The sequence below is a fragment of the Massilia sp. BSC265 genome, from assembly GCF_000740675.1.
In the GTDB taxonomy this organism is placed as follows: domain Bacteria; phylum Pseudomonadota; class Gammaproteobacteria; order Burkholderiales; family Burkholderiaceae_D; genus Telluria.
Window position 1 is genome coordinate 1 of sequence record NZ_JPXI01000024.1, and the last position, 56595, is coordinate 56595.

Annotated in this window: 50 protein-coding genes and 2 pseudogenes (1 of these 52 only partly in view); 32 read left to right on the top strand and 20 right to left on the bottom strand. The window is 66.0% G+C overall.

Annotation, left to right across the window (positions count from 1 at the left end; all coding sequences use genetic code 11):
- The 7 genes and pseudogenes from MA09_RS04605 to pncB all read left to right on the top strand — a co-directional run.
- Window positions 1-196: pseudogene (locus tag MA09_RS04605) on the top strand (hypothetical protein); the annotation flags it as partial.
- Between the two features lie 2 nt (window positions 197-198).
- Window positions 199-639, top strand: a complete 441-nt coding sequence (locus MA09_RS04610; RefSeq protein WP_036245806.1) for a DUF3305 domain-containing protein — start codon at window positions 199-201, stop codon at window positions 637-639.
- Between the two features lie 11 nt (window positions 640-650).
- Complete coding sequence (locus MA09_RS04615; RefSeq protein ID WP_051933172.1) at window positions 651-1208, top strand: DUF3306 domain-containing protein; 558 nt, start codon at window positions 651-653, stop codon at window positions 1206-1208.
- Complete coding sequence (locus MA09_RS04620) at window positions 1205-2887, top strand: 4Fe-4S binding protein (protein WP_036245807.1); 1683 nt, start codon at window positions 1205-1207, stop codon at window positions 2885-2887. Before MA09_RS04615 ends, MA09_RS04620 begins: the two co-directional genes overlap by 4 nt.
- A 110-nt stretch (window positions 2888-2997) precedes the next feature.
- The gene (locus MA09_RS04625) at window positions 2998-4692 is read left to right on the top strand and encodes an AMP-binding protein (protein WP_036245809.1); all 1695 of its coding nucleotides are present in this window, start codon (window positions 2998-3000) and stop codon (window positions 4690-4692) included.
- A gap of 157 nt (window positions 4693-4849) precedes the next feature.
- The gene (locus MA09_RS04630; RefSeq protein WP_036245810.1) at window positions 4850-5362 is read left to right on the top strand and encodes an SET domain-containing protein; all 513 of its coding nucleotides are present in this window, start codon (window positions 4850-4852) and stop codon (window positions 5360-5362) included.
- A gap of 9 nt (window positions 5363-5371) precedes the next feature.
- Window positions 5372-6565, top strand: coding sequence for a nicotinate phosphoribosyltransferase (pncB, locus tag MA09_RS04635; RefSeq protein WP_036245811.1), 1194 nt, complete (start codon window positions 5372-5374; stop codon window positions 6563-6565).
- 25 nt (window positions 6566-6590) lie between these two features.
- Here pncB and MA09_RS04640 read toward each other — a convergent pair.
- Window positions 6591-7216: pseudogene (locus MA09_RS04640) on the bottom strand (methyl-accepting chemotaxis protein); the annotation flags it as partial.
- Window positions 7132-7494: a hypothetical protein gene (locus MA09_RS04645; RefSeq protein WP_036245814.1), complete on the bottom strand. Its 363-nt coding sequence runs from the start codon at window positions 7492-7494 to the stop codon at window positions 7132-7134. The pseudogene MA09_RS04640 and the gene MA09_RS04645, both read right to left, overlap by 85 nt.
- 237 nt (window positions 7495-7731) lie before the next feature.
- Here MA09_RS04645 and MA09_RS04650 point away from each other — a divergent pair, with 237 nt between their 5' ends.
- A complete protein-coding gene (locus tag MA09_RS04650) occupies window positions 7732-8481 on the top strand; it encodes a GAF domain-containing protein (protein ID WP_036245815.1) in 750 nt (249 codons plus the stop codon).
- A gap of 65 nt (window positions 8482-8546) precedes the next feature.
- Here MA09_RS04650 and MA09_RS04655 read toward each other — a convergent pair whose 3' ends face one another.
- Window positions 8547-9611 carry an L-dopachrome tautomerase-related protein gene (locus tag MA09_RS04655; protein ID WP_036245817.1) on the bottom strand — a complete coding sequence of 355 codons (1065 nt, stop codon included), beginning with the start codon at window positions 9609-9611 and terminating at the stop codon, window positions 8547-8549.
- Window positions 9608-10798 (bottom strand): DNA topoisomerase IB, encoded by a 1191-nt coding sequence (locus MA09_RS04660; RefSeq protein WP_036245819.1) that lies wholly within the window; start codon window positions 10796-10798, stop codon window positions 9608-9610. Before MA09_RS04660 ends, MA09_RS04655 begins: the two co-directional genes overlap by 4 nt.
- Before the next feature lie 348 nt (window positions 10799-11146).
- On the opposite strand from MA09_RS04660, the gene phaP reads away from it, so the two are divergent.
- Window positions 11147-11773: a TIGR01841 family phasin gene (gene phaP, locus MA09_RS04665; protein ID WP_036245821.1), complete on the top strand. Its 627-nt coding sequence runs from the start codon at window positions 11147-11149 to the stop codon at window positions 11771-11773.
- A gap of 283 nt (window positions 11774-12056) precedes the next feature.
- Window positions 12057-13226 carry a PHB depolymerase family esterase gene (locus MA09_RS04670; RefSeq protein WP_229440560.1) on the top strand — a complete coding sequence of 390 codons (1170 nt, stop codon included), beginning with the start codon at window positions 12057-12059 and terminating at the stop codon, window positions 13224-13226.
- A 41-nt stretch (window positions 13227-13267) separates the two neighbouring features.
- Here the strand turns inward: MA09_RS04670 and MA09_RS04675 are convergent, their stop codons facing one another.
- On the bottom strand, window positions 13268-15505 hold the full coding sequence (locus MA09_RS04675) for an ATP-binding protein (protein WP_036246151.1): 2238 nt from the start codon (window positions 15503-15505) through the stop codon (window positions 13268-13270).
- 171 nt (window positions 15506-15676) lie between these two features.
- Between MA09_RS04675 and MA09_RS04680 the strand changes: the two genes are divergently transcribed.
- From MA09_RS04680 to MA09_RS04735, 14 genes are all read left to right on the top strand, one after another.
- Window positions 15677-18061, top strand: coding sequence for a bifunctional salicylyl-CoA 5-hydroxylase/oxidoreductase (locus tag MA09_RS04680; protein ID WP_036245824.1), 2385 nt, complete (start codon window positions 15677-15679; stop codon window positions 18059-18061).
- Window positions 18062-18102: 41 nt separating this feature from the next.
- On the top strand, window positions 18103-18957 hold the full coding sequence (locus tag MA09_RS04685; RefSeq protein WP_036245825.1) for an enoyl-CoA hydratase family protein: 855 nt from the start codon (window positions 18103-18105) through the stop codon (window positions 18955-18957).
- A 1-nt stretch (window position 18958) separates the two neighbouring features.
- Entirely contained in the window at window positions 18959-20146 is a 1188-nt protein-coding gene (locus tag MA09_RS04690) for an acyl-CoA dehydrogenase family protein (RefSeq protein WP_036245826.1), read from the top strand.
- A complete protein-coding gene (locus MA09_RS04695; protein ID WP_036245827.1) occupies window positions 20146-20538 on the top strand; it encodes a RidA family protein in 393 nt (130 codons plus the stop codon). The genes MA09_RS04690 and MA09_RS04695 overlap by 1 nt, the downstream gene beginning before the upstream one ends.
- 35 nt (window positions 20539-20573) lie before the next feature.
- Window positions 20574-21188: a pyridoxamine 5'-phosphate oxidase family protein gene (locus MA09_RS04700; protein WP_036245828.1), complete on the top strand. Its 615-nt coding sequence runs from the start codon at window positions 20574-20576 to the stop codon at window positions 21186-21188.
- A gap of 69 nt (window positions 21189-21257) precedes the next feature.
- A complete protein-coding gene (locus MA09_RS25570; protein ID WP_036245829.1) occupies window positions 21258-21563 on the top strand; it encodes a contact-dependent growth inhibition system immunity protein in 306 nt (101 codons plus the stop codon).
- A gap of 89 nt (window positions 21564-21652) precedes the next feature.
- Entirely contained in the window at window positions 21653-22063 is a 411-nt protein-coding gene (locus MA09_RS24005) for a lysozyme inhibitor LprI family protein (protein WP_152594561.1), read from the top strand.
- 102 nt (window positions 22064-22165) lie between these two features.
- The gene (locus MA09_RS24465; protein WP_152594562.1) at window positions 22166-22486 is read left to right on the top strand and encodes a hypothetical protein; all 321 of its coding nucleotides are present in this window, start codon (window positions 22166-22168) and stop codon (window positions 22484-22486) included.
- A gap of 398 nt (window positions 22487-22884) precedes the next feature.
- Window positions 22885-23190, top strand: coding sequence for a hypothetical protein (locus tag MA09_RS24470; RefSeq protein WP_152594563.1), 306 nt, complete (start codon window positions 22885-22887; stop codon window positions 23188-23190).
- Window positions 23191-23256: 66 nt separating this feature from the next.
- Window positions 23257-24861 (top strand): S10 family peptidase, encoded by a 1605-nt coding sequence (locus MA09_RS04715; protein WP_051933174.1) that lies wholly within the window; start codon window positions 23257-23259, stop codon window positions 24859-24861.
- 5 nt (window positions 24862-24866) lie between these two features.
- Entirely contained in the window at window positions 24867-25202 is a 336-nt protein-coding gene (locus MA09_RS04720) for an EF-hand domain-containing protein (RefSeq protein ID WP_161783195.1), read from the top strand.
- Between the two features lie 213 nt (window positions 25203-25415).
- Window positions 25416-25634 carry a hypothetical protein gene (locus MA09_RS04725; RefSeq protein ID WP_051933176.1) on the top strand — a complete coding sequence of 73 codons (219 nt, stop codon included), beginning with the start codon at window positions 25416-25418 and terminating at the stop codon, window positions 25632-25634.
- A gap of 54 nt (window positions 25635-25688) precedes the next feature.
- Window positions 25689-26270 carry a hypothetical protein gene (locus tag MA09_RS04730; RefSeq protein WP_152594564.1) on the top strand — a complete coding sequence of 194 codons (582 nt, stop codon included), beginning with the start codon at window positions 25689-25691 and terminating at the stop codon, window positions 26268-26270.
- A 77-nt stretch (window positions 26271-26347) separates the two neighbouring features.
- A complete protein-coding gene (locus MA09_RS04735) occupies window positions 26348-26671 on the top strand; it encodes a hypothetical protein (protein WP_036245839.1) in 324 nt (107 codons plus the stop codon).
- A 36-nt stretch (window positions 26672-26707) separates the two neighbouring features.
- On the opposite strand, the gene MA09_RS04740 is transcribed toward MA09_RS04735, so the two are convergent.
- Together MA09_RS04740 and MA09_RS04745 are read right to left on the bottom strand one after the other, a co-directional pair.
- A complete protein-coding gene (locus MA09_RS04740) occupies window positions 26708-28951 on the bottom strand; it encodes a molybdopterin cofactor-binding domain-containing protein (protein ID WP_152594565.1) in 2244 nt (747 codons plus the stop codon).
- A 2-nt stretch (window positions 28952-28953) separates the two neighbouring features.
- Window positions 28954-29433, bottom strand: a complete 480-nt coding sequence (locus MA09_RS04745; RefSeq protein ID WP_036245841.1) for a (2Fe-2S)-binding protein — start codon at window positions 29431-29433, stop codon at window positions 28954-28956.
- A gap of 232 nt (window positions 29434-29665) precedes the next feature.
- Between MA09_RS04745 and MA09_RS04750 the strand changes: the two genes are divergently transcribed.
- Window positions 29666-31579 carry a diguanylate cyclase domain-containing protein gene (locus MA09_RS04750; RefSeq protein WP_229440561.1) on the top strand — a complete coding sequence of 638 codons (1914 nt, stop codon included), beginning with the start codon at window positions 29666-29668 and terminating at the stop codon, window positions 31577-31579.
- Between the two features lie 170 nt (window positions 31580-31749).
- On the opposite strand, the gene MA09_RS04755 is transcribed toward MA09_RS04750, so the two are convergent.
- The 8 genes from MA09_RS04755 to MA09_RS25005 form a co-directional block, all read right to left on the bottom strand.
- Window positions 31750-33099, bottom strand: a complete 1350-nt coding sequence (locus MA09_RS04755; protein WP_200883028.1) for an erythromycin esterase family protein — start codon at window positions 33097-33099, stop codon at window positions 31750-31752.
- Between the two features lie 16 nt (window positions 33100-33115).
- Window positions 33116-33970: a hypothetical protein gene (locus tag MA09_RS04760; RefSeq protein ID WP_152594566.1), complete on the bottom strand. Its 855-nt coding sequence runs from the start codon at window positions 33968-33970 to the stop codon at window positions 33116-33118.
- Window positions 33967-34677, bottom strand: a complete 711-nt coding sequence (locus MA09_RS04765) for a phosphoribosyltransferase (RefSeq protein ID WP_200883033.1) — start codon at window positions 34675-34677, stop codon at window positions 33967-33969. Before MA09_RS04765 ends, MA09_RS04760 begins: the two co-directional genes overlap by 4 nt.
- Window positions 34678-34822: 145 nt before the next feature.
- Window positions 34823-35293 (bottom strand): Hsp20/alpha crystallin family protein, encoded by a 471-nt coding sequence (locus MA09_RS04770; protein WP_081897437.1) that lies wholly within the window; start codon window positions 35291-35293, stop codon window positions 34823-34825.
- A 135-nt stretch (window positions 35294-35428) separates the two neighbouring features.
- Window positions 35429-36301, bottom strand: coding sequence for an S-formylglutathione hydrolase (gene fghA, locus MA09_RS04775; RefSeq protein ID WP_036245851.1), 873 nt, complete (start codon window positions 36299-36301; stop codon window positions 35429-35431).
- 62 nt (window positions 36302-36363) lie between these two features.
- Complete coding sequence (locus MA09_RS04780; protein WP_036245853.1) at window positions 36364-36939, bottom strand: chromate transporter; 576 nt, start codon at window positions 36937-36939, stop codon at window positions 36364-36366.
- Window positions 36939-37523 (bottom strand): chromate transporter, encoded by a 585-nt coding sequence (locus tag MA09_RS04785; RefSeq protein WP_036245855.1) that lies wholly within the window; start codon window positions 37521-37523, stop codon window positions 36939-36941. Before MA09_RS04785 ends, MA09_RS04780 begins: the two co-directional genes overlap by 1 nt.
- 51 nt (window positions 37524-37574) lie before the next feature.
- On the bottom strand, window positions 37575-37751 hold the full coding sequence (locus MA09_RS25005; protein WP_200883029.1) for a hypothetical protein: 177 nt from the start codon (window positions 37749-37751) through the stop codon (window positions 37575-37577).
- Window positions 37752-37950: 199 nt separating this feature from the next.
- Here MA09_RS25005 and MA09_RS04790 point away from each other — a divergent pair, with 199 nt between their 5' ends.
- Together MA09_RS04790 and MA09_RS04795 are read left to right on the top strand one after the other, a co-directional pair.
- Complete coding sequence (locus tag MA09_RS04790) at window positions 37951-38184, top strand: hypothetical protein (protein ID WP_036245856.1); 234 nt, start codon at window positions 37951-37953, stop codon at window positions 38182-38184.
- Window positions 38185-38626: 442 nt separating this feature from the next.
- The gene (locus MA09_RS04795) at window positions 38627-40708 is read left to right on the top strand and encodes an ATP-dependent helicase (protein WP_036245858.1); all 2082 of its coding nucleotides are present in this window, start codon (window positions 38627-38629) and stop codon (window positions 40706-40708) included.
- A 307-nt stretch (window positions 40709-41015) separates the two neighbouring features.
- On the opposite strand, the gene MA09_RS04800 is transcribed toward MA09_RS04795, so the two are convergent.
- Complete coding sequence (locus MA09_RS04800) at window positions 41016-41660, bottom strand: phosphohydrolase (RefSeq protein WP_036245859.1); 645 nt, start codon at window positions 41658-41660, stop codon at window positions 41016-41018.
- A gap of 121 nt (window positions 41661-41781) precedes the next feature.
- On the opposite strand from MA09_RS04800, the gene glpD reads away from it, so the two are divergent.
- Together glpD and MA09_RS04810 are read left to right on the top strand one after the other, a co-directional pair.
- Window positions 41782-43350 (top strand): glycerol-3-phosphate dehydrogenase, encoded by a 1569-nt coding sequence (gene glpD, locus MA09_RS04805; RefSeq protein WP_036245861.1) that lies wholly within the window; start codon window positions 41782-41784, stop codon window positions 43348-43350.
- Window positions 43351-43428: 78 nt separating this feature from the next.
- Window positions 43429-44043 (top strand): glutathione S-transferase family protein, encoded by a 615-nt coding sequence (locus MA09_RS04810; protein ID WP_036245862.1) that lies wholly within the window; start codon window positions 43429-43431, stop codon window positions 44041-44043.
- A 103-nt stretch (window positions 44044-44146) separates the two neighbouring features.
- Here MA09_RS04810 and MA09_RS04815 read toward each other — a convergent pair whose 3' ends face one another.
- Complete coding sequence (locus tag MA09_RS04815; RefSeq protein WP_036246158.1) at window positions 44147-45007, bottom strand: CheR family methyltransferase; 861 nt, start codon at window positions 45005-45007, stop codon at window positions 44147-44149.
- Window positions 45008-45018: 11 nt separating this feature from the next.
- On the bottom strand, window positions 45019-49926 hold the full coding sequence (locus MA09_RS04820) for a HAMP domain-containing protein (RefSeq protein ID WP_036245864.1): 4908 nt from the start codon (window positions 49924-49926) through the stop codon (window positions 45019-45021).
- Between the two features lie 353 nt (window positions 49927-50279).
- Between MA09_RS04820 and MA09_RS04825 the strand changes: the two genes are divergently transcribed.
- On the top strand, window positions 50280-51014 hold the full coding sequence (locus MA09_RS04825; protein WP_036245866.1) for a LuxR family transcriptional regulator: 735 nt from the start codon (window positions 50280-50282) through the stop codon (window positions 51012-51014).
- Here the strand turns inward: MA09_RS04825 and MA09_RS04830 are convergent.
- Window positions 50989-51261, bottom strand: a complete 273-nt coding sequence (locus MA09_RS04830) for a DNA-binding transcriptional regulator (protein WP_036245868.1) — start codon at window positions 51259-51261, stop codon at window positions 50989-50991. The genes MA09_RS04825 and MA09_RS04830 overlap by 26 nt on opposite strands.
- 296 nt (window positions 51262-51557) lie before the next feature.
- Between MA09_RS04830 and MA09_RS04835 the strand changes: the two genes are divergently transcribed.
- Window positions 51558-52142, top strand: coding sequence for an acyl-homoserine-lactone synthase (locus MA09_RS04835; protein WP_036245871.1), 585 nt, complete (start codon window positions 51558-51560; stop codon window positions 52140-52142).
- Between the two features lie 97 nt (window positions 52143-52239).
- Here MA09_RS04835 and MA09_RS04840 read toward each other — a convergent pair whose 3' ends face one another.
- Complete coding sequence (locus MA09_RS04840; RefSeq protein ID WP_051933179.1) at window positions 52240-54321, bottom strand: prolyl oligopeptidase family protein; 2082 nt, start codon at window positions 54319-54321, stop codon at window positions 52240-52242.
- Window positions 54322-54409: 88 nt separating this feature from the next.
- On the opposite strand from MA09_RS04840, the gene MA09_RS04845 reads away from it, so the two are divergent.
- Window positions 54410-56595 carry the 5' portion of a CHASE domain-containing protein gene (locus MA09_RS04845; RefSeq protein ID WP_051933180.1) on the top strand. The gene runs 868 nt beyond the window's last position, so the window shows 2186 of its 3054 coding nt (coding positions 1-2186); its start codon is at window positions 54410-54412; its stop codon lies beyond the right edge, outside the window.

Genomic DNA, 56595 nt, shown 5'->3' on the forward strand with positions numbered 1-56595 from the left:
CAACGCGCCCGCCACCGGCGCGGCGCCGCGCAGCCCCCAGGCCCTGAACGCGGCCAAGGTCCCGATCAAGAGCGAAAAGCTGGGCACTGCGGCGCCGAGCGAGGACGTCAAGCGCGGGCCGACCAGGGCCGTGCCGAAAGGAGCCGCCCCGGCGGTGGAGAAGGACAACACCCCAACGACGGCGAACAAACAATGAAAATGGGCAGCATGCCAATCGCGGTGATCATGCAGCGCCGCGCCGTGCAGCACCGCTGGGCCGACGAGGCCTGGGAGGCGGTCGGCGTCGTGCCGGACCGCGGCAAGCTGCCGCGCCTGCAGGTGCTCAGTAGCAGTCCGGAGCGCGACTACTACCTGGTCTCCGGCCTCGAGCTCGAGCTGTACACCGACGAGAACGAGGGCTATTACGAGAACTGCATGGCGCCGGAATCCAAGGTGTTCGTGTTGTGGCGCATGGAGGAGGGCAGAGCCATCCCCGTGCGCGCCTCGGTCAGCTACGTCGAGGGCACCCGCATGTTCGACTCGGGCGAGCAGGCCGACGGCGTCACGATGCCGGCCGAGATCTACGCCTGGGTGGCCGGCTACTTGCGCGAGCACTACCAGCCCAAGCCGCGCTCGCGGCGCGGCCGCCAGCACGGATGAGCGGGGCCAGGATGTCCGAAGAAGGTTTCTTCAAGCGCTGGGCGCGGCTGAAGTCATCCGGCGGGGGCGCGGCGCCCGAACCGCTGACCGGACCCGCGCGCTCCCCGGCGCCGCCGGTACCGGCAAGCGCGCGGGCGGCGGGCCCTGCGCCGGAGTCCGAGGCCGCAGCACGTGCGCCCTTGCCGACCCTGGAAGACGCCGCCCGGCTGACACCAGACGCCGACTTCTCCGCCTTCGTGGCGCAGGGCGTCGACCAGTCGGTGCGCCGCTTGGCGCTCAAAAAACTGTTCGCCGATCCGCACTTCAACGCGATCGACGGGCTCGATATCTACATGAACGACTACAACAAGGCGGCGCCGCTCACCCCGGCCATGCTGGCTTCGCTCAAGCATGCCCAGGGCCTGGTCACGCGCCTGCTCGACGACCGGCAGAAGGAAGCCGAAGCCGAAGCCGCAGCAGCGCAGGCACAGGAGCAGGCATCGGCACAGGAGCCGGTGCCGGGAGCGGTGCCCGAAGCGGTGCACGAGCACCTGCAGGCGCCGCCGTCCTCACGACAAGGGAACGCATGAACATCCGCTTTACCGACAATCCGCCGCTCGACCCGGTCCAGGAAGGCCGCAACCTGCAGGCCAGGAGCGCCGCCGTCCTCGCGGCCGACGCCATTCCCGTGTTCGAGCCGGCGGTTACCGTCGACTACCGCTCGAGCGGCCGCACCCTGGTGGTCGGCTCCGCCGAACAGGCGTTGCCGTGGGCCGAGCGCCTCGCCGCCGCGCTGCCGGTTACCGTGCTGCTGCTCGACAGCCAGGACACGATGCCGGCCCGGCCCTATCCGGTTCACGTGGCCCGTACCGTCGCCGTGGCCGGCTGGCTCGGGGCTTTCGAGGCGCGCTGGCAGGCCCCGGGGCAGCCGGTCCAGCAGGGCCGCTTCGACCTCGTGCTCGACCTGGCACCGAGCCGGCTGATCCCCAGCCACCAGCGGCCGCACGGCTACTACGCACCCGGCTACGACGAGGCCGCCCGACTTGATGCCGTCGAGACCATGCTCGACATGGTGGGCGACTTCGAAAAACCCAAATATTTCTCGTACAAGGAGCGCACCTGCGCCCATGGCCGCAATGGCCAGAAGGGCTGCAGCGCCTGCATCGAGATCTGCTCGGCGCAGGCGATTCAAGGCGACGGCGACCGGATCAGGGTCAATCCCTACCTGTGCGCCGGCTGCGGCGCCTGCTCCACGGCCTGCCCGACCGGCGCCATCAGCTATGCCTTCCCGCCGGCGGCGCTCACCGGCAAGCGCATGCAGGCGGCGCTGCGCTCCTACCGCGAGGCCGGCGGGCAGGATCCGGTGTTCGTGCTGCACGACCCGGAACATGGCGCGGCATTGCTGGCCCAGCTCGGGGAGTCGGTTCCCGGACGCGTGATCCCGCTCGCGCTGCAACATACCGCCTCGACCGGCATCGACGTCTGGTTCGCTGCCGTGGCCTATGGCGCGGCCGGCATCTCGGTCCTGCTGACGGGCCGGGAAGCGCCCCAGTACATCACGCTACTGGACCAGCAGATGGAAATCGCCCAGGCCGTGCTGGACGGCCTCGGCTACGAAGGCCCGCACTTCCAGCTGCTGCGCGTGGAGGGGGCATGCGAACATGCGCCGGACGAACTCGCGGTGGCTTTGCGCCATGCTCCGCGCGGCCGTACGCCGGGCGAGCCGGCCGTGTTCCACCTGGCGAACGACAAGCGCAACACACTCGACTACGCCCTCGAGCACCTGCACCGCCACGCGCCCCGGCAGCCGGAGCAGGTCGCGCTGCCGCCCGGCGCCCCCTTCGGCGCGATCGAGGTCGACCGCAAGGCGTGCAGCCTGTGCATGTCCTGCGTCGGCGCCTGCCCGGCAGGTGCGCTGCAGGACGGGCAGGGCGCGCCGCTGTTGCGCTTCATCGAGAAGAACTGCGTCCAGTGCGGCCTGTGCGCCGCCACCTGCCCGGAAAACGCCATCGGCTTGGTACCGCGCCTGTCCTTCATCGAGTCGCGCGGCCAGGCCGTGGTGCTGAACGAGTCCCAGCCCTTCCACTGCATTCGCTGCGACAAGCCCTTCGGCACCCTGCAGATGGTCGAGAACATGCTCGGCCGGCTGGCATCCCATCCCGCCTTCAGCGGCCACCTCGACCGCCTGCGCATGTGTGGCGACTGCCGCGTCATCGACATGATGGAGCCGCGCGACGAGATGCGCGTCACGGCTCTCAAGCGCAGCTGACTCGCAGGGTGGGCGGGTCTTCCCTGCCCACCCTACTACAAGCACACCAGCAATCGCAAACATGGCAAAATGGCCACAGTAGCCATGCCACCCAGCCCCCAGGAGACACCATGACGCCGACCCAGCGTTTCCTTCAAGCGCGCGACTTCCTGCTGCAGCACCGCCTCGACTACGACACCGCCTATCGCGACTACCGACAGCCCCAGCTGGACGCCTTCAACTGGGGCCTGGACTACTTCGACCAGATGGCCAAGGATAACCATGCGCCGGCCTTGTGGGTGGTCGGTGAGGACGGCCTGGAGCAGAAGATCTCCTTCGCGGACATGGCGTCGCGCTCCTGCCAGGTGGCCGAGTACCTGCGCTTGTGCGGGGTGAACCGCGGCGATCGGGTGCTCCTGATGCTGCCGAACCGCGTCGAACTGTGGGAGATCATGCTGGCCGGGATCAAGCTCGGCGCCGTGCTGGTGCCGACCACGATGCTGGTCTCCGGTGCGGACCTGCAGGACCGGCTCGAGCGCGGCCGGGTGAAGCACGTCATCGCCGAAGCCTCCGAAGCGCACAAGTTCGATGGCATGGCCGGCAGCTTCACCCGCATCGCCGTCGGCGGCGCAGCGGGCATGAAACCCGACGGCTGGCATGACTATGCCGACAGCAGCGACGTCCTGTCGGTCTTCACGCCGGAAGGGGAGACCCGCGCCACCGATCCGCTGCTGCTGTACTTCACCTCCGGCACCACGGCCAAGCCCAAGCTGGTGCTGCACAGCCACCAGAGCTATCCGGTCGGCCACCTGTCGACCATGTACTGGATCGGCCTGCAAGCGGGCGACGTTCACTGGAACATCTCCTCCCCGGGCTGGGCCAAGCACGCCTGGAGCTGCTTCTTCGCGCCCTGGAATGCGGGCGCCACCGTCTTCGTCTACAACTACGAACGCTTCTCGGCCAAGGCGGCGCTCGACACCATCGTGCGCTGCGGCGTGACCTCGCTGTGCGCGCCACCGACCGTGTGGCGCATGATGATCAAGGAAGACCTGAGTGCCTGGAAGCCGTCCTTGCGCGAACTCGTCGGCGCCGGCGAGCCGCTCAACCCCGAGGTGATCGAGCAGGTCGAGAAGGCCTGGGGCATCCGCATCCGCGACGGCTTCGGCCAGTCGGAGAGCACCTGCCAGATCGGCAACCCGCCGGGCCAGCCGATCAAGCCTGGCTCGATGGGACGGCCGCTGCCGGGCTACCGGGTGGCCCTGCTCGATATCGACGAGCAGCCCGCCGAGGAGGGCGAGATCGCGCTCTCGCTCGACCCGGCGCCCCTGGGCCTGATGATGTGCTACGAGGGCGACGAGGAGAAGACCGCCCACGTCATGCGCGCCGGCCACTACCACACCGGCGACACCGCCACCGTGGACGAGGACGGCTACTACTTCTACGTCGGCCGCAACGACGATGTGTTCAAGTCCTCGGACTATCGCATCAGCCCCTTCGAACTCGAGAGCGTCCTGATCGAACACGAGGCCGTCCTGGAGGCGGCCATCGTGCCCAGCCCGGACCCGCTGCGCCTGTCGGTACCGAAGGCTTTCGTCACCCTGCGCCAGGGCGTCCCGCCTTCCCGTGAGGTGGCGGCCTCGCTGTTCGCGTTCGCGCGCGAGCGGCTGGCGCCGTACAAGCGCATCCGGCGCATCGCGTTCCGCGAGTTGCCCAAGACGATCTCCGGGAAGATCCGGCGCGTGGAACTGCGCAAGGAAGAAGCCGCGCGCGACGGACAGGCCGCCGGGGAAGGGGTGGAATATCGCGAGGAGGACTTCGCGGCCTGAGGGAGCGGGGCGGCGGGATGCCAGGTCTTGTGTCGACGCAGCCGTTTCGCACCAAGGTGTGCGGCACGCCATCCCCGATTCACCGCATAATAGTGGTCGTCTTAATAACAACACCACGTGCCGCAGCGCCCTTCACACTCACCCGGCAATCCACTCGATGACCACGACCAAACGCTCCGCCAGATCCGACCTCGCCTACGAAGTCAGGAAGTCCCCCATCCACGGCAACGGCGTCTTCGCGCTCAAGCCCATCGGCGCCGGCGAGCGCATCATCGAATACCGGGGCGAGCGCATCACCTGGGACGAAGCGACGCAGCGGGCCGCCGAGGCGGGCGGTCCGATCAACCACACCTTCTACTTCACGCTGGCCGACGGCCGCGTGATCGACGGCGGCAGCCGCGGCAACGCGGCGCGCTGGATCAACCACGCCTGCTCGCCCAACTGCGAAGCCTTCGAGGACGAGGGAAGGGTCTATATCCACGCGATGCGCGACATCGACCCCGGCGAAGAGCTGAACTACAACTACGCGCTGATCTACGACGAACGCCACACGCCGGCCCTCAAGAAGCTGTTTGCCTGCCGCTGCGGGACCCCGGGCTGCACCGGCACCATGCTGGCACCGAAAAAGCGCAGCAGGAGCGGCAGCAAAAAGACAAGCGCCACTGCCTGAAGGAGTCCGATGAAACCCATCGTCCGCAGCCTGCTCGAAACCGACCTGTACAAGTTCACCATGTGGCAGGCGCTGCTGCACAGCCACCCCGACGCGATCGGTGAATACGAATTCCTGTGCCGGGACCAGCCGGCCTATCCGCTGGCCGAGCTGAAGGACGAGGTCGAGCACGAGCTCGACCACCTGTGCTCGATGATGTTCCAGGACCACGAAGTCGCCTACCTGCGCGGCCTGCGTTTCATCAAGAGCGACTTCGCCGACTTGCTGACGCTGTTCCGCTTCCAGCGCAAGTTCATCCGGGTCGAGACCGACGGCCCCCACCTGCGCATTCGCGCCACCGGTCCGCTGGTGCATGTGATGGGCTTCGAGATCTTCGTGCTCTACATCGTCAACGAGCTGTACTTCCGCCGCTTCGACCAGCAGGCTGCCATTGCGGAGGCGCGAGTGCGGCTGCAACAGAAGATCGACGAGCTGCGCGCCTTTGAAAAGGAGGCGCCGCGAGCCACGCCCTTCGAGTTCTTCGACTTCGGCGTGCGCCGGCGCTTCTCGGGCGACTGGCACGACGAAGTCGTGGCAACGATGGCGCGCGAGCTGCCGCAGTTCTTCAAGGGCACCTCGAATGTCTACCTCGCGCACAAGTACAACCTGGTGCCGATCGGGACCATGGCGCACGAATACCTGCAGGCCTACCAGGCCTTCGGGGTGCGCCTGCGCGATTTCCAGAAGGCGGCGCTGGAAGACTGGGTGCAGGAATACCGTGGCGACCTCGGCACCGCGCTGACCGACGTGGTCGGCATGGACGCTTTTCTCCGCGACTTCGACCTGTATTTCGCCAAGCTGTTCGACGGCTTGCGCCACGATTCGGGCGATCCGGTGGAGTGGGGCGAAAAGGCGCTGGCGCACTACGCCCGGCTGCGCATCGACGCGCGCACCAAGCGCCTGGTGTTCTCGGACGCCCTCACGGTGCCCAAGGCGCTCGGCCTGTACCGCCACTTCGCCGATCGCACCATGCTGGGTTTCGGCATCGGCACCAAGCTCACCAACGACACGCCCTACCAGGCGCTGAACATCGTGATGAAGCTCACCCACTGCAACGGGCAGCCGGTAGCCAAGCTGTCGGATACGCCGGGCAAGTCGATGTGTACGGACGAGACCTTCCTGGCTTACCTTCGGCAGGTGTTCAACCACCCCGGCGAGGGATGATGTCGTAGGGTGGCCGGCTAGTCGATCAGGCCGAAGCGGACGCCAAACGGCGCCGTGGCCTTGCCTCCGGCTCCTCCAGCTGGAAGGTGTTCACCACCGCCGCCAGCTCCGCCGCCTGGTGCTGCAGCGAATGCGCCGCGGCTGCCGCCTCTTCGGCCAGGGCCGCGTTCTGGACCGTCATCTCGTCCAGGCGTGCAATGGCCTCGTCGACGCGCTCGATGTCGGCGCGCTGGGCGCTGGTGGCGGTGCTGATCCCGCCCATGATGTCCGTGACGCGGTGCACACCGTCGACTACCTGGCGGATCGTCTCGCCGGCTTCGCCCACCAGCACCGCCCCCAGGCCGACTTTGCCGACCGAGTCCTCGATCAGCGACTTGATTTCCTTGGCGGCCGCGGCCGAACGCTGCGCCAGGTTGCGCACCTCGCTCGCCACCACGGCGAAACCGCGTCCTGCTCGCCGGCGCGCGCCGCTTCGACCGCCGCGTTCAGCGCCAGGATATTGGTCTGGAAAGCGATGCCGTCGATGACTGCGATGATGTCGACGGTCTTCTGTGACGAGGCGTCGATCAGCTGCATCGTGGTGCCACGTTGTCCACCGCCGCCATCGCCCGCATGCCGGTGCGCACCTTGTCGTATCGCGCGCTGCCGCGCAGGACCGGATCGAGACGGGTGAGTGCGGCAAGGTATTCGGCCTTGCGCGCATCGACAAAATCGAGCTCGCGCCGGGCGGCAGCCTCGTCCTTGAAGATGTCGGCGTTGCGCGCCGCGATGCCGGTCTGGGCCAGGGCTTCGCGTGCGGCATACAAGGATTCGAGTTCGCTATTCCTCAAGGAATCGGCCGTTTGCAGGGCACGTTCGATGCCGTTCACGCGCGACACCGAGAACGCGGCGAGGATCAGGGTGACCGACAGGATCAGCGAAAGCTGCATAGAGCCTCGTTGCAATACCCGCGTGCTGGAAGAGGTGCATGGTGGCCTTTTTAGTGAATGAGAGAGATGCTCGTGACGAAAGTTGAGGAAATTAAGCGCGGTTATGTCGCAACAGTTTCTTTTAATCAATTAAATTTGCTGTATTTATGTATATCTAGAACTTATCTTTAGAAGGTACTTTTTAAATGAGGGATTTCGTCATTTCGGGTATACTTCAAGGGATAACCAGGACCGCTAATGCAGAGCAAGTTCACCGAAGAGGACCCGATCCTCACTACCAGTGCCGCAGCGCGCATGCTGGGCGTCGCAACCAGCACCGTTCAGTTATGGATGGAAAGCGGCGCCATTCCCTCGTGGAAAACCCCGGGAGGCCACCGGCGCGCCCGTCAAAGTACGATCCAGGCCATGCTGGACCGTGCAGGCCCCTTGTCAGGCGCGCTCTCCGGCGAAACGCTGGTGCAGGCGCCCACCGACCCTGAATTCATCCTTGAGGGCGACGAAAAATTTCCGGTCACAGCGGACGAGCCCCATCGTCTGGCCGCGCTGGCCGCCTCCGGCCTGGTCGACAGTCCGCAGGAGGAGCGCTTCAACCGCATCGTGCGGCTGGCAGCCACCGTGACTGCGTCGCCGATCGCCTTGGTGTCGCTCCTTACCGCCCGCCGCCAGTGGTTCAAGGCGCGCGTCGGCCTGGGCGCCCAGGAGACACCACGCGAGTGGGCCTTCTGCTCGCACGCCATTCTCCAGGATGCCCCCTTCATGGTCGAAGACGCGGCCACCGACGAGCGCTTCCGCGAGAATCCTTTGGTACTGGCCGAGCCGCACATCCGCTTCTATGCCGGCGTGCCGCTGCGCGACCGGTCCGGTTTGCCGATGGGTACCCTGTGCGTGATCGATCGCGAGCCGCGCCGCCTCCGCTCGGCCGAGCTTCAGGCCTTGTGCGACCTGGCCGATATCGCGTCTTCCGAGTTCCAGGCCAAGACGGCTTGAGTGGACGCAAGAATGCGCCAGGGGACGGCCGCCGGAGGGCGTCCGGCTATTTCACCGAGTAGGGCTCAAAACGTCCCGCCGACCAGCTTCCACAGCTGGGTGGCCAAGGCCGGGGGCGCGTTCGGCTTGAAGAAGGCCGAATCCTGGATGTGCGAGGCGGTCACGTAGACCGTGCCGTCCGGCCCCTGGGTGAAGGTGTCGGGCCAGCGCAGGCGCTCGTCCCGCACCAGCACCTCGGGCTGGCCGCCCGGCCCGGCGTCGAGGTCGCGTACTTTCACCGCGCTGTCTTCCACCGCGCTGAGCAGCATCTTGTTGGTTCCGCGCGGGATCAGGAGGCCGTCGGAGACGCCGTTCTTCCCGAACTCCTCGACGTCGTCGCCGACGTCCTTCCCCTGCATGCCCTTGCCCAGCAAGCTGGACGTGGCGATGCGGTACAGGGTATCGCCCTTGATCGCCTGCCAGTACAGCCACTGCCCGTCATCGGAGAGGGCGATACCGTCGGCCGAGAACTCGACGCCGCGCCCGTCCGGCCGGCGCAGCTCCTTGCCGTCCGCCTTGACGTTCAGGCCCTTCTTCATCTGGGTGGACGGGTGGCCGTCGAGCAAACGCACGGTCTTGCCGCCGGCGAGGTCCACGACCAGGACAGCGCCGACCACGCCGGAATCGGTGATGAAGGCATATCGTCCATCGGTCGAGAAGCGTACGTCGTTCAGGTAGGAACCCTGGGGGGCGGCGTCCTCGTCGAAGGCGATGGAGCGCACGACCCGGTCGCTCGCCAGGTCGATCTGCACCAGCTTGGCGCCGCCGGAGACCAGGTGGGCCTGGCTTGGGGCGGCCGGGTCGAGCACCCACAGGCTGCCGCGGCCATCGGCCACGATGCTTTGCACGCAGACCCAGTGCTTCCCAGGGGACAGTTCATCCTTGCGTGCGTTGCGCCAGGCGTTCCATTCCTCGTCCGGGTAAGGGCGCAAGGCGCCGTCCCTGGCCAGTTCCGCCACCGAGACGGCGGTGTCCTCGGTCCAGCGCGGGAAATTCACGAAGATGCGCTTATCTTCGGACACCGAGACGCCGGTCACCTGATGCTCGAAGGCCGCAACCTGTTCGATGGTCCATGCGGATTCCTTGCTCATGCTGCTCCTCTCATCGCTTGTGGCGCGCTGCGGCGGCGCGGCGCGCGCTTGGGTTTGTCGGCCTTGGCAGGCGCTGCTTTCGCACGCTTCTGCTCTTCCTCCTGTTCGCGGCGCAGGCGCTGCTGCAGCATCGCCAGCACCGCGGCTTCCTCCGGCTGCAGGGCATGCAGGTCTTCGGTCAACTCCTGCTCGGTGCGCTCGCGCAGGGTTTCCAGCACCGCGCCGTCGAGGTAGGCGTCGAGCACCACCGGGTGCACGTAGCACTTGCGGCAGACCGAGGGCGTATTGCCGAGCTTCTCGGCGACCGATTCGATGGCGCGCACGATGTTCTTCTTGGCCTGGGCTTCCGAATCGAACTTCTCGAACTCCTGCAGGGCCAGCGCGGCCAACACGGTGCCCGACCAGGTACGGAAATCCTTGGCCGTGTAATCCTCGCCGGTGATCGCGCGCAGATAGTCGTTGACGTCGCTCGAGTCGATGCTGTGGGTTTCGCCCTCGTCGTCCACATACTGGAACAGTTCCTGGCCCGGCAGGTCGCGTGAACGGGCGATGATGCGCGCGAGGCGGCGGTCGTGCACGTGGACCTTGTGGTAGACGCCGCTCTTGCCGCGGAAGCGGAACTCGACGTGGCTGCCGTCCACCTTCACGTGGCGGTCGCGCAGCGTGGTCAGGCCGTAGGACTTGTTGGTGCGGGCATACTCTTCATTACCGACACGCATCATGGTCGCCTCGAGCAGGTAGACGATGGTCGCCAGCACCTTTTCGCGCGGTAGGCCGGGCAGGGACAAGGCGCGGTCGACTTCCTTGCGGATGCCGGGGAGCGCCTGGCCGAAGTTCAGCATGCGCTCGTACTTCACCTCGTCGCGTACGGCGCGCCACTTCGGGTGGTAGCGGTATTGCTTCCGGCCCTTGGCGTCGCGCCCGGTGGCTTGCAGGTGGCCGTTGGCTTGCGGACAGATCCAGACATCTAGCCAGGCCGGTGGAATCACCAGCGACTTGATGCGGGCAAGCGTCGCTTCGTCGGTGACCGGGTCGCCGCCGGCATCGACATAGCGGAATCCGTCGCCGGATTTCTCGCGCCGGATGCCGGGACGGTCGTCGTGGACATACCGCAGTCCGGCGGCTTTCGCGGCGGCGGGTGGATCGCTGAGCGGGTTGTCGGCGCTGCCGTGGTCTTCGCTGTGCATGGGGCATCCTTCCAGTCTGGTCGCTCGATCGTACGCCGACGGGGGCGCACGCACCGTTCGGGAGATAACCGAGCCCTGCCCCGTGTATTCGAGAGATACTCAGGCATAGGAGGTGGATCTGTTTCGGTAGGCCAATGTTTATCCTTTAGGCCAACGCACGCCTTGGACCGGAAAGGCGGCACGTCACGCGCCCGTCATAAATGCGGCTTACGGTCTAATCTCGCGCTCCGATCCTGAGCCGAAGATGGGCAGCTGAGCAGTGTGCGCCCGTTCCCGAGGTTCGTTAGATGCGGTTTTCGTACCTGACGTGCCAACCCGTTTGTGATATTTCACTCCATGAGGTATGCCATGTTCTTGTTCTCCAAGTCTGATACGCCGGCCGTCCGTGCACACCTGAACGCACAGGCTGCTTTTCTGAACGACATGTCGAAGTCCTTGTCGCGCTCATTCCAGGAAATGTGCCAGCTCAACATCCAGCTCGGTCAAACGATGCTCGAAGAAAGCACCATCGTCAGCCACCAACTGCTGACTGCCGAGCGTCCGGCGGACCTGATGTCGGCCACTGCAACACGGGCACAGCCAGCGTCCGAGAAGCTGCGCGCCTACCAGCAGCACCTCTCGCGCGTTGCCGCAGACTCGCAAGTCGACTTTGCCAAAGTAGCGGAACAACATGTGCACGAAACCTCACGTACCGCCCGTGCCTTGGCCGAGCAGGTGGCCAACTCGGCAGCGGAAGAAACGGATCGCACGATTCGGCACCAGGAAGAAGTGCTGAAGAACTTCCGGGATCCGTTCGCGCATGCCAATGCACAGCGCGGCAATGGAAGCACCTATCAGGGGAGCATGCAATCGGCGGGCGAAGGTGCCGGCGGCAGTATCGATTCCGACACCGAGTACGACACGTTCAAAGGCAATGTACAAGGCTCCCAGTCGTCGCAGGTGTCGCAACAGTCGAAAACTGCCAAGTCCGCATGATCGTGCACGACCAGCAGGGCCGGACCTCGGTTCGCCTCCTGCCTGGTAGCGGATGTGGCCAGTAAGATCGGGGGGCCACATTCGCAATTGCCTGGATCGCCGGCGCTAGCGGGCGATCCGGGCAGCATGCGGGTCCGACGGGCAATTGCCGTCGCACTGCCCGCCCGGGCGTGCAGATGCCTGGCGCTGCATTCGATCCAAGCGTCGCGGCCGGCCGCCCGGTCCGCTTCCGTCGCAGCCAGCGAATCGCGGATCCACGCTGCCGCATCGCATCCTCGACGAGATGAAAATCCATCTCGGCAGCCAACATCTGCAGCGGTGGCTGCATCAGGCGGTGTTCTGCAAAAACGAGCATACCCAAGGATCGCACGGCGCGTTCTCCTACATGACGACAGCATGCAATTCTCTTTGGTGCGGCGCAGCATACGCGCCATACTGCAGCACGTACCTCGTCACGAACTCAACCCATTACAAGGAACAATTTATGCTGAATGTGTTCCTGGACGCATGGGCGTCTTGTCTGTTTCCGCGACCCGGAAACATGGTTTATTGCAGCGCAGCACCGCAGCATCGAACGCGACGCGGTGCTAGCTTCATCTCCGATCACTATCATGCGGATACCGGAAGCTTGCCCTTCAAATTATTTATTCCAAGCAGTTATGCAGGCGAGCCCACGTCATTGATTGTGATGTTGCATGGGTGCGGCCAAGACGCCGACGACTTCGCAGTCGGAACCGGCATGAACGAGCTTGCGGAGCATCATGGGTTCTTGGTCGCCTATCCCGAACAGCCGTGTGAAGCCAATTGGAACAGATGCTGGAACTGGTTCAATGGAGCAAATCATCGTCGCGGTCAAGGTGAACCACGCCTGCTCGCGGGTCTCACCCGCAAAATCATGGCTGACTACGCCGTCGACAAAACCCGTGTGTACGCTGCCGGCCTGTCGTCAGGCGGCGCCATGGCGGTCATCCTCGGCAGGACCTATCCCGACATCTTCACGGCGGTAGGCTGCCATTCCGGTCTCGCGCACGGCAGCGCCACCGACAGCGCCGGGGCATTCACGGCAATGCGCGATGGTGCCGCGATGCCAGCGCTTGCGCAAGAATGCATGCAACACGCCGGCGTTCCGCTCATCGTCTTCCATGGGGACATGGACACGACGGTGAACATCAGGAACAGCGCGACCCTGGTACAGCAGACAATCGCAAGTTACATCATGCACGAACTGCAGCAAGGCCAAGCCGTCGCCGTGTCCGAAGAGAAGGGCGAGCGCATCGGACGCGTTTTTACGCGGCGAGTCCATCGTGGTGCGCGCGGAAAAATCGTGGCTGAGCAATGGACCCTGCACGGCAGCGGACATGCCTGGTCCGGTGGTAGCCTGCGCGGCAGCTATACGGATAGCCGTGGACCAGCGGCCAGCGAAGAAATACTGCGATTTTTCAAGCAGGCATAAGGTAAGCGGCTGCACATCAGGGCTGGCGGTCAAGCTGGCGCCTAGCGCCCCCCCGAAGCGGTGCTGGCCTCCGCCAGCAGTTCGCTCAGCCTGATCGTATTGACCGGCTTGACCATATAGTGGTCGAAGCCGGCGTCGTGGGCGGCGTCGCGGTCCTGCTGGCGGCCGTAGCCGGTAGCGGCGATCAGGGTGGCGCTAGAGGTCTGCGGCATTCGGCGCAGGCGGCGCGCCAGTTCGTTGCCGTCCATGTCCGGCAGGCCGATGTCGAGCAGGCAGACCTGGGGCGAGAACACCTTCGCCACCTCGATCGCGTCCGAAGCGTTGTACGCGATCTCCACCCGGTGGCCGGCTGCGGCCAGGAACAGGTTGAGGGTATGGGCGGCATCGAGGTTATCGTCCACCACCAGCACGCGCAGCGGCGCCTGGGCAGTGGCCGCGTGGCGTACCGCCTCCGCGACCGTCGCCTCGGCTTCCTGCTCGTAGCGCGGCAGGCGCACGGTAAAGGTGCTGCCCTTGCCGAGCCCCTGGCTGGCGGCGCCGACGCTGCCGCCGTGCAGTTCGACCAGGCTGCGGGCCAGCGCCAGGCCCAGGCCCAGGCCGCCCTGCGAGCGGTCCGGGGTGCGCTCGGCCTGGGTGAACAGGTCGAACACGCGGCCCACCAGCGACGGCTCCATGCCGATGCCATCGTCGGAGACGGTGAGCACGTAGCTGTCGCCGTCCTCAAGCAGGCTCAACTGAATATGGCCGCCCTCGGGGGTGTACTTGGTGGCATTGCCAAGCAAGTTGGCCACCACCTGCACCAGGCGCTTGTGGTCGCCTTTCACGCGAACCGGCGCGGCCGGCAGGTCGAGCACTACCTTGTGGCGGCGCGCATTGAACAGCGGACGGATCTGCTCGGCCGCGTCGTCCACCACCTTGCGCAGGTCCAGCACCTGGGTCGAGATCGAAACGAGGCCGCGCGTGACGCGCGAGACGTCCAGCAGGTCGTCCACCAGGCTGGTCATGTGCTCGACCTGGCGCGCGATGATGGCGCAGGTCTGGGTGATCTGGGCATTGTCCGAATGCAGGAGCTTGAGCAGGTGGGCGCCGGTGCTGATCGGCGCCAGCGGATTGCGCAGCTCGTGGGCCAGCATCGCCAGGAATTCGTCCTTGCGCTGATCGGCCGCGCGCAGCTCGCGCTCGGCCTGGCTGCGCGCCGCCTCCTTGGCCTGCAGGGCGGCCGCCATCTCGTCGAGGGCCGCGGCCAGGCGGCCGATTTCCTCGTTGCCGTAACTGATGCCCGAGCGCGCCTGCAACTCGCCGGCGGCGATGCGGCGCGCGGTCTCCATCAGCTTGCGCACCCGCTGCACGATCAGGATGTCGCCGGCCAGCCAGGCCGCCAGCATTGCCAGCATGGTGGTCGCACCCAGGCCCAGCAGCGACATCAGCTGGGCTTCGCGGGCGTCCGCGGTAATGGTCTCGACCGGCACGCCGATGGTCACCGTGTATTCCGACAGCGAAGGCCCGCCCACGCGGGCAAACGCGTGCAGGCGCTCGATGCCGTCGTCGCCGCGCAGCAGTACCGGGCGCAGCGCCGGGTCACGCATGGCGGCCAGCAGGGGAGCGCTGATCTTCTTGCCGAACCAGCGCTCAGGGTCGGGCCGGCGCGAGATCAGGAGGCCGTTCGAATCGGCGGTCTCGAGGATCGAGCCGACCGGCAGGTTGATCTCGTTGACGAAGGTGTCGAGGCCGGCCAGGTCCATGGCCGAGAACACCACGGCCACGACGTGACCGGCGCGGTCGGTGACGGGATAGGTAAGATTGATCGTGTGACGGCGGATCACCCGGCCGAACACGTAGTCGCCCGCGATGAAGCGGCGCTCGGCGAGGGCGCGCCGGAAGTGGCGGCGGTCGCCCAGGTTCACCGGGTGCAGCATCGGCACCGCACTGCAGGTGACGTCGCCGTTGAGCTGGATGAGGCCGAAGTTGGCATAGCCTTCGTTGCGGTCGAGGACGTCGGCCAGCAGGGCGTTGCAGCGGTCGCTCGGGCCCATCAGGTCGGGAACGCTGACCAGGTCGACCAGGATCTGGCGTGCGCGGTCGAGCGACTGGGCTTCGTTGGCCGCGGCCATGCCTGTCAGGCGTTGCAGGTTCTCCTCGGAAGCGCGGATCGCCGCCTCGCGCTCGCGGATGCCACCCAGCACCGTCATGATGGCGATCGGGGTGATCGCCAGCGCAACCAGCAGCATCAGGCGGCTGCGCAGGCTGTTCAGGCGTAGGCGCTGGAGCAAAGGATTCATCAACATCTCGGTGAACTGGCGGTGGCCCATGCACCAATAAGGCGCAGTCGTTTCTCTATTGTACTAAAACAATGCTGTCGGATATACCGATTGTCATCTGTGCTCGACATTGCTTGACACTTGAAGTAGTTGCCCATGTAAGATGTCGGCAACACCAGACTGGGAGCGGGAATGAACATCGTGTGCGTGGGCGGCGGTCCGGCCGGTTTGTATTTCGGCCTCCTGATGAAACGGCGCCATCCGGACTACGCCGTCACCGTCGTCGAACGCAACCGCGCCAGCGACACCTTCGGCTGGGGCGTGGTCTTTTCCGACCAGACCCTCGGCCACCTGGCCGGTGCGGACGAGGAGAGCGCCCGCGCCGTCCTGCAATCCTTCAACCACTGGGATGAGATCGACGTCCACTTCAGGGGACGCACCGTCACGTCCGGCGGGCACGGCTTTTGCGGCATCGGCCGCAAGCGCCTGTTGAACATCCTGCAGGAGCGCGGCGCGGCGCTCGGTGTGCAGCTCGTGTTCGAACACGAGGTACGCGACGATGCCGAGCTGGCGCGCGCATACCGTGCCGACCTGGTGGTGGCTTGCGACGGCGTCAACAGTACGATCAGAAACCGTCACGCCAGCGTGTTCCAGCCCGAGATCGAGCGCCGCCACTGCCGCTTCGTCTGGCTCGGCACCCGCAAGCGCTTCGACGCCTTCACCTTCGCCTTCGAAGAGACCGAGCACGGCTGGTTCCAGGCCCACGCCTACCAGTACGACGGCGACACCTCGACCTTCATCGTCGAGACAACGGAGGAAACCTGGCAGGCGGCGGGCCTGGAAGCGATGGACCAGGGGGAAGCGCTGGCCTTCTGCGAGCGCCTGTTCGCACGCTACCTCGACGGCCACTCCTTGATGGCCAACGCCGCCCACCTGCGCGGCTCGAGCATGTGGATCCGCTTCCCGCGCATCGGCTGCCGCCAGTGGGTCCATTTCCACGAGATCGACGGACGCCGCGTGCCGGTTGTCTTGATGGGGGACGCCGCCCATACCGCGCACTTCTCGATCGGTTCCGGCACCAAGCTGGCGCTGGAAGACGCGATCGAGCTGGCGCGCTGCCTCGCCGATCCTGCCGCACCCATGGAACAGGCCTTGGCACGCTACGAAGAGGTACGCAGGGTCGAAGTGCTCAAGCTGCAGAGCGCGGCGCGCAATTCGATGGAATGGTTCGAGAACGTGAAGCGCTACACGGCGATGGAGGTCGAGCAGTTCGCCTATTCGCTGCTGACGCGCAGCCAGCGCCTGTCGCACGAAAACCTGCGCCTGCGCGACCCCGGTTATGTGACCGGTTTCGAGCGCTGGTTCGCCGGACGGGCGGCGGGGCAGGCCGGCATACCAGCACCCGAGGGCTGGACGCCGCCGATGTTCACGCCTTATAAAGTGCGCGGCGTGCTGTTGAAGAACCGGGTCATCGTTTCGCCGATGGCCCAGTACTCGGCGGTGGACGGCACGGTCGGCGACTTCCACCTTGCCCACCTCGGCGCGCGCGCCCTCGGCGGCGCGGCGCTGGTGATGGCGGAGATGACCTGCGTATCGCGCGATGCGCGCATCACGCCCGGCTGCCCGGGACTGTACGCGCAGGAACACACCGCTGCCTGGAAGCGCATCGTCGACTTCGTCCACGCGAGTTCGGACGCGAAGATCGGCGTGCAGCTGGGCCACGCCGGTGCCAAGGGTTCGACCCGGCCGATGTGGGACGGGATCGACCTGCCGCTCGTCGAGGGCAACTGGCCGCTGGTGTCCGCTTCGCCCCAGCAATACCTGGAGGGCGTCTCGCAGGTAGCGCGCGAAGCGTCGCTGGAAGACCTGGCACGGATCAAGGAGGATTTCGTACGCGCGACGCAAGCAGCGGCGCAGGCAGGTTTCGACTGGCTGGAACTGCACTGCGCCCATGGCTACCTGCTGTCGAGCTTCATCTCTCCGTTGACCAACCGCCGCCAGGACGCTTACGGGGGCAGTCTCGAAAACCGCTGCCGCTATCCGCTCGAGGTCTTCGCCGCGATCCGTGCTGTCTGGCCTGACGAGAAACCGATCAGCGTGCGCCTGTCCGCGCACGACTGGGTCGAGGGCGGCATTACGCCGAGCGATGCGGTGGCGATCGCACGCCTGTTCAAGGAGCTTGGGGCCGACATGATCGACTGCTCGTCGGGCCAGGTCAGCAAGATCGAGGCGCCGGTGTACGGGCGCATGTTCCAGGCCCCGTTCGCCGACCGCATCCGTAACGAAGCCGGCATCCCAACCATCGCGGTCGGCTCGATCATTGATGCCGACCATGTCAACGGCATCGTTTCGGCCGGCCGCGCCGACCTGTGCGCCGTCGCCCGTCCGCACCTGGCCAACCCGGCCTGGACGCTGATCGAGGCGGCCCGCATCGGCTACACGGGCGCCAGCTGGCCGCGCCAGTACCGGCCGGGCAAGCTGCAGCTCGAACGCAATCTCGAGCGCGAGCGCCAGATGCAGGCGCTAGGTGGCGGCTTGAGTCCGCAGCAGCTGGCCGCGCGCCTGCTTGAGGGTTGAGTTCGCTGAACCGACGTTTACCAGACATCAGGAGTCACCGCATGCATTATCTACCGGGCGAAACGCACCGGCTGCCGGGCAGCCGCGCCAGTCTTGCCGGCTACCAGGCCACCCACTTCCAGTACGCCGTGCACGACCGCGTCGCGACCATCGTTCTCAACCGGCCCGAGCGCAAGAATCCGCTCACTTTCGACTCCTACGCCGAGCTGCGCGACCTGTTCCGTCAGCTTTCCTATGCCGACGACGTCAAGGCTGTCGTCGTCACCGGAGCGGGCGAGAACTTTTGCTCGGGCGGCGACGTGCACGAGATCATCGGTCCGCTGACGAAGCTCGACATGCCCGGCCTGCTCGCCTTTACCCGCATGACGGGCGACCTGGTCAAGGCCATGCGCGCCTGCCCGCAGCCCATCGTCGCAGCAGTCGACGGTGTCTGCGCCGGCGCCGGTGCCATCCTCGCGCTGTCCTCGGACATCCGCTTCGGCACCGCGCGCAGCAAGACCGCTTTCCTGTTCACCCGCGTCGGCCTGGCCGGCTGCGACATGGGCGCCTGCGCGCTGCTGCCGCGCGTGATCGGCCAGGGCAGGGCGGCCGAACTGCTCTATACCGGCCGCGCCATGAAGGGTGACGAGGCCGAGCGCTGGGGCTTCTTCAACCGCCTTTGCGAACCCGACGCGCTGCTGGCGGAAGCGCAGGCCTTCGCCGCACTGCTTGCGAACGGCCCGACCTTCGCCCACGGCATGACCAAGAAGATGCTGCAGCAGGAGTGGAACATGGGTGTCGACGAGGCCATCGAGGCCGAAGCCCAGGCACAGGCAATCTGCATGGCGACCAACGACTTCCACCGCGCCTACCACGCCTTCGTGGACAGGGAAGCGCCGCGCTTCGAGGGGGATTGAAATGGCGGACCGCGATTACCTCGACTGGCCCTTCCTGGAGCCCCGCCACCGCACATTGGCGCTGGAGCTCGATGCCTGGGCGGAGGAACACCTGCAGGACGCGCACGGCAGCGACGTCGACGCCGCCTGCCGCGCGCTGGTTTCCAGGCTCGGCAGCGGCGGCTGGCTGCGCCATGCCGTCGGCGGCACCGCGGGAGCAACTGCGGAGATCGACTCCCGCGCCATCTGCCTCATCCGCGAGACGTTGGCACGCCATGCCGGCCTGGCGGACTTCGCCTTCGCGATGCAGGGGCTGGGCAGTGGCGCGATCTCGCTGTTCGGCAGCGCGCAGCAGCAGGATGCCTGGTTGCCGCGCGTAGGGAGCGGCGAAGCCATCGCCGCCTTCGCGCTCTCCGAACCGCAGGCCGGCTCCGACGTGGCGGCGATGCAGTGCGCGGCGCGCCTCGACGGCGATGCTTACGTGCTCGATGGCGAGAAGACCTGGATCTCGAATGGCGGCATCGCAGACTTCTACGTCGTGTTCGCGCGCACCGGCAACGGCGGCGGCGAGGGTGGAAGAGGTTCGCGCGGCATCTCCGCCTTCATCGTCGAAGCGGGCGCGCCCGGCTTCCACATTGCCGAGCGCATCGACGTGATCGCGCCGCATCCGCTCGCGCGCCTGCGCTTCGAGGGCTGCCGGGTTCCGCTCACCAACCGCATCGGCGACGAAGGGCAGGGCTTCAAGGTCGCCATGGCCACGCTCGACGTGTTTCGCACCTCGGTGGCGGCGGCCAGCCTGGGCTTCGCGCGCCGCGCCCTGGACGAAGCCTTGCGGCGTGCCCGCGAACGGGCGATGTTCGGCAAGACACTGGCCGACTTCCAGCTGACCCAGGCCAAGCTGGCCCAGATGGCGACCGGCATCGATGCCGCCGCGCTGCTGACCTACCGCGCGGCCTGGATGCAGGACGTGGGAAAGGCGCAGGGGAAACGCGTGACCAAGGAAGCGGCCATGGCCAAGCTGACAGCGACCGAGACCGCCCAGCAGGTCATCGACGCCGCGGTGCAAATGTTCGGCGGGCAGGGCGTGGTCAGCGGCGAGACCGTCGAGACGCTCTACCGCGAAATTCGCGCGCTGCGCATCTACGAGGGGGCGAGCGAAGTGCAGCTTCTGATCATCGCACGCGAACTGCTGGCTCGGGAGGAGAGCTGATGGACATCCTGCAACCGCCGGGCTGGGCGCGCCCGAAGGGCTACGCGAACGGCGTCGCTGCCCGTGGCCGCCAGGTCTATGTGAGCGGCATGATCGGCTGGGATGCCGAGTGCCGCTTCCACACCGACGACTTCGTCGGCCAGGCGCGCCAGGCGCTGGAAAACGTGGTCGCGGTGCTGCGCGAAGCGGGGGGCGGCCCGGAGCACATCGTGCGGATGACCTGGTACGTGCTCGACCGGAAGGAATACCTCGCTGCCGGGGCGGCGCTCGGCGCGGCTTACCGGGACGTGATCGGGCGCCATTATCCGGCCATGAGCGCGGTGCAGGTGGCGGCGCTGATGGAAGAACGCGCCCGGGTCGAGATCGAGGTGACGGCCGTGGTGCCCGACTGAGCCCATGGATGTAGCGTCAGGAAGGCAGCCTACCGATGACTGAGCATCTCATCACCGATCTCCCCTCGCTGGAGGCCCTGTTTGGCGACGTCGCACCGCAATCGATCGCCAAGGAAAGCGACAGCCTGCATCCTGTCTATGCCCGCTGGATCGCGGCGGCGCGCTTCGCCCTGCTGGCCACCAGCGGGCCCCATGGACTGGACGTATCGCCGCGTGGAGACGCCGGCCCCCTGGTGCGGATCGTGGATGCGTACACCCTGTTACTGCCGGAACGGCGCGGGAACAATCGCATCGACAGCCTGCGCAACCTGATTGCCGATCCGCGTGTCGGCCTGCTCTTCATGATTCCGGGCGTCGGCGAGACCCTGCGGGTCCGCGGCCGCGCGCACATCTCTGTCGATCCGGCATTGCTCGCGTCCTTCGAGCACGAAGGGAAGCGGCCACTCTGCCTCCTGCGCATTTCGGTCGACAAGGTCTTTTTCCAATGCGCGCGTTCCATCCTGCGCTCGCGACTTTGGCACTCTCAGGAGCACGATACGTCGGGCGTGCCGACGCCCGGAGCGATGCTGGCGGCGCTCACCCATGGCGAGATCGACGGTGGCGCTTACGACAGTGCCTTGCCACAGCGACAGCGCGAATCGCTCTATTGATGGGCATGGGACCGCGACTGCTGTCGGCCAGGTGCGGCCCTTTCCATCACGAAGGTACAGAGACGGGATATGGCTGAGCAACATGACGAGTTGTCCCGGTTTTTCGGCTGTTACTTCCATCAAGACTGGAACTTGGACGACCACAGCTGGGAAGACGTAGTCCGACGCTTCGTGGCCGAGTCAGGACAAAGTGCCGCGCATTCTCTCGCCGGACAAATCACGAAACTCACTGAGAGCGCGGAGTCAGACGCCGACCTCGCCAAGGCAATCGAGAGCTTCGGATGCTATTACTGTCCAAGTTCTCATCCCGAAATGCGCGCGTGGTTGAAAGACCTTTGTGCTGCCTTGGACGTGCAACGGGTAAGAAACAGATAGGTCCGCTTAGGGTCGGTGCTGCCGTAGAATGAACGGCCGAGATAGGCCAAGAGCGGACATGTCCCAAACTTTGAAGCGTGTGGGTTTTCATGAAAAAATTAGGTGTTGGAGCGTCGATATTCCTCAGCGTGTGCATCGCCAGCAGCTTGTCGGCTTCGCCTCGTCCGACATGTGATCGGTCGAGCAGCCAGCCAGATTTGGATGCTTGCGCCTACGAGGATCTGGAAGCTGCAGAGAAGGAAATGCAATCAGTTTATCAAGGCATTGTTGAGAAATATGCCAGCAACGCGCTACTGTTAGAAAGACTGGCTCGCGCTCAGCAATCCTGGATGAATTTCAGAGAGGATGATTGGAAAGCACAATTTGCATGTCCTAATTTTAATACACAGCTATGCTGGGGACCTCAAGCGTTCATAAAAGTGAATGTTCGTAGAATGGAGCAGACGAAAGAGCGCACGCGAAGCCTGCGAAATTTGCTGGAAAATGGTCCAGGTCGGTAAGTACTGTCTGGCGCCGATTGACTTGTCTGCTTACGGCCAGGGGCGGTCCTTGGAACCGTACCGCAAGCTCTCGATAAACGACCACGACTAAAACGCCATGACATGAGCCAAGCCGACGATCTGCCTATTGAAAGCAACAGCGCGCACCCATGGAGTTTAAGCTGGATCGCTGCAGGCATCGCTGTTGTCAGTGTCGTATTGGTCTTGCCGGTAGTGTTGGCAATACATAACTCAATACTTTACCCAGGCGTGTCGGGCCTCCTCGGCATGCTCGCGGGGGTTGTCTGTCATGCGCGTTCACGTGCTCGGCGCTCGGTTAGCCCGCTTGTCACGCTCAGCCTAATAGTCAATACCTGCATTGTGTTATATATGCTTTTTATCTGGTTGATTATTTATTTGATGAGTCGCAGCGCCATGCACTGATGTCCGCTGCGGCTCGGGCGCGGTCCTTCGTGACAGTCCGCGACGTATTCAGCCTGGCGAGCTGCTATGCTGAGCTGAACGGCCGGGCTCGGCCAGTAGCAGTCGTTCAACGAGATGGAATTCATGTATATGACATTCGGCATGACGGATGAACTTTGGGCGTGGGTTGGCATGCTGGGGGCGGCGGGAGTAGTTTCGCTTATGCTTGCCTTCCGTCTTCCAAAACAACGTTGGCCGCGGGTGATGGCCGTGACGGCCGGAGGTACGATTGCTTCCATCCTTTGTGGAGAAACTAGTGCTATCGGCCCGATTCTGCTTACTGGCCTTATCCTTGCTATTTGCTCCCTGACAGCGGCCCGTGAATAGTCGCGCTCACCAGACGCGCGTTCAGCAGACCCTTGTCGATATCGACCGCGAAGACTCCAACAAGGCAACATACCAAAGACCGTGAACAAGCGCTCGGTAAAATCAAGTCTGATCGGCGTGGCCCTCGTCTCGGCAATCACGCTGGCACGGCTATCTTGACAGGCGGCTTTCCGCTCGCATACCTGTTGGATGTACCGGGTGTTTCCAGGGAACGCCAGTTTGCGTTCGGCGAAGACAAGCTGTCCGTAGGTGCCCTGATATTCGCCATTGCCGTCTATTTCGCGCTGACCCTGCTGCTTGTTCTCGGCTTCTCGCATCGCCGCGCGGCCGCCGCTTGATTATTGTTGAGTTTTTCTACAGTCGGCGCATAATCGGCCATACCTGTCATTTCCATCAGGATAGTCATGGCCCCTCTAAGCTCCGTGCACCGGTCGCGCCGTACTGCCTCCCTACCTGCCTTGAGCAGCCTGCTACTGGCAGCCACCCTCGCCGCATGCGGCGGTGGAGGCGGCGACCCGGCCCCGGCGCCGGCGCCCGTGCAGCCGCCCCCGCCGGTCGCGGCGCTGCCGGGCAGCTACGCCGACCCCATTACCTACTCCGGCGCGGCCATGGCCTCGCTGGCGAGTGCGCAAGAGGGCGCCGCGACGGTGCAGGCACGCATCAGCCTCGACGGCCGCCCGTTCGATTACACCGCCACGGCCGGCCACCTGACCGCCGCGGACCTGACAACCGGACAGGCGGCGGCGTCTTTCTTCTATGTCGCCTATACGGCAGGCACACTGCCTGCGGCGCAACGGCCGGTCACCTTTTTCTTTAACGGCGGACCCGGTTCGGCCTCTGTCTGGCTGCACCTGGGCGGGTTCGCGCCGCGCAGGCTGGCCACCAGCTTCCCGGCCACTACGCCGCCTCCTAGTGCAATGCAGCTGGTCGACAACCAGGAAACGCTGCTGGACCATTCCGACCTGGTCTTCGTCGATGCCGTCGGCACCGGCTATTCGCAGGCGATCGCACCGCGCACCAACGCCCAGTTCTGGGGCGTCGACCAGGACGCGGCGGCCTTCCGCGACTTCGTGCGCCGCTATCTCGCTGTCAACAACCGGCAGGCTTCGCCGCTCTACCTGTTCGGCGAGTCCTACGGTGGGCCGCGTGCGGCGGTGCTGGCCAGCCTGTTGGAATCCGCCGGGGTGCGCGTGGCCGGCGTCATGCTGCAGTCGCCTGCCATGAACTACAACGCCAATTGCGGCGTGTTCAATCCCGGCCAGCTCAGCTGCGAGGGTTATCTGCCGAGTTATGCGGCCGTCTCGGCCTATCACCAGAACGGCAGCCTGCCGACCGATTTCACGTCGGTGCTCCAGCGCGTGCGCGAGTTCGCCGCCGGGCCCTACCGCAGCGAGGTAGCCGCCTTTCTCGCCAACGGCGCGCCGCCGAGCGAAGCCACCCTGACGCAGCTGTCCGCCTATACCGGACTGCCGGTGCAGACCTGGCGCCAGGATTTCTCGATGGTGCCGGGTGCCTACCGTGCGCGCTTCCAGCCAGGGCAGGTCATCGGACGCTACGATGCCCGGGTGCGGGCGCCCAGCGGCAGTGCGCTGGCGGCCGAGGGCGATCCGTCGATGACGCTGGTCGGCGGCGCCGTCGTCGGCACCATCCGCAATTATCTCGAGAGTGAACTGCGCTATACCGCGAAGACACCCTACCTGAGCTCCAACAACGTACTCAACCAATGGGTCTTCACCCACGACGGCAAACCCGTGCCGGACACGATACCCGACCTGGCCGCGGCCATGACGCTCAATCCTGCGCTGAAGGTGATTGCCATGGGCGGCTACCATGACCTGGCGACGCCGTTCTACCAGACCGAGCTGGATCTGGCGCGGCTGGGCGCCGGCGCCGCAGTCCAGGTCCGCAACTACGACAGCGGGCACATGAGCTATCTCGACGACCGCGTGCGCCGCCTCCAGAAGGCCGACCTGCGTGCTTTCTACAACAGCGTATCGGTGGCACAATGAAGATCATGGTTCTGTTTTTCCTCCTCCTCGGTACAGCGGGCGCGGCTGCCGCGCAGGCGCCCATCGGCGCCGACGCCCAGCTCCCGCCGGCCTTGCGAAACCGTCCGGACAACGCGCAGCCGGCGGCAGGGGCGGCATTGCACGCCCAGGCGCTGGCCAAGCTGGAGGCGCAGTTCCGGGCGGCCGACCTGGATGGCGACCGTACCTTGTCGCGTGAGGAGGCGAAAGGTTTCGGGTTCGTCTCCAGGCATTTCGACGCCATCGATACCCGGCGCCGCGGCGCCGTCAGCTTCGACGAGCTGCGCGCTTACCTCGAGAATGCGAAAGCCGAACGACGCTAGCTCATTGCGGACAGGCACCCCGGGTCCGGGGCGGACACCGCCGCAGGAACGCTCCTACGTCAACGCAAGTGTTGAGCACCTTGTCTCCGGCCGCGCATCGCGGTAAGTTGGCGAAACGGAGTTGACATAGGGAGAACCGCCATGCGCGCTTTCATCGTGACGGCAGCAAGCGCATTGTGCTTGCTCGGGTGTGCGACACCCCAAGAAAAGGCAATGAAGCAACAAGCGGAGATGGAACGCATGATGACCGAGTTCGGGCCAGCATGCACGCAGCTCGGCTTTGCAGTCAATTCAGATCCTTGGCGTCATTGTGTTGTCCAGCTGGCCGAGCGGGAGGGTGTCCGGCGCGGCGGCGTATCGACCTCGATCTTCGGCGGCTTCGGCAGCGGAGGACGGGGCGGGCTGGGCATCGGCATCGGTATCGGGCGCTAGCAGGCCGGTAGCCCGGCGATAAGTGAGTTTCCACGCATATCTTTCGAGGTGGACATGGCATTATTCGCGATGACATCCTCATCCGAAAGGGAAGCCATGAAGTTTGTAGCCCAAGCCATGTTCGGCTTATCGCTGGTTGCCGTGAACCCTGCCTTTGCCGCTACCGCAGCGCCCCCGGCGCAGGTGGCGGCGCAAAGTCCCGCACACGTCAAGGCCGTCCAGGACTTGCTTGCCGCCATGCAGGCTGAGAAAGCACTGCGCGGCGTTGCCGCCCGCAGCCGCTACCCGAGCGAAGCGCAGCGCAAGGACGTGTTTGCCAAGCTCGACCGAACGCCGCCTGCGGAGGTTCACCGGCGCCTGGCGGTGCCGATGGCGAAGGTGATCTCCGCCGACACGGCGACCGAGATGACCCGCTTCTACAACACTCCCTACGGCAAGCAGGTCATCCAGAACAGGTACAACAGCGGCCCGCAGATCGTCATGCCGGGCATGAAGCCGGTCGTGCCACCGGAAGAGAAGAAGGAGCGCAAGCGCGCCGCCTATGTCAAGGCAAGCAAGGAGCTCGCGGATGCGCAACCCGTGCTGGAGAGCGAAGCGTTCAAGCTTCTTCAGCAGATCAACAAGGGGCAGCGATAAAGGGACGCGGCTGGCGTGAGCGCCAGCCCACGCGCATTTCTGGTACGGTCTCTCCAACAGGAATCGATGGAGGCACCATGAACAACCAGATCGTACGTGTGATCGAGAGCGTCCAGGACGCGGAGCGCGCGCGCCAGGCGCTGCTGGACGCGGGCTTCGACCGGGACGGGATCGAAATCAGCCATACCGGCGACGAAGCCGGACCCGCGGAGGCCAATTTCACGGTGGGCGACTCGCCCGAAGTGAAGGGCGGCACGGACTACAAGGACGTGTACACGCCGGGGCTGGAGATCGGCAAGTGCGTCGTCACCGTTACCGCCGATGAATCGCGGCTCGAGAAGGCCGCATCGATCCTCGAGTATCACGGCGCCAAGGACAACGACCCCGCGCACAGGCATTGAAACGGAACAGGCGCCATCCGGCGCCCCTTATCAGGCTCAGCTCCAGCTGAGGTCCGTCTTGCTCAGCGGCAGCTGACGCACCCGCTTGCCCGTCGCCGCGAAAATCGCATTGCACACGGCCGGCGCCAGCGGCGGCAGGGCAGGTTCGCCCAGGCCGATCACCGGGTTGTCGGTCTTGATGAAGTGCGTCTCGATCCTGGTCGGCGTGTCCGGCATGCGCAGTAGCTGGTAATCGTGGAAGTTGCTCTGCACGATGCGGCCCTTCTCGATATTCAGCTCCGGGAACATCATCGTCGACAGGCCGTCGATGACCGAGCCTTCCACCTGGTTCTCCGCGCCCGACAGGTTGACGATCTGCGAACCGACGTCGGCCGCCACCACTACCCGGTCCACCTTCAGCTTGCCTTCGCGCGATACCGTCACTTCGGCCACCTGGGCCACGTAGCCGCGGTGGCTGAAGTGGAAGGCGATGCCCTGGCCCTGGCCGCGCGGGAAGGTCTTCTTGCCCCAGCCGGCGCGCTGCGCCACTTCGACCAGCACCTTGCGCATGCGCTTGACGTCGTAGGGCTGGCCGCGTTCGGAGCTGGACGGCATCAGGTCCTTGTTGCCCAGCAGTTCCAGGCGGAACTCGAGCGGATCGCGCCCGCCGGCGTGCGCCAGTTCGTCGATGAAGCTGTGCAGCACCCAGGAGAACACGCAGCTGCCCGGCGCCCGCCATGGACCCATCGGCACGCGGGTTTCGAGCATGGTCTGCTCGAACAGGCAGTTCTCCAGCCAGCGGCCCGGGAATTCGTCGGCCGCCAGGTTCCCGCCGCTGCCCGGCTGGAGCACGCGCTTGCCGTCGCGCTCGACGCGGTTGGCGAAGGTCACGAAGTGGTTGTGCCAGGCGAGCGCACGGCCGGCGGCGTCGACGCCGCCGCGCAGGAAGTGGAAACCGCCCGGGCGGAAGTGGTCGTGCTGCAGGTCGTCCTCGCGGGTCCAGGTCAGCTTGACCGGCGCGGCGACCCGCTTCGCGATGGCGGTCGCCTCGACGATGAAGTCCGAGCTCAGGCGGCGGCCGAAGCCGCCGCCGCTGCGGATGATGTGCAGCGTGATCTTCTCTTTCGGGATGCCGAAGGTGGTGGTCACCAGGGCCTGGCCCGAGCCCGGGTTCTGGGTCGGCGCCCACAGTTCCAGTGCGCCGTCGTCCTTGAACCAGGCGGTGCAGTTCTGCGGCTCCATGCTCGCGTGCGAGATGAAGGGGTAGCTGTAGGCCGCTTCCACGACCTTGGCGGCCTTGCCGAGCGCGCTTGGGACGTCGCCGTCCTTGCGCACCGTGGCCGCCCCTGGCTTCTTCGACGCGGCCTGGGCCTGGGCCGTGAAATCGGCCCAGCTGTGGTGCGCGCCTTCGCCTTCGTCCCACACCACCTGCAGCTCGCGGCGGGCGCGCATGGCGGCCCAGGTCGAGGTGGCAACGATCGCCACGCCCGGACGCAGGCCGTTCAGGTTGCTGGTACCTTCGACGATGAAGGCGTCCTTCACGCCCGGCATGGCCTTGATCGCGTCCAGGTTGGCGCTCACCGGCTTGCCGCCGAAGACCGGGCACTTGGCGTACACGGCGTAGAGCATGCCGGGCAGGCGCACGTCGATGCCGAACAGCGGGAGGCCGGCGACGATGGCCGCGTTGTCCACGCCGCCGATCCGGGTGCCCAGCAGCTTGTAGGTGGACGGGTCTTTCAGTACCACGCTCTGCGCGTCCGGAACCGGCAGTGTCGACGCGGCCGCCACCAGGGCGCCATAGCCGAGGCGGCGCTTGCTGGGGCCGTGGACGACGGCGCCATTGCTCGCTGCGCATTCGGAGACCGGCACGCGCCAGGTGTCGGCCGCAGCCTGCACCAGCATCATGCGCGCCGCCGCGCCGAGGCGGTGGAAGTTTTCGTAGTTGTTCGGGGTCGAGGTCGAGCCGCCGGCACCCTGCGGTCCGTAGAGTGCCGGGTCGAGGTCGCCCTGGACGATGCGTACGTCTTTCCAGTCCACTTCGAGTTGTTCGGCAATCACCATCGGCAGCGAGGTCTTGATGCCCTGGCCGATCTCGGGCTGCTTCGAAATGAGCGTCACGCGGCCGTCGCGGCCGATGCGGATGAAGGCGTTCGGTGTGAAGTCCGCTGCCGGCGCAGTGGCCGCGTTGGCGGTCGCTGCCAGCGCTCCTTCGGCCGAGATGCCGAGCATGAAGGCGCCGCCGATGGCCGTGGTGCGCAGGAAGCTGCGGCGGGAAGGGGAGGACGGTGCGGTCGTCGGCATACTCATTTCTTGCCCTTTCCAGTTGAAGCAATCTCGGCGGCGCGATGGATGCCGGCGCGGATGCGGGTGTAGGTGGCGCAGCGGCACAGGTTGCCCGCCATCGCTTCATCGATCTGGGCGTCGGTCGGCTTGGGGTGCTGCTTCAACAGGTGGCAGGCGCTCATGATCTGGCCCGACTGGCAGTAGCCGCACTGCGGCACGTCGAGTTCCTGCCAGGCCTGCTGCAGCGGATGCTGCGCCTTCGGATCGAGGCCTTCGATGGTGGTAATCTTCTGCTTGCCCATGCTGGAGACCGGCGTCAGGCAGGCGCGCGCGGGAACGCCGTCGATGTGCACGGTGCAGGCGCCGCACTGGCCGAGGCCGCAGCCATACTTGGTGCCGACGAGGCCGAGGCTGTCGCGCAGGGCCCACAGCAACGGCGTGTCGGGTTCGACGTCCACGGCCTGTGCCTTGCCGTTGATGTGCAGCGTGTATTTACTCATGCGGTGCCTCGTCCTTAGCGGGAGAAATAGGAGGAATGCAACATGCTAATCGAATCGACCGGTCTCAACAATATTGACGGGGTCTTTCTCCAACGAGACGGTATGGATACAAGGAGTATGTAATACTTTGTCATCCTGCTGATCCGTTTCCTGTCATGTCATGACCCATCAAGGTCTACGTCTGGCACCGGCGAACCTCAAGTTGCGGCTCGCTTCGGTGGCCGCAGTACTCGTGTTCGCTGCAACCCTCCTGGTGACCCTGTCTACCCTGTCGGTCGCCGAGCGCGGCACGAAGAGCGTGATCGGCGACCAGCAATACACGCTGCTGTCGGGGGCAGCCTCCTTCATGGATGACCGCCTGGCCGAGCGGCTGGGGCAGGTGGAAGCGCTTGCCGCCGCCATCCCGCCGCCGCTACGCACCGACTGGGCGGCGCTGCGCGCGTTTCTTGCCGACCGGGCGCGCCTGTGGAGTCCCGCCGAGAACCTGAACCTGGTCGTCTTCGATGCCGAGGGCGAGATGCGCCTGTCGTTGCAGGCACTGCCCGGACCGACCACGCTCAATGTCCGCGGAACCGATTACTTCGAGCGGGCAGTCGAGACGCGCAAGGGCGTGATCTCACGGCCGATCCGCAGCCGGCTCACCGGCAGCCACATCGTGGTCTTCAGTGCGCCCGTGCTGGACCAGGCGGGGCGGGTATCCGTGGTACTGACCGGCAGCGTCGATCTGCGCCGGTCCGGCTTTCTGCACCAGCTCAGCACCCTCAAGCCGGGCAGGACCGGCTACCTGTTCCTGATGACCGCCGATGGCGTGATCATCGACCATCCCGACGAAACGCGCCTGTTCCAGCATGTCGGCAGTACCCCGGGCGTCAACCGGGGCACCGACCGCGCCCTGGCCGGCTTCGAAGGCTGGCTGGAATCGCGCAGCAAGGACGGCACCGATTCGATCTATGCCTACAAGCGCCTGCGCACCACCGGGTGGATCCTGGCGGCGCGCTACCCGAGCGCCGAAGCGTTTGCGCCAATGGACCGGATGCGCCGCAACGCCTTCTTCAGCGCCGGCGGGCTGGCGCTGGCAGCCGGCCTGCTGGCCTGGGTGCTGGTGTACCGCTTGCTGTCGCCGCTCCAGGACCTGCGCGACAACGTCGTCGCGATCCGCGAGAACGGCGCCGGCATCGAGGTGCTGCGCGACGGGCGCAAGGATGAAATCGGCGAACTGGGGCGGGCCTTCCATGCGCTGGTGGCCGAGCGCGAGCTGGCCGAGAACCACCGGGCTGCCAGCGAGCGGCGCCTGCGCATGATCACGGACAACCTGCCCGTCCTGATTTCCTATATCGATCGCGAGCACCGCTTCCGCTTCGGGAACGCCACCTACGAAAAATGGTTCGGCATCACGCCCGAGCAGCTGGTGGGAATGCCGGTCGCCAAGCTGCTGGGGACCGGAACCGAGGCGGACATTTCCCCGCACCTGGAACAGGCTTTCAGCGGGCAGGCGGTGACGCATGAGGTGCGCATTCCGGTACGTGGCGAGCCGCGCATCCTGCAGGCCACCTACATCCCCGACCAGCAGCCGGAGGGCAGCGTGGCGGGCGTGTATGCGCTGGTGCACGACATGACCCACGTGAAGGAAGTCGAGGAGCAGCTGCTGCAACTGGCGCGGGTCGACACCCTGACCGGCATCGCCAACCGTCGCATGTTCGGCGAGACCCTGCATCATGCGCTGGACCGTGCGCGCCGCAGCGGCAAGCCGCTCGCGCTGGCCTACCTCGACATCGATCACTTCAAGAAGATCAACGACACCTTCGGACACGGCATCGGCGACGAAGTACTGACGGAATTCGCGCGCCGCCTCGCCGCGGGGGTGCGCGCCACCGACACGCCGGCGCGCCTGTCGGGCGACGAGTTCGTGGTGATCTTCGAGGAGATCGGCACGCGCCTCGAGGCCGAGCGCATCGCGGCGAAGATCGTGGAGAGCATGCGGGTGCCGTTCCGCACCAGCGCCGGCCTGGTACAGGTATCGACCAGCGTCGGCGCGGCGCTGTCGCAGCCGCGCCAGCCGCAGGAGCAGTTGTTGGCGGCAGCGGACAGTGCGCTCTATGCGGCAAAGGGAAAGGGGCGGAACGGCTACGCCTTCTTCGAAGGGTAGGGTGGTCGGGGGGAAACAGTCCAGTGGACTGTTTTCCCGACCGCGCGTTCAATTCACGCACGCGACGTGGCAGCTGCTATCGGAGCTGAACGCGCGGCCGGACAAGCCGGCCACCCTACGTAGAACAGCACCTTAAAGCTACGGACCCTCCTAGCTACGGACCCTGCGAGCTACAGCCCCTGCGGATACGTTTCCGGCGGCTCGTCCGAATGCCAGCCGCTGGTCGCGTCCAGCGGCGTCACCGCGCTGGTGCGGTCGATGTGGATCACCGCGTCGAACTGCTGCGGCAGCTGGGCCATGAAGTAATGGCTCTGGCGTTCGGTCCGCGGCAGGTAGAGCACGCCGATGGCGCGTTCCAGGCGCTCCTCCATCAGCACGTCGCGGGCCGGGCCCGGGTCGCGCAGCGGCAGGAAGAAGCGTTCGATGCCGACGCTGTGCAGCAAGTGCTCGTAGCTGCCCGGCATGCCGGGCCGGACGTGCTTGTGCTCGGCAGGGCCGTCCCATTCGGAGGCCGCCGTCACCCGGCCGTGATAGGTGCTGAACCCGATCAGGCAGGCATCCTGGCCGTAGGCCTTGCGTGCCAGCTCGCCGACGTTCCATTCGCCCTGGCGGCCGATCTCGGTGGCGCGGGCATCGCCGATATGCGAGTTGTGTTCCCACACGACGATCTTGGCCGGAGCACCAGGGCGCGACAGGTGGCGCGCAAGGGCGTCCAGGGTTTCGGCCATGTGGCTGTCGCGCAGGTTCCAGGACGAAATCCGGCCGCGGAACATGGTGCGGTAGTATTCCTCGGCGTTCTTGACCAGGCGCGCGTTCTGCTGCGCATAGAAGAACGCATCTTCGGCGCAGGCGCCGTCGGCCTGCATGTAGTCGAAGGCACGCTGCTGCAGGTCGTGCAGCGCCGCGTGCACCCCTTTCTGGCACGATTCGGACAAGCCGACGCTGGCGGCATAGCCGTAGTGCTGGCTGTCCTGGTCGTAGTGGTCGAAGCAGGCATACCGTCGCCGGGTTTCCTCGGCGGCGACCGGGTCGACCTCCTCCAGGTAGCGCAATACTTCCTGGATCGAGGTGAACAGGCTGTACAGGTCCAGCCCGTAAAAGCCCGCCTTGGCGGCGTTGCCGCTTGCGCCCGCCGCGTCGTTGCGCTTGCGCAGCCACTCGACGAAGTTCAGCACCGAGGTGTTCCGCCACATCCAGGCAGGGAAGCGCTCGAAGCCGGACAGGGCGGCGTTCCCGTCGGGATCGGCGCCTTCGCCGCGCACGTAGCGGTTGACGCGCCAGGCGTCGGGCCAGTCGGCTTCGACCGCCACCGCCGTGAAGCCCTTTTCCTCGATCAGGCGTCGTGTGATGCGCGCGCGTTCGTCGTAGAACTCGGCGGTGCCGTGGGTGGCTTCGCCGAGCAGCACGAAGCGCGCATCACCGACGAGATCGAGAAGCGGGTCGTAGTCGGAGGCGCCGCCGGTGAGCGGCCTTGCCGCCGCACGCAGCGCAGCGGTCTCGTAGTCGGTGACGGTCGCCATGGACAGAAAGCCCCGGTCAGTGCAGGTAGCGGCTGCCGGACTGCTCGGCCGGCGGAATCATCGCGCCCTGGGCGTGCTCGTCGTGCTTCTTCATGCGCGGCAGCTTGGCCGGCGTGTTGTCGCTGACGCGGTAGGTCTTGTCCCGGGTGTTCTGCCACAGGAGGGCCAGGCCGGCCAGTCCGATCAGCAGGCCACCCGGGGAACGACGCATCAGGCTGAGCAGGCCCAGCACGCCGCCGCCTACCAGGGCCGGATGGGCAGCCTCCCGGTAGTCATTGCTGCGGTAGTCCGGGCTGCCATAGTCCTGGCGGTTATATGCGGAGTTGTCACTGCGCGTGCTGCTGCGGGAGCCGCGCAGCCACCTCGACAGGCCACCGCGCCCACGGCTCTCGTCGCCATACTGGTGGCCAGGCTCGTACCTGCCCGGCTCGTAGTCGTCGTAGCGGGCCAGCGTACGGCCGGTGTCGGCCTCATGGCTGCCCACGCTGCTGCCGTCTGCACTTGCCCTGGCGCGATCGCGGAGGCGTTCGGCACTGTCCTCGAGGCGCTGGGTCGCCTCCTGGGCGCCGTGGTGGGCGCGCTCGAGCATCGGCGCCGCCTGCGCCTGCAGGCGGTCGGCGCCGCGCGACAGAGCGCTGGTGGCGCTGTCCTTCAGCCCGACCAGCCGGTCGCCGGCGCTGTGCAGGGCATGGTCGACCGTGGCCCCGGTGCGGGCCCCGGCAGCGCGCATCGCGGACAGTGCGCGCGAACGGCGCGCGGAGCCGCGTTCGGGATCCAGCAGGTACATCAACAACGCGCCGGCCGCTGCCGCACCCAGCCATTTACCTACGCTGCCCACATCGGTTGCCGTTTCGGTTGGAATTGGTTTCATGTCCGCTCCTTTCTGTTGTCCTGGTTGCCCTGCTGGTTGGCAATCGGCATGGCGGGTGTCGCCCATGCCTGCGCCAGCAGGTCCTGTACTTCTTCGTCATCCGTCTGCCCGAACGTCCGGTAGAACTGGCCGACCGCGTGAAAGCGGAGCGGGGCAAGGGGGCAGACGACTTCGTCGGCTTCCCGCGCGAGCCGCTTCAGGGTGTCGGGCGCACCCACCGGGGCTGCCACGACCAGAAGCGCCACCCGGTGCTTGCGCACGACCTGGACCGCAGCCAGCATGCTCGCCCCGGTCGCGATGCCGTCGTCGACCAGGATCACGCAGCGCCCCTCGAGCCGGGGCGCCGGGCGTCCGCCCCGGTAGAGGCGGTCGCGCCGCCCGAGCTCGGCCAGTTCGCGCGCGGCCACCCGGTCTACCTGTTCCTGCGTCACGCCCATCAGGCCCGGCACACCCGGTTGCAGCACGCATACGCCGCCGCTGCCGATCGCGCCCATCGCGTATTCCTCGTTGCAGGGCATGCCCAACTTGCGCACCAGCAAGACATCGAGCTCGGCACCGAGCGCCTGCGCCACTTGGAAAGCCACCGGCACGCCGCCGCGCGGCAGGGCGAGCACGATCGGGTCGGCCTGGCCGGCGAGATGCCGCAGGCTGCGCGCCAGCTGCCTGCCGGCGTGGGTGCGGTCCTTGTAGCCTTCGGTGTCCGGCATGGTGAAACGCATAGCATGAAAAACAGCGCGAAAAACAACGCGAAAAACAGCGATGGCGACACGCAAAACGGCCGCGCCGCGCCGCGGCAGGGCGCCGCAACGCGGTCGGCGGACCATGGATAGCGCCTGGCGCGTGGCCGGGCGATTACTGGATGGTCAGGCGGCGTGCTTCAGTGCCCTGCTTTTTGGGCAGGCTTAGCTGCAGTACGCCGTTCTCCAGCTTCGCCTGTGCCGTACCGTCGTCGACCTCGGTGGGCAGGGCGAAGCTGCGCATGAACCTGCGTGCGGTGCGTTCAGCATACACCACGGTTTCACCGTCGCGGCGTTCGTTTGCCGAGCGGCATTCCGCCTCGATGGTGATGCGTTGGCCGTCGACCGAGACCTTGACGTCCTCCTTGTTCACGCCGGGCAGTTCGGCCTGGATTTCGTAGGTTTTGTCGGTTTCGGTGACGTCCAGGCGCGGCGTGGCGGCACCGTCGCCCGCCCATTGCCCGCCCTGTGCGAGCGGGGCGAAGAAGTCCTGGAACATGCTCTCGACCATGCGTCCGAACCCGTCATCGACGGCACCCGGACGGTAGGCCGGGAGCGGGCTGCTGCCCCTCCTGATGAGATTCATGATGGCCTCCATGGATGAAAGTTCTGGAATGTGCCGGCGGCCGCCGGCACATTATTTATAGGATGGGAGCGGCCAATTTTCAAGAGGAGAGGAGCGCGATCTGGGGAGCCGGAAGCAGCTGTCCCGACCTGGTCCTCACCCCAGCAGCCTGCGGTGGAAACGCAGGTGATCCTCGACGAAGGTGGAGATGAAGTAGTAACCGTGGTCGTAGCCCGCGTGCCGGCGCAGCGTCAGCGGCTGGCCCGCGCGCGCGCAGGCTTCCTCGAAGGCTTCCGGATACAGCTGCTCGGCCAGGAATTTGTCCGCCAGGCCCTGGTCGACCAGGATCCCGCCCGGGAAGGGCGCCGTGTCCATCGCGGCCATCAGCGCGCTCGCATCGTACTGGCGCCAGGCATCCTCATCAAGACCCAGGTAGCCGCCGAAGGCCTTCCGGCCCCACGGGCAGCGCATCGGCGCGGCGATCGGCGCGAAGGCCGATACCGAGCGGAACAGAAGCGGATTACGCAGCGCCATCATGAGCGCGCCGTGCCCACCCATCGAGTGGCCGAAGATGCCGACCCGCGCCGGGTCGACGGGCAACTGGGCCAGCACCAGTTCGCGCAGTTCCAGGATGTGGCTGTACATGCGGTAGTGCTGCGACCATGGCGCCTGGGTGGCGTCGACATAGAAGCCGGCGCCCGCGCCGAAGTCCCAGCTGTCGGTCTCGCCCGGCACGCCGGCGCCGCGCGGGCTGGTGTCGGGCGTGACCAGGACCAGGCCTTCCCGCGCTGCCACGCGCTGGGCACCGGCCTTGATCATGAAGGTCTCTTCGGTGCAGGTCAGGCCCGCGAGGTAGAACAGTACCGGCAGGCGCTCCTGGGGCAGGCCATCCTGAGGCAAGCGCTTGCCTTCGACGCCCGGCGGGAGGTAGACGGAAAAGCGCATGGGCAGGCCGGTCGCCGTCGAATCGAAGCGGTAGAAGCGCTGGACGCCGCCGAAGCAGGCGTGTTCGCTGAGGAGCTCTAACATGGGTTTATACTGGATGAGTGGTCAATCCCGCAAGTATGCCCTGTGGCGTCGGAGCCTGCCAGTCAGACGAATCCGAGCGCGCCAAGGAGAGCGCCGGCGCCGAGCATCCACAGCAGGTGCAGGCGGGTACGCCAGATGACAAGGCAGCTCACCGCCGCCAGCAACCAGAGCGGCCAATTGCTTGTCTGCGAGCCGGCACCGGCAATCAGCCAGCTGGTGGCCAGCAGCATGCCGATCACGATCGGCGCCATGCCCAGGCGGAAGGCGCGAACCGCCCGCAGTTCGCGGTTGCGGTGTCCCCACTGCGCGACCTGATAATTCAGGATGGAGGAGGGCAGCAGGATGCCGGCCATGGTCAGTGCCACGCCGGCAAAGGCGGCAGCCGGACTGCCGGTATTCATCCCCAGGTGCCAGCCCATCAGCGCAACGAACAGCACGTTCGGGCCAGGGGCTGCCTGCGCCAGCGCGATCGCGTCGGCAAACTGCGATTGCGCCAGCCAGCCCTTGTCCTCGACCAGGAAGCGCTGCATATCGGCGCTGACGGAGATCGCGCCGCCGAACTGCATCAGCGACAGCATCAGGAAATGGACGAACAGGCTGGCCCAGTCGTCCCATCCCAACAGGAGCGGCGCCGACATTATCGCAGCCTGCGCCAGGCCAGCAGGCAGCCCAGCGCGCCCAGCGGCGGCAATACCCAGACCAGCGGCACCCGCAGCCAGGCCAGCAGCACGAAGGCCGTCGCCACGATTCCGGCCGACCAGGACCGTGGAACCGGGTTCCTCGCCAGCGCGGCGGAAAGCCTCAGGCCGGTGGCGGCGATCAGTCCGGCGGAGACCGCCGCCATGCCGCGCAGGGCGCCGGCCACGGCGGGACGGTCCGCGTACTGTGCGTGGAAAGCCGCCAGTACCAGCACAAGCAGCAGTGGCAGCGCGAGCAGGCCCGCGACGGCGGCCAAGGCCCCGGCCAGTCCGAACCAGCGCGCCCCGATCATGATCGACAGGTTGAGCACGTTCGGACCGGGCATGATCTGGGCGACCGTCCAGTCCTCGATGAATTCCTCCCGCGTCAGCCAGCGCTTGCGCTCGACGAGCTCGTGCTGCACGACCGCCAGCACGCCGCCGAAGCCTTGCAGGGCAAGGACAGTGAATGAAACGAACAGGTCGGTGAGCGACGTGGGCCGGGGGCGGTCCGGGTCGGCGGCAGCGGGAGGCGGAGCACACATCCCGGGATTATCGCCGGGTCTGCGCCGCCCTGTCCACGCACCGGCAGGCGATCAGCCGCCGCCGATACCGCGCATCACCTTGCCGCTGCCGCCGCAGTTGGAACAGGGCCGGCCATCGGATAGCTTGCCGCTGCCGGCACAGGCTTCGCACACGTCTTCGCCTGCGCCGGGCGTGCCGGGTTCTGCTTCGTCGCCGGGATTCAGGTCGGGGTCGGGTTGGGTGCTCATGGGGGTCCTCGCAGTGGTTGGTTGCGCGGCCATTGTAGGCGGCGTCCACAGGAGGCGGCGCAGCGCTGGACAGGCGCAATGCCCTAAGCACGAAAAAGGCAGTCCGGCTTTGATTTGTGTCTCATATTGACATTGTTTGCGCTTGCCCCATACTTCGGTGCAGCCGCAACACCCTTTATCCGGAAAGGCCAGGCGCGCGATGAATCCTTCCAGCACCTTCCTGAACAACGCAGACGGTGCCATCGGCGCCGAATCCCGGCGCGACGGGCGCCAGCGCGACATCGTGGATGCCGGCATCGCGCTCATGAGCGTTGCAGGCACCCTGTCCGCACTCGAGTACCTCAAGTCGCATGCCGTCGATGCACGGGTCATCGCGCGCGTCCTGTCGGATCCGGCTAGGCGGCGCAGCAGCCCCGGTCTGGCCCTTGCCTGAGAGCTGCCTGCGCTCTACGCGGTTCAGGCACGGTTCAGGCGGGTGGGGCTTATACACAATACTATCCCAAGAAAAATTTTGTGCTTTGGCGTGCCTGTTACGCCACAGTTGCACGATGGTCAAGCATAAGCCCTTGATTTCAGGTGCTATCGCGATTGCCTTCCCAATAGGCAAATTGTTGAAAACCGCACGGATGGCCGCATTCGGCGTGTCAAGCCCCCGCTTTTCCACATAGTTATTCACAGACTTTGTGGATATCAGGAAAACTTTTTAAATATTAACTACTTAGCACTGTCTATGCATGTAATCCTTGACCTGATGCCAGGAAATTCGTGGCCCCCAATCGTGCGCGGGCTTGACTCCAGAATTCTTGAGGCTTGCGCAACACAACTGGATAAATGTACAGTGTGACATTTGCTGCCGTCAATTCCCTGTATCGCCCATGTCTGCCATTCTTGAACAGCCTGCCACCGATGATCCCTTTGCCGGCCTGAATGCTGAGCAACGCGCCGCGGTCGAGCACGACATCGGCGCCGCGAGCGTGCGGCCGCTGCTGGTGGTGGCCGGGGCCGGATCGGGCAAGACCAATACGCTGGCGCATCGCGTTGCGCGCCTGATCCAGTCCGGCGCCGATCCCCAGCGCATCCTGCTGCTGACCTTTTCGCGGCGTGCGGCCGGCGAGATGAGCCAGCGCGCCAGCGGTGTGCTGCAGCGCCTGCTCGGCAAGGGCGGCTCGCTTGCCGCTCAGGTAACGCTGCCCTGGGCCGGGACCTTCCACGCCATTGGCGCGCGCCTGCTGCGCGCGTACGCGGGCCGCATCGGCCTGGACGAGTCCTTCACGATCCACGACCGTGGCGACTCCGAGGACCTGATGGGATTGGTGCGCCACGAGATCGGCTTGTCGAATACGGAGAAGCGCTTCCCGTTGAAGGGCACCTGCCTATCGATCTACTCGCGCGTCGTGAACAGCCGCGAGTCCCTGGAAACCGTGCTGCAGTCCACCTTCCCCTGGTGCAGCGAATGGGAAGGACAGCTCAAAACCCTGTTCGGCGCCTACGTCGATGCCAAGCAGGAGCAGAACGTCCTCGACTACGATGACCTGCTGCTGTTCTGGTCCGAGATGGCGTGCGACCCGGTGCTCGGCCCGGAGATCGGCGCCCTGTTCGACCACGTGCTGGTGGACGAGTATCAGGATACCAACCGCCTGCAGGCGGCCGTCATCACGGGCATGAAACCGTCCGGCGAAGGCGTGATGGTGGTCGGCGACGACGCCCAGTCGATCTACGCCTTCCGTGGCGCGACCGTGCGCAACATCCTCGACTTCCCGAAGCAGTTCTCGCAGCCGGCCGAAGTCATCACCCTGGAGCGCAACTACCGCTCGACCCAGCCTATCCTGGATGCCTCCAACGCTGTCATCGCCGCCGCCCGCGAGCGCCATGCCAAGACGCTATGGACCGACAAGGCGTCCAGCCTCAAGCCGCAACTGGTGCTGATCCCGGACGAAGCCGAACAGGCGCGCTGGGCCTGCAAGCGCATCCTGGAACACCGCGAAGCGGGGATGCCGCTGAAGTCGCAGGCGGTGCTGTTCCGCGCAGCCAGCCACAGCGCGGCGCTGGAACTGATGCGACGAAATATTCCCTTCGTGAAGTTCGGCGGGCTGAAGTTCCTGGAAGCGGCCCATATCAAGGACGTGCTGGCGACCCTGCGCTTCGCCCAGAACCCGAACGGGCGGATGGCCGGTTTCCGCGTGGCCCAGCTGATCCCAGGCATCGGTCCGGCGACCGCCACCCGCTTGCTGGATGCGGTGGGCGAGGCCACCGACCCGGTGGCGGCCGTCGAAGCCTTCGCCGCGCCGGGCAAGAGCCTTGATAATTGGGCGGCCTTCAGCGCGCTGTACCGGCGCCTGCGCGCTCCCGGGCTACGCTGGCCGGCCGACATCGAGCTGGTCAAGCAATGGTATCTGCCGATTCTCGAGCGCCTGTACGACGATGCCCAGGTGCGCGCCGCCGACGTCGAGCAACTGGCCGCGCTGGCGGGCGGGCACGCGACCCGCGAGAGCTTCCTGGCCGAGATCACGCTCGACCCGCCGGAAGCCACCAGCGACCGCGCCGGCGCGCCATTGCTCGACGAGGACTACGTGATCCTGTCGACCATCCATTCCGCCAAGGGGCAGGAGTGGAAGTCGGTAACGGTACTGAACGTGGTGGACGGCTGCATCCCGTCCGACATGAGCACTGGGAACAACGACGACATCGAGGAAGAGCGGCGCCTGCTGTACGTGGCGATGACGCGTGCCCGGGAACACCTGCAGCTGGTGCTGCCGAACCGTTTCTTCGTCAAGCAGCAGGGCCAGATGGGCGACCGCCACGTCTACGCAGCGCGGACGCGCTTCATCACCCCGGTCATGTTGGGGCATTTCGAAGAAACCACCTGGCTCAGCGCGGACTCGCAACAGCTGCGCAAGCCAGTGCCGGCGAGCGTGCGGATGCTGGTGCGGGAGCGGGCCAGGAACACGTGGAAATGAGCGAAGATCGGCACACGTTCGGGACTTATCCCCCGTGAGACGATTTTGTAGGAATAAGCCCTAGATACCCACACTGTACGAAACCGAAGCATCGCCAAGTCATTGATTTTACGGGTTTTTTAATTTGCCTGCGGAACGGGCAATTTGTTGAAACCCGCATCATTGCTGGTCTTTCAGCTTGTCAAGTAGTGCTTTTCCACATCTTTATCCACAGTTCTTGTGGATATTGAGGAATTTCTTTTAAAATCAAACGCTTAGCCGGCAAAGCTTGATAATTCTCAAGCTATTTCAGTGGATGGTGACAAGGTCATCCACACGTATTGCCGCTCGCCTGTTTCAAGCGATCTAATTCGGCGAGAAAGCGTTCTGCAGCCAGGCCTGGCGGCCACGGTTCCCATGGTGTGCAAGCGAAGTAGGGCACCAGCGGATCCTGGTCCAGCACCTCTGCGCGGATCTTCAGCGTGCGTCGTACTTCTTCGGGCGTCCACCCGGTCACGTGCACCGCTTCGCTTGCCGCCGCGAGGCGGTCGGCCTGCTTGTGCAGCCGGTGCTCCTTTTCGGTCCAGGCCGGCAGACCATAGCGCAGGAAGACCATCTGTTCCAGGCGCTTCGTCAGGGCGCGGAAGCCTTCGCCCAGGAAGGGCTTGATCACCGAGATGGCATCGAAGCCGAGCAGGCCTTCCTCGGCGTCGTGCAGCAGCTCGCGCAGTTCCTGCACGGGCGTGGGCCTGGGCGCGATGGCGCGGCGCAGCAGCATGACGCTGAGCGAGTGCTGCGCCACCGACAGGGGCAGCGGCCAAGCCGAGTGCCCGCCCCAGCGGTAGGTGCGCGCCAGCCCCAGCGCCAGGTCGGCGTCGTCCCAATCGAACGGAGTCGGGTTGAGCAGGTCCAGGCGCTTTCCAGAGGGCATGCGGACCCAGGCACGCACCTCGGCGCTGGATGAGTTGTGCATGTGGCGATTCTACACACGGGCAGGCGCATTCTCCGCATAATTGATACAAGCAAAGATGCTCCACGACCGAGTCCCTACACTGGACCGGATAGGCGGGACCGGCCCGCGGACAGGAGGCGATATGAACGATGACACGCAGCTGCAGTGCGACGTGCTGGTCGTGGGCGGCGGCATCAACGGCGCGGGCATTGCGCGCGATGCGGCCGGGCGCGGGCTCCGGGTGGTCCTGTGCGACAAGGACGACCTCGGGTCCCATACCTCGTCCGCCTCGAGCAAGCTGATACACGGCGGCCTGCGCTATCTGGAGCACCGCGAGTTCGGCCTGGTGCGCAAGGCGCTGCTTGAACGCGAAACCCTGCTGCGCAGTGCGCCGCACATCATGCATCCGCTGCGTTTCGTGATGCCGCACGATAGCGCGCAGCGGCCGGCCTGGCTGATCCGCGCCGGCCTGTTCCTCTATGACCGCCTGGCGCCGCGCGCTTTCCTGCCCGGCTCGGAAGCGGTCGAGCTCGCGGCCCACCGCGCCGGCAGCCCGCTCAAGCCGGCCTTTGCGCGCGGCTTCGTGTATTCGGACGGCTGGGTCGACGATGCCCGGCTGGTGGTGCTGAATGCGCTCGACGCGCACGAGCGCGGTGCGACCGTGCTCACCCATACGCGCTGCGCGGCCTTCGAGCGCCATCCCCATTACTGGATAGCGACGCTGGTGCAGGGCGAGCGCAACCGCAGGCGCAGCATACCGGTGCGGGCGCGCTGCCTCGTGAATGCCGCCGGGCCGTGGGCGGCGCGGGTAGCGCAGGTCGCCACGGGCAGCGCCCCCAAGCGCCGGCTGCGCCTGGTGAAGGGCAGCCACATCGTGGTGCCGCGCCTGTTCGACCACAAGTACGCCTACATTTTCCAGCACCCGGACGGCCGCATCGTCTTCGCCATGCCCTACGAGGGCGCGTTCACCCTCATCGGCACCACCGACGTCGCGTTCCAGGGTGACCCGGACGGGGTAGCGATCGCCGGCGCCGAGACCGCCTACCTGTGCGAATTGGCCAACCGCTATTTCCGGCGCCAGATCGCACCTGCGGACGTGGTGTGGAGCTACTCGGGCGTGCGTCCGCTGCTCGAGGACGAAGCCGCCAGCGCCAGCGCGGCCACGCGCGACTACCTGCTCGGGCGCGATACTGCCGGCGCGCCGCTGCTGTCCGTTTTCGGCGGCAAGATCACCACCTACCGCAGGCTGGCCGAAGAAGCGGCGGACTGGATTTCCGGCGTGCTCGGCCGGACCGGGCCGCGGTGGACGGCACAGGCCGTGCTGCCGGGCGGAGACTTGTTCGGCAGCGCACCAAGCAGCCGTGCCGTACTCGAGTTCGACCGCTGGGTCGCGGCGCTCGAACGCCGCCACCCCTGGCTTCCTGCCGGCCTGGCGCTGCGCTGGGCGCGTGCCTACGGTACCCGTGTCGAGATACTGCTGGCGGGCGCTGCCGGCCTCGACGACCTCGGTGAAGAGGTGGCGCCCGGCCTCTACAGTGCAGAGTTGCGCTACCTGATGCGGCACGAGTGGGCCGGATGCGCCGAGGATGTGCTGTGGCGGCGATCCAAGCTCGGCCTGCACCTGCCGCCGGGCTGCGCGGACCAGATCAATGCCTGGATGGCGGCTGAGCGCCCGCAGGCCGGCGAGGTCGCGCTGACGGAGCCGGCCTGATCCTGTGTGCCGGGCGCTGGCCGCTTTGCGCCAGCTTCGCGCTATCATGGGCATCCCTGCCCAACGATGGAAACAGCCATGCGCCTGTATGTCAGCCCCCGTGCGCCGAACCCGCGGCGCGTCACCATGTTCATGGCGGCGAAAGGAATCGACGGGATCGAACTGGTCGACGTCGACCTGAACGCCGGCGGCCACCGCAGCGCCGAATTCACCGCCCTGAATCCGCTGGCCCGGGTGCCCGTGCTGGTGCTCGACGACGGCCGCGCGCTGAGCGAGACGCGTGCGATCTGCACCTACCTCGAAGGCCTGTATCCGGAACCGAACCTGATGGGACGCGATGCTACCGAGCGCGCCTTCATCGAGATGGCCGACCGGCGCATGGAGCTGCACCTGATGCTGGAAACGGCGCTGTGCGTGCGCCATACGCATCCGGGGCTGGCGGTGCTGGAGCAGCCGCAGTTCCCGGAATTCGGCGCGGCGCAGGGGCAAAAGATGCGCGCGACGGCGCGCTGGCTGGATGGGGAACTGGCCAGGCAGCCTTACGTGGCGGGGGAGCGGTTCACGATTGCCGATATCACGGCATTCTGCACGATCGAGTTCGCGCGCGGTCTGCTGAGGTTCCGGCCCGGGGAAGAGGGGATGCCGCACCTGCAGGCATGGCGGGACCGGATTGCGGCCGAGTACAAGAGCTGATGCGCCGGTTAACCGCGTGGGCAGGAAACCTGCCCACCCTACGGTCATCGTGGTGTCGTAGGGTGGGGGGCTGGTCCGCCCACGCGGTCAAGCAGCCGTAGAATCAGCGAACGCGTTTATACCACCCGCCGTCCTCGAACAGCGGCTGATAATCCATCACGCCCGCATCTGCCGGCCCCAATTCGCGGTCCAGTCCCAGCACCCCGAACAGCGACAGGCTGTCGCGGAACAGCCGCAGCACGCGCTGGCGCAGCAGCGGGCCGAAGTCGGGCAGGGCGCGGCGGCAGATGATGCCGTGGAACTCGTTGAACGAGGCATCCGTCACCAGGCTGTACTGCGCCCAGGTGATGCGTTCGCGCAGGCGCGGGAGCAGGCGCGCTTCACCATTCGAGATCTCGAAGTAGTCGCTAAGGCGGCCATTGCCCCCGCTGGCCTCGTACTGTGCCTGCGACTCGGTCAGCTGTGCTACCGGCAGCGTGGCGTTGCGCACTTCGAACAGCAGCTCGTCGCTGCCGACGGTGGCGAATACTTCGGTGCGCCCGTACAGCTTTTCCTCGGCCAGCAGGATCGCCAGCGTCCAGGCCTCGGCCACGCCGGCCGGTTCGGCCAGCCAGACCTTGGGCAGGGCGGTCGGGCGCAGGCTGTCGCCGAGCGCGGTGCGCAGGCGGCGCGTGTCCTCCGGCAGGTCGAACAGCGGTGCCGGCGGCACCGCAAGCACCCGCATCAACTCCTGGGCGACGCCGGCCTCGTGCAGCACCCGCTCCTGCAGGCTGGAGATGGTCGCCAGATGTCGCGTGCGCAGCAGTGCGCACAGCTTCTCGCGCAGCTTGGGCCGCGCGTAGCCACGGAAATCGAAACCGAAGCGCTGGTAGACGGCTTCCAGCAGCAGTTCGAGCTCGAGTTCCTCTGTCGCCTGAAGGTTGGCGAGTCCGGCAAACCCGGGCCAGGCGCTCAGTTCACCCATCACCGCAGCCATTAATGGAGCCAAACCCGCATCATCGACAGCAGCTGGGCCACATCGACCGGCTTGGTGATGTAATCCGAGGCGCCGGCGGCGATGCACTTGTCGCGGTCACCCTTCATCGCCTTCGCCGTCAGGGTGATGATCGGCAGTGAACGGAACTTCGGGATGCGGCGGATCGCCCGCATCGTGTCGTAGCCGTCCATCTCCGGCATCATGATGTCCATCAGGACGATCTCGATGGTCGGGTCCTTCTCCAGCACTTCGATGCCGTCGCGGCCGTTCTCGGCGAACAGCACCTGCATCTGCTGGCGCTCCAGTAGCGTGGACAGCGCGAAGATGTTACGCAGGTCGTCGTCGACGATCAGCACCTTGCGGCCGGCCAGGCCGCCGTCGGCGGCGTGGATCTCTTCCAGGATGCGGCGCTGCTGCTCCGGCAGGCTGGCCTGCGAGCGGTGCAGGAACAGGGCGGTCTCGTCCAGCAGGCGTTCCGGCGAGCGGGCGTCCTTCATGACGATGGTCTTGGCGTAGCGCTTGAGCTTGGTGACCTCCTTGCGCGACAGTTCCTTGGCGGTATAGATCACCACCGGCAGGTCGCGCAGGCGCTCGTTGGCGCCGATGCGGTCGAGCAGGTCGAAGCCCGAGATGTCCGGCAGGGTCAGGTCCAGCACCATGCAGTCGAAGCGCGCGCTTTCCAGCGCTTCCATCGCGGCGGCGCCGGTATCGACCGTCACCATGTGGATGTCGGCGTTGCCGATCAGGGCCACGATCGACTCGCGCTGGGCCATGTCGTCTTCCACCACCAGCAGGGAGCGCTTGCCGCCCATCAGGAACTTCTGGATGCGCTTGAACTCTTCCTGCAGCGCCTCGCGCCCCACCGGCTTGTTGATGTACGAGATCGCGCCCTGGCGCAGCGCGCGCTCGCGCTCGCGCAGCGAGGACATCACGTGCACCGGGATGTGGCGGGTGTTCGGGTCGCGCTTGAGGCGGTCGAGCACCGTGAACCCATCGATGTCCGGCAGGTCGATGTCGAGCAGGATCGCCGACGGCAGGTAGTCGCGCGCCAGCGACAGGGCCGAGTCGCCGCGCTGCGTGACGATGCCCTTGAAGTTCTTCTCGCGGGCGAAGTCGAGCAGTACCTTGGCGAAGCGCTCGTCGTCTTCCACGATCAGCACCGACGGGTCGCCCGGGGTCACCAGGCCGCGGTCGTCCAATACCGACGAGTACTCGACCAGCGAGCCGGCTTCGACCGGTTCGGCGGCCGCCACTTCGGCAGCGGCCTGCGCCACCGGCTGGTAGGACACGGTGGTCGCCGGAGCGGCCGGCGGCGGGGCCAGGCGCGCCGGCTGCGGCTGGCGCGTCTGCTCGTAGTTGATGAAGCCGGCGCGGTTGTACGGCAGGTACAGGGTGAAGGTCGAGCCGACGTTGACGGTCGATTCCACGCGGATCTCGCCGCCCAGCAGGCGCGCCAGTTCGCGCGAGATCGACAGGCCCAGGCCGGTACCGCCATATTTACGCGCGGTGGAGCCGTCGGCCTGCTGGAATGCCTCGAAGATCAGCTGCAGCTTGTCGGACGGGATGCCGACACCGGTGTCGCGCACGGAGAAGGCCAGCACCGCATCGGCATGCACCAGGTTCGGATGGTCGTGGGTCCAGCCGCTGTTCACCAGGCTGATGGTGAGCTCGACATGGCCATGGCTGGTGAACTTGAACGCGTTCGACAGCAGGTTCTTCAGGACCTGCTGCAGGCGCGTGGTGTCGGTCATCACCGCGGTCGGCAGGTTGTCCGCCAGCTCGACCTGGAAGCCGAGGTGCTTGGCTTCCGCCATGTGGCGGAAGGTGCGGTCCACGTAGTTGCGCAGGTTCGAGAAGCGGTATTCCGACACGTCCAGCGTGACGGTACCGGATTCGATCTTCGACAGGTCGAGAATGTCGTTAATCAGGGTCAAGAGGTCGGAACCCGAGCCGTGGATGGTCTTTGCGAACTCGACCTGGCGGGCCGACAGGTTGCCCTCGGGGTTATCCGACAGCTGCTGCGCCAGGATCAGGAGCGAGTTCAGCGGAGTGCGGAGCTCATGAGACATATTTGCCAGGAACTCGGACTTATATTTGGACGACAGGGCCAGCTGGGTCGCCTTTTCTTCCAGCGCCAGCTTCGCCTGTTCCACCTCGCGGTTCTTGCGTTCCACCTCGATGTTCTGCTCGGACAGCAGGCGCGCTTTCTCCGCCAGCTCCTGGTTGGTCTGCTGCAGTTCCTGCGCCAGCGACTGCGACTGGGTCAGCAGCGACTCGGTACGGCTGTTCGCCTCGATGGTGTTCAGGACCACGCCGATCGATTCCATCAGCTGGTCGAGGAAGGACAGGTGGGTTTCGGTGAAGCGGTCCAGCGAGGCGATCTCGATGACCGCCTTGACCTGCTGTTCGAACAGGATCGGCAGCACCACGATGTTGTTCGGCGGAGCCGAACCCAGGCCCGAGGACACCACGATGTAGTCGCGCGGCACGTCGGTCAGCCAGATACGCGACTTCTCCAGCGCGCACTGGCCCACCAGGCCTTCGCCCGGCAGGAAGGAAGTCGGCAGCTTGCGGCTGGAACGGTAGCCGTAGGAGGCGATCAGGCGCAGGCGTGCGTCGGTCTCCTGCGAGTCCATCATGTAGAACACGCCGTGGTGGGCCGAGATCAGCGGCGCCAGTTCGGACAGGATCAGCTTGGTCACGGCCTGAAGGTCGCGCTGGCCCTGCAGCAGGCGGGTGAAGCGCGCCAGGTTGGTCTTCAGCCAGTCCTGCTGCGCGTTCTTTTGCGTGGTCTCCTTCAGGTTACGGATCATCTCGTTGATGTTGTCCTTCAGGTAGGACATCTCGCCGCGTGCTTCCACCTGAATCGAGCGCGACAGGTCGCCTCGCGTCACCGCGGTGGCCACTTCACCGATCGCGCGCATCTGGTTGGTCAGGTTCGCCGCCAGCTGGTTCACGTTCTCGGTCAAGTCCTTCCAGGTACCTGCGACACCCGACACGTTCGCCTGGCCGCCCAGCTTGCCCTCGGTACCCACTTCGCGTGCGACTCGGGTCACCTCGGATGCGAACGAGGACAACTGGTCCACCATGACGTTGATGGTGTCCTTCAGCTCGAGAATCTCGCCCTTCACGTCCACGGTAATCTTCTTGGACAGGTCGCCACGCGCCACCGCGGTCGTCACCGCCGCGATGTTACGCACCTGGCCCGTCAGGTTCGAGGCCATGAAGTTCACGTTGTCGGTCAAGTCCTTCCAGGTGCCGCCGACGCCCGGCACGTAGGCCTGGCCGCCGAGCTTGCCTTCGGTACCCACCTCACGCGCCACGCGGGTCACCTCGGATGCGAACGAGGACAGCTGGTCCACCATGACGTTGATGGTGTTCTTCAGCTCGAGAATCTCGCCCTTCACGTCCACGGTAATCTTCTTGGACAGGTCGCCGTTCGCGACCGCGGTGGTCACTTCCGCGATGTTACGCACCTGGCCGGTGAGGTTACCCGCCATCGAGTTCACGCCGTCGGTCAAGTCCTTCCACGTGCCCGCAACGCCCGGCACGTTCGCCTGGCCGCCCAGGCGGCCTTCGGTACCCACTTCCCGCGCCACGCGGGTCACCTCGGATGCGAAGGAGTTCAGCTGGTCGACCATGACGTTGATGGTGTTCTTCAGCTCGAGAATCTCGCCCTTCACGTCCACGGTAATCTTCTTGGACAAGTCGCCGTTCGCCACCGCGGTGGTCACGTCCGCGATATTACGCACCTGGCCGGTCAGGTTACCCGCCATCGAGTTCACCGAGTCGGTCAGGTCCTTCCAGGTACCCGCGACGCCCTTCACGACCGCCTGGCCGCCCAGCTTGCCCTCGGTACCCACTTCACGGGCGACGCGGGTCACCTCGGATGCGAACGAGGACAGCTGGTCCACCATGACGTTGATGGTGTTCTTCAGCTCGAGAATCTCGCCCTTCACGTCCACGGTAATCTTCTTGGACAGGTCGCCGTTCGCCACCGCGGTCGTCACCGCCGCGATGTTACGCACCTGGCCCGTCAGGTTCGAGGCCATGAAGTTCACGTTGTCGGTCAAGTCCTTCCAGGTGCCCGCGACCCCCGGCACGTAGGCCTGGCCGCCGAGCTTGCCTTCGGTACCCACCTCACGCGCCACGCGGGTCACCTCGGATGCGAAGGAGCGCAGCTGGTCCACCATGACGTTGATGGTGTCCTTCAGCTGCAGGATCTCGCCGCGCACGTCCACGGTAATCTTCTTGGACAAGTCGCCGTTCGCGACCGCGGTGGTCACCTCCGCGATGTTACGCACCTGCGAGGTCAGGTTACCCGCCATCGAGTTCACCGAATCGGTCAGGTCCTTCCAGGTGCCCGCCACGCCTTTCACCTGCGCCTGGCCGCCGAGCTTGCCTTCGGTACCCACCTCACGCGCCACGCGCGTCACCTCGGACGAGAAGGAAGAGAGCTGTTCCACCATGGTGTTCGCGGTCATCGCCGCGCGCAGGTACTGGCCCTTGAGCGGATGGCCGTCCACCTCCAGCGCCATGGTCTGCGACAGGTCGCCTTTCGCCACCGCGCCGATGACGCGCGCCATCTCGGTGGTCGGGCGCACCAGGTCGTCGATCAGGGTGTTGACCGAACTGATGATGGTGGCCCAGCCGCCTACCACGCCCGGCAGGTCCGCACGCTGCGTCAGGTGGCCTTCGCGGCCGACCACGCGCGACACGTCGGTAACCGTTTCCACCATCTTCTGCTTGGTCTCGATGATGTCATTGAGGGTGTCGGCGATCTTGCCGGAAACGCCCGTCCAGTCCGAGGGCATGCGGACCGAGAAGTCGCCTTTTTTCAGCGCCATCAGGGTGGTCAGCAATAGTTTGACGTCCAACTGTTCGCCCATGTCGGTCATGTTGTTCATCGACTCAATCCTTGTTTCGCGTGGGTGGTGTAAGAGTGCCGCGCCGGCGAGACCGGCGACTGTGAAGTGTTAACTGCTGAGAAGATACTCTTGTATAGATTCAAGTCAAGCATCGTAATGTGGAATCAGTGGCGAGCTCCAAGAAATATTGCAATTAAGAAAACTTGGAGTGGGCATTCGGCGGAGGATAACGCAAATCAATTAATTGCAGCGCACAATAGCCACAGCGTTGTTGTATTTGAACGACGACAACTTTGTCCTCCGATCCCACATTGGTTGGAGCCGTGGCAATTGGTGAATATTTACGGACCAAATTCATTTAGCATAAACAAGTACTGAACCGGAACTGTCCTATGATCGACACCGCATTACTGCTGGGGCTGCTAGAGGCTGGAGACGAGCACACCTGGACGCTGTGCCTGTTCGAGCTGGCGCGCAGCCAGGGATTTGACCGGATGCTCTATGGTGTTGTGCCATCCCGGCATGTACGTTTTGAAAATGCCTTTACACGCAGCAATTATTCGGCAGATTGGCGTGACCGTTACGAAGCCAACGGCTTCCATTATGTCGATCCGACGGTGGTCCATTGCGTCTCGAATACGCTGCCGCTGATCTGGGCGCCGTCCACGTTCGGCAGCGGGGTGCCCGGCGCCCTGTATGAAGAAGCCAGCGCGCACGGCATCCGCAGCGGCGTGACGCTGCCGATCCATGGCCCGCACGGCGAACTGGGCATGATCAGCTTCGCGTCCGACCTGCGTCCCGACCCGCCCTTCGAGCGCACGCTGTTCGAGGCCTTGCCGGCGCTCTCCCTGATCCGCGACTACGCTTTCGCCTCTTCGGCGCGCTTTCGCGAAGCCAAGGCGGAGCCCGAGCTGCCGCGCCTGACCCGGCGCGAACTCGAAGTGTTGCAATGGGTCATGGTCGGCAAGTCGTCCTGGGAGATCGCCCGGATCACCAACTGTTCCGAGGCGACCGTCAATTTTCACCTGGCGAACGTGCGCCAGAAGTTCGGGGTGAATACCCGCCAGCAGGCGGTGGTCAAGGCGATTGCGCTAGGCCTGATCACCCCTGAAGATCACCATCGCTGACACGTCCGTTGACGTAGAGGCGCAACAGGATGGCGACTGGGGGAGGGACCGCCAGGCCGGTCTCGAAGCGGCTTCCGCTCGACTGGGTGACCCCGAAACGGCTCCAGAACTTTTCCTGGCTTTCGCGCTTGGCGATGCGCAGGCGCCGCAGCTCATGCGGTGCGGACCGCTGCGCACCAGCCCCCTGGGCCGCCTGTTGTGCTTCCAGTTCCGCCGCCAGTGCTTCGCACATCACTTCGTTTCCCATCTTCGCTCCTTTCCATCGGTGGCTATGCAAACTGCAAGTATTCCATCGACGGTGCGCATAGCCACCTAGCAGAGCTGCTAGTTCCGGCTTTGCCCGCCATGCATGAATCTTATATGCGAAGTGCATAGCTTGATCCACCACAAGGGCACCTCGAACAACCGTCGCGAGCGGCCGCATTGGCGGCCGAGAAGCGCAGCTGTACAGGAGGACAGCAGGTCCGCCGGCGCGGAACAGCGCAGGTCTTCAGTGCAACGCGCAGCCGGTTTTTCGACGTGCCATCAACCAGGGGCCTAAAAATGACGATGCAAATCAAAATCGCAGCACGCCGTGACTTCAAATCCAAAGACCTGTGGGAGATGCACACCCTGCGCGCCAAGGTGTTCAGCGGCCGGCTGGGCTGGGAAGTGCCGGTCATGTCCGGCATGGAAATCGATGGCTATGACGCCCTGGACCCGGCCTATATGGTGATGCGCGAGCCGGCCGGCGCCTTGCTCGGATGCTGGCGCCTGCTGCCGACCGAGGGGCCGTACATGCTCAAGGATTCCTTCCCGCAGCTGCTCGAGGGCCGGGAGGCGCCGAGCGACCCGCGCATCTGGGAGCTGTCGCGCTTTGCCCTCGAAACCGACAAGGAAAACCGCTACGGCTTCTCGGACATGACGATGCAATGCTTCGAGGCCGTGATCCGATACGGTATCGAGAACGGGCTGACGCATTACGTGACGGTGACCACCACTGCGATGGAACGCCTGACCCGGCGCGCCGGCGTGGTCACCAGCCGCCTCGGGGAGCCGCAACGGATCGGCATCGAGAACGCGGTCGCCTTCTATGTCGACGTGCGCGCGACCTGGGAAGCCCTCTACGCCCAGCGCATGGCGTGTTAAAAACCGAGAGCGCCTAGCAATTCCCCTTTGGCGGCGCTGCACGGTCTCGCCGTACTAGCGTACTGTCTTCGACCTTGCGCCTTGCCCCAGGGGTTTGTCAGGCGCTCTGATTGTCCGGGGCGCTGCGCAGCTGGCGGCGCAGGAAGGTCCAGGTGAGGGCCCACATGCGCGCGGTCTGCGCATTGTCGGCCGCGCCGGCATGGCCGCCTTCGACGTTTTCCCAGTACAGCACGTCGTGGCCCTGTTCGAGCATGCGCGCCGCCATCTTGCGCGCGTGGCCCGGATGGACCCGGTCGTCGCGGGTCGAGGTGGTGAACAGCGCGCGCGGATAGCGTTCCCCGGCCCGCACCCGGTGGTAGGGCGAGTAGCGGCCGATCCAGGCCCACTCGGCGGGATCGTCCGGGTCGCCGTATTCGCCCATCCAGGAGGCGCCGGCCAGCAGCAGGTGGTAGCGCCGCATGTCGAGCAGCGGCACCTGGCAGACCACGGCATTGAACAGCTCGGGGCGCTGGGTGAGCACGGCGCCGACCAGCAGCCCGCCATTGCTGCCGCCCATGATGCCGAGCCGGCGCGGGCTGGTGATCCTGCGTGCGATGAGGTCTTCGGCCACGCCGATGAAGTCGTCGAAGGCGCGCTGGCGGCTTCCTTTCAGTGCCGCCTGGTGCCAGCCCGGACCGAATTCGCCGCCGCCACGGATGTTGGCGACCACGTAGACGCCGCCGCTCTCCAGCCAGGCGGCGCCGCTGATCGCGCCGTAGGATGGTTTCAGCGAGACCTCGAAGCCGCCGTAGCCGTACAGGACCGTCGGGTTGTCGCCGTCGAGCCGGGTGTCGCGATGCATCACGGCGAAGTAGGGCACCCGGGTGCCGTCGCTCGACTGCGCTTCGAACTGGTGGACCTGCACGCCTTCGGCCTGGAAGAAGGCGGGCATGGTTTTCAGCGCTTCGCCTGCAGCCGCGCCCGCCTCCATGAGGTACAGCGTGGACGGCGCGGTAAAGCCGGTGACGGTCAGGAAGTACTGGTTCGAGGCAACCCGGTCGAAGGCCCAGGATTCGAGCGCCGCATTGCCGCCGTCATTGTGCGGCAGGTCGACGTCGCGTGCCTGCCAGCGGCCGTCGTCGCGGCGCAGCTCGACGATGCGGTTCTTGACCTTGTCCAGCAGCGTGAGCAGCAGGGCGTCGCGGGTCACGGTCAGCCCGTCCAGCGAGGTGGTGGGCGAAGGCGTGAACAAGGTCCCGAAGACGGCTTCGCCACGCAGGAAGGCCTCGAAATCGGCGGCCAGCAGCGCCCCCTGCGGGTGGATGGCGCCGTCGACCTGCCAGTCGGAGCGCAACTCGATTACAAGCTGGTCGCGCACTGCGAAGGCGTTCGCGTCGTCGGGCTTGGGCACTTTCAGGAGCCGCCCGTCGCGGCGCACGAACAATTCGCTGCTGTAGAAGCCGATCTGGCGCTGCACGAACTCGCGCTCGAAGCCGGGCGTCGCGTCACGCCATCCCGAGGCGGACAGGTCGTCCGGCTGCGCTTCATACACCGTGACGGCCGCGTCCAGCGGGGTGCCGCGCCGCCACTCCTTGACGATGCGCGGATAGCCCGATTCGGTCAGCGAGCCGGGGCCGAAGTCAGTGCCGACAAACAAGGTATCGTGGTCGATCCAGGCAATGTCGCTCTTGGCTTCGGGCAGGATGAAGCCGCCAGGCACGAAGCGGTGGCTGGAAACGTCGAACTCGCGCACGACATGGGCATCGCCGCCGCCGCGCGAGAGCGAAACCAGGCAGCGCTGGCCGCCCGGCTCCAGCCAGGTGACGCCGCCCCAGACCCAGTTCTCGCCTTCCTCGCGTGCCAGCGCGTCCAGGTCGATCAGGAGTTCCCAGGCCGGCGCCTCCTTGCGGTATTCGTCCAGCGTGGTGCGGCGCCAGATGCCGCGCGCATGGGTGGCGTCACGCCAGAAGTTGTACAGCAGGCCGGCGTGGCAGCGGGCGTAGGGAATCTTCTCGGTGGAGTCGAGGATGGCCCGCAGGCGTTCGCGCAGGGCGCCGCAGGCCGGCTGCGCCTCGAGCTCCGCCTCGGTCGCCCGGTTGCGTTCCGCGACCCAGGCACCGGCCTGCGTGCCGTCGACCTCTTCGAGCCAGAGGTAGGGATCGTCGGCGATGGGGGAAGAGAGCGTGGCGGCTGAGGTCATTGGTGGCGAAGTAAATATTGTTGAGCAAGCTAGCCCTGCGTATGCCTATACTATCAACATCGAGCAGTCCGATCCGCACTCTAGCCCCATGGATTCTTCATCGACCGCCAGTCCGGCAGTGAACGCCAACAGTGCCGCGCAGCAGGGCGGGAGCGCCGCCCCTTGGGTGGCCGGGCTTGCGCTGTCGCTCGCGGTCGGCGCGCTGTGCTACCGGATTGCCGCCGGCGCGGTCGAGGACGACGCACGGCGCCGTTTCGAGATGGCTGCCGGACTGGCCCAGGAGCGGATCTCGAACGCCATCGCCTCGTACGCCCGGGTGGTGCGCGGGCTGTCGGCCCTGCATGCGTCCGGCGAAGAGCCCTTGGACCGCCTGCGTTTCCACCGCTATGTGCAGGCCCTCGACCTCCCGGCGCAGTTCCCGGCGATCGAGGCGATCAACTTCACCGCCCGCGTGCCGGACGAGCGGCGCGAGGCTTTTGTGGCCGCCGTGCGCAATGACCGCAGCGTGGCGCCGGTCGGCTACCCGCGCTTCGACATCCGCCCCTCCGGGCGTCGCCCTTACTACGAAGTGATCACCTGGCTCGAGCCGGCCGGCCTGCCGAACGACCGGCTGGGCTTCGACATCGCCTCCCAGCCCTTCGCGGCCGCGGCGCTGGCCATGGCGCGCGACCGCGGGCGGATTGCCGCTTCGGGAACCCCGATCCGGCTCGCACTGCCCACGCCGCACACCGCGCTCGGCATGCGCGAACCGCTCTACCTGGGCGGCGGGGTGCCGGCCACGCTGGAAGAGCGCCGGACGCGCTACCTCGGCAGCATCGGCATCGCCTTCTCGGTCGACGCGCTGGTGCAGCGCGCGCTCGGCACGGAGGGGCGCTGGCCGATCGCGCTCAGCCTGTACAGCGAGACCGAGCCGGCCCGGGCTGGCGCCGGCCCCGGATTTCTGCAGCTGGAGCCGCGCGACCGCCTGCTGATCGGCCCCGAGGTGCGCGGCCAGCCCATGCCCGGGGAGCGCTTCCGGACCCTGTTGCCGATCGATTACGTCGGCACCCGCTGGAAAGCCCACTTCTCGGCCGAGCGCGCGGCGATGGCGGCGGGCGCCGACCGCTACCTTCCGCTGCTGGCCTTCGGCTCCGGCTTTGGCGTGAGCCTGCTGGGCTTCGCCCTGTTCTTCATCCTGTACCGCTCGCGCCGCGCCGCGCTCGACCAGCGCCTGCTGCTCGATTCCGTGCTCGACAACCTCGATGCCTATGTCTACCTGAAGGACAGCGCGCGCCGCTTCCGCTATGTGAATGCGAAGAGCGCGGCGCTGATCGGGCGGCCGGCGCTTGAGGTCATCGGCCAGCGCGACCTCGACGTGATGTCGGCGCACAACGCCGAGCAGACCTGGGAGCGCGACAGCGCCGTGCTGGAGGGGGGCGAGCGCCATGCCTGCCAGGCCGAACTGCCCCTGCCGGACGGCAGCGTGCGCCAGATGTGGAGCGTGCGCGTGCCCCTCTACCCGGAAGGCGAAATGCCGGCGGTGCTGTGCATCTCGACCGACGTCACCACGCTGCACGAGCTCAAGGCGCGCGCCGATGCCGCCAACCAGGCCAAGAGCGCCTTCCTGTCGAACATGAGCCACGAGATCCGCACCCCGATGAACAGCATCATCGGGATGACCCACCTGGCGCTGCAGTCGCATCCCGACCACCAGCTGCGCGGCTATCTGGAAAAGATCTACCACTCCGGCCAGCACCTGCTGGGCATCATCAACGACATCCTCGACTTTTCCAAGATCGAAGCCGGCAAGCTGGAACTCGCTACCTGCGGCTTCATGCTGGACCGCGTGATGCGCAACGTCGAGCAGCAGCTGGGACAGGCGGCCGCCGGCAAGGGGCTCGGCTTCGTCGCCGATATTGCCCCGGAGCTGATGCGGCCGCTGCGCGGCGACCCGCTGCGCCTGGAACAGGTGCTGCTGAATTTCGCCGGCAATGCCGTCAAGTTCTCCGAGCACGGCCGCATCCTGCTGCGTGCCCGGCTCGAACACGCCTTCGGTCCCGAGCTGCTGGTGCGCTTCGAGGTACAGGACACCGGCATCGGCATCGCACCCGACAAGCTGGCCGGCCTGTTCACCCCCTTCCACCAGGCCGACCCCTCGGCCACGCGGCGCCATGGAGGGACCGGCCTCGGCCTGGTGATCAGCAAGCAGCTGGCAGAGCTGATGCACGGGGAGGTCGGTGTCGACAGCAGGCCGGGGGAGGGCAGCACCTTCTGGTTCACGGCGCGGCTCGAACT

What these genes read in the sequence shown, in the direction of transcription:
- MA09_RS04610 (WP_036245806.1), top strand. Translation starts at nt 199, where the DNA reads ATGGGCAGCATGCCAATCGCGGTGATCATGCAGCGCCGCGCCGTGCAG.
- MA09_RS04615 (WP_051933172.1), top strand. Translation starts at nt 651, where the DNA reads ATGTCCGAAGAAGGTTTCTTCAAGCGCTGGGCGCGGCTGAAGTCATCC.
- MA09_RS04620 (WP_036245807.1), top strand. Translation starts at nt 1,205, where the DNA reads ATGAACATCCGCTTTACCGACAATCCGCCGCTCGACCCGGTCCAGGAA.
- MA09_RS04625 (WP_036245809.1), top strand. Translation starts at nt 2,998, where the DNA reads ATGACGCCGACCCAGCGTTTCCTTCAAGCGCGCGACTTCCTGCTGCAG.
- MA09_RS04630 (WP_036245810.1), top strand. Translation starts at nt 4,850, where the DNA reads ATGACCACGACCAAACGCTCCGCCAGATCCGACCTCGCCTACGAAGTC.
- pncB (WP_036245811.1), top strand. Translation starts at nt 5,372, where the DNA reads ATGAAACCCATCGTCCGCAGCCTGCTCGAAACCGACCTGTACAAGTTC.
- MA09_RS04645 (WP_036245814.1), bottom strand. Translation starts at nt 7,494, where the DNA reads ATGCAGCTTTCGCTGATCCTGTCGGTCACCCTGATCCTCGCCGCGTTC.
- MA09_RS04650 (WP_036245815.1), top strand. Translation starts at nt 7,732, where the DNA reads ATGCAGAGCAAGTTCACCGAAGAGGACCCGATCCTCACTACCAGTGCC.
- MA09_RS04655 (WP_036245817.1), bottom strand. Translation starts at nt 9,611, where the DNA reads ATGAGCAAGGAATCCGCATGGACCATCGAACAGGTTGCGGCCTTCGAG.
- MA09_RS04660 (WP_036245819.1), bottom strand. Translation starts at nt 10,798, where the DNA reads ATGCACAGCGAAGACCACGGCAGCGCCGACAACCCGCTCAGCGATCCA.
- phaP (WP_036245821.1), top strand. Translation starts at nt 11,147, where the DNA reads ATGTTCTTGTTCTCCAAGTCTGATACGCCGGCCGTCCGTGCACACCTG.
- MA09_RS04670 (WP_229440560.1), top strand. Translation starts at nt 12,057, where the DNA reads ATGAAAATCCATCTCGGCAGCCAACATCTGCAGCGGTGGCTGCATCAG.
- MA09_RS04675 (WP_036246151.1), bottom strand. Translation starts at nt 15,505, where the DNA reads ATGAATCCTTTGCTCCAGCGCCTACGCCTGAACAGCCTGCGCAGCCGC.
- MA09_RS04680 (WP_036245824.1), top strand. Translation starts at nt 15,677, where the DNA reads ATGAACATCGTGTGCGTGGGCGGCGGTCCGGCCGGTTTGTATTTCGGC.
- MA09_RS04685 (WP_036245825.1), top strand. Translation starts at nt 18,103, where the DNA reads ATGCATTATCTACCGGGCGAAACGCACCGGCTGCCGGGCAGCCGCGCC.
- MA09_RS04690 (WP_036245826.1), top strand. Translation starts at nt 18,959, where the DNA reads ATGGCGGACCGCGATTACCTCGACTGGCCCTTCCTGGAGCCCCGCCAC.
- MA09_RS04695 (WP_036245827.1), top strand. Translation starts at nt 20,146, where the DNA reads ATGGACATCCTGCAACCGCCGGGCTGGGCGCGCCCGAAGGGCTACGCG.
- MA09_RS04700 (WP_036245828.1), top strand. Translation starts at nt 20,574, where the DNA reads ATGACTGAGCATCTCATCACCGATCTCCCCTCGCTGGAGGCCCTGTTT.
- MA09_RS25570 (WP_036245829.1), top strand. Translation starts at nt 21,258, where the DNA reads ATGGCTGAGCAACATGACGAGTTGTCCCGGTTTTTCGGCTGTTACTTC.
- MA09_RS24005 (WP_152594561.1), top strand. Translation starts at nt 21,653, where the DNA reads ATGAAAAAATTAGGTGTTGGAGCGTCGATATTCCTCAGCGTGTGCATC.
- MA09_RS24465 (WP_152594562.1), top strand. Translation starts at nt 22,166, where the DNA reads ATGAGCCAAGCCGACGATCTGCCTATTGAAAGCAACAGCGCGCACCCA.
- MA09_RS04715 (WP_051933174.1), top strand. Translation starts at nt 23,257, where the DNA reads ATGGCCCCTCTAAGCTCCGTGCACCGGTCGCGCCGTACTGCCTCCCTA.
- MA09_RS04720 (WP_161783195.1), top strand. Translation starts at nt 24,867, where the DNA reads ATGGTTCTGTTTTTCCTCCTCCTCGGTACAGCGGGCGCGGCTGCCGCG.
- MA09_RS04725 (WP_051933176.1), top strand. Translation starts at nt 25,416, where the DNA reads ATGAAGCAACAAGCGGAGATGGAACGCATGATGACCGAGTTCGGGCCA.
- MA09_RS04730 (WP_152594564.1), top strand. Translation starts at nt 25,689, where the DNA reads ATGGCATTATTCGCGATGACATCCTCATCCGAAAGGGAAGCCATGAAG.
- MA09_RS04735 (WP_036245839.1), top strand. Translation starts at nt 26,348, where the DNA reads ATGAACAACCAGATCGTACGTGTGATCGAGAGCGTCCAGGACGCGGAG.
- MA09_RS04740 (WP_152594565.1), bottom strand. Translation starts at nt 28,951, where the DNA reads ATGCCGACGACCGCACCGTCCTCCCCTTCCCGCCGCAGCTTCCTGCGC.
- MA09_RS04745 (WP_036245841.1), bottom strand. Translation starts at nt 29,433, where the DNA reads ATGAGTAAATACACGCTGCACATCAACGGCAAGGCACAGGCCGTGGAC.
- MA09_RS04755 (WP_200883028.1), bottom strand. Translation starts at nt 33,099, where the DNA reads ATGGCGACCGTCACCGACTACGAGACCGCTGCGCTGCGTGCGGCGGCA.
- MA09_RS04760 (WP_152594566.1), bottom strand. Translation starts at nt 33,970, where the DNA reads ATGAAACCAATTCCAACCGAAACGGCAACCGATGTGGGCAGCGTAGGT.
- MA09_RS04765 (WP_200883033.1), bottom strand. Translation starts at nt 34,677, where the DNA reads ATGCCGGACACCGAAGGCTACAAGGACCGCACCCACGCCGGCAGGCAG.
- MA09_RS04770 (WP_081897437.1), bottom strand. Translation starts at nt 35,293, where the DNA reads ATGAATCTCATCAGGAGGGGCAGCAGCCCGCTCCCGGCCTACCGTCCG.
- fghA (WP_036245851.1), bottom strand. Translation starts at nt 36,301, where the DNA reads ATGTTAGAGCTCCTCAGCGAACACGCCTGCTTCGGCGGCGTCCAGCGC.
- MA09_RS04780 (WP_036245853.1), bottom strand. Translation starts at nt 36,939, where the DNA reads ATGTCGGCGCCGCTCCTGTTGGGATGGGACGACTGGGCCAGCCTGTTC.
- MA09_RS04785 (WP_036245855.1), bottom strand. Translation starts at nt 37,523, where the DNA reads ATGTGTGCTCCGCCTCCCGCTGCCGCCGACCCGGACCGCCCCCGGCCC.
- MA09_RS25005 (WP_200883029.1), bottom strand. Translation starts at nt 37,751, where the DNA reads ATGAGCACCCAACCCGACCCCGACCTGAATCCCGGCGACGAAGCAGAA.
- MA09_RS04790 (WP_036245856.1), top strand. Translation starts at nt 37,951, where the DNA reads ATGAATCCTTCCAGCACCTTCCTGAACAACGCAGACGGTGCCATCGGC.
- MA09_RS04795 (WP_036245858.1), top strand. Translation starts at nt 38,627, where the DNA reads ATGTCTGCCATTCTTGAACAGCCTGCCACCGATGATCCCTTTGCCGGC.
- MA09_RS04800 (WP_036245859.1), bottom strand. Translation starts at nt 41,660, where the DNA reads ATGCACAACTCATCCAGCGCCGAGGTGCGTGCCTGGGTCCGCATGCCC.
- glpD (WP_036245861.1), top strand. Translation starts at nt 41,782, where the DNA reads ATGAACGATGACACGCAGCTGCAGTGCGACGTGCTGGTCGTGGGCGGC.
- MA09_RS04810 (WP_036245862.1), top strand. Translation starts at nt 43,429, where the DNA reads ATGCGCCTGTATGTCAGCCCCCGTGCGCCGAACCCGCGGCGCGTCACC.
- MA09_RS04815 (WP_036246158.1), bottom strand. Translation starts at nt 45,007, where the DNA reads ATGGGTGAACTGAGCGCCTGGCCCGGGTTTGCCGGACTCGCCAACCTT.
- MA09_RS04820 (WP_036245864.1), bottom strand. Translation starts at nt 49,926, where the DNA reads ATGAACAACATGACCGACATGGGCGAACAGTTGGACGTCAAACTATTG.
- MA09_RS04825 (WP_036245866.1), top strand. Translation starts at nt 50,280, where the DNA reads ATGATCGACACCGCATTACTGCTGGGGCTGCTAGAGGCTGGAGACGAG.
- MA09_RS04830 (WP_036245868.1), bottom strand. Translation starts at nt 51,261, where the DNA reads ATGGGAAACGAAGTGATGTGCGAAGCACTGGCGGCGGAACTGGAAGCA.
- MA09_RS04835 (WP_036245871.1), top strand. Translation starts at nt 51,558, where the DNA reads ATGACGATGCAAATCAAAATCGCAGCACGCCGTGACTTCAAATCCAAA.
- MA09_RS04840 (WP_051933179.1), bottom strand. Translation starts at nt 54,321, where the DNA reads ATGACCTCAGCCGCCACGCTCTCTTCCCCCATCGCCGACGATCCCTAC.